Origin of the sequence: Sedimentibacter sp., from assembly GCF_032080165.1 — a bacterium.
Taxonomy (GTDB): domain Bacteria; phylum Bacillota; class Clostridia; order Tissierellales; family Sedimentibacteraceae; genus Sedimentibacter.
Map to the genome: position 1 here is coordinate 1 of NZ_DAMASY010000008.1, position 57,671 is coordinate 57,671.

General features: G+C 34.5%; 56 protein-coding genes (1 of these 56 running past the window's edge). 7 read left to right on the top strand and 49 right to left on the bottom strand.

All coding sequences use genetic code 11. From position 1 onward, the window contains the following. Positions 1-423 precede the first annotated feature (423 nt). The 15 genes from RT412_RS11500 to RT412_RS11570 all read right to left on the bottom strand — a co-directional run bounded on the left by RT412_RS11500 (position 424) and on the right by RT412_RS11570 (position 17,076). Entirely contained in the window at positions 424-921 is a 498-nt protein-coding gene (locus RT412_RS11500) for a hypothetical protein (RefSeq protein ID WP_313413277.1), read from the bottom strand. Positions 922-1,060: 139 nt separating this feature from the next. Next, a complete protein-coding gene (locus tag RT412_RS11505; RefSeq protein ID WP_313346933.1) occupies positions 1,061-1,558 on the bottom strand; it encodes a hypothetical protein in 498 nt (165 codons plus the stop codon). Further along, complete coding sequence (locus RT412_RS11510) at positions 1,512-1,757, bottom strand: hypothetical protein (protein WP_313346936.1); 246 nt, start codon at positions 1,755-1,757, stop codon at positions 1,512-1,514. Before RT412_RS11510 ends, RT412_RS11505 begins: the two co-directional genes overlap by 47 nt. 761 nt (positions 1,758-2,518) lie before the next feature. Then, on the bottom strand, positions 2,519-3,424 hold the full coding sequence (locus RT412_RS11515; protein WP_313413279.1) for a HEPN domain-containing protein: 906 nt from the start codon (positions 3,422-3,424) through the stop codon (positions 2,519-2,521). Positions 3,425-3,540: 116 nt separating this feature from the next. Then, positions 3,541-3,798 (bottom strand): hypothetical protein, encoded by a 258-nt coding sequence (locus RT412_RS11520; protein WP_313346941.1) that lies wholly within the window; start codon positions 3,796-3,798, stop codon positions 3,541-3,543. A gap of 308 nt (positions 3,799-4,106) precedes the next feature. Continuing rightward, positions 4,107-5,417, bottom strand: coding sequence for an RNA-binding domain-containing protein (locus RT412_RS11525; RefSeq protein ID WP_313346943.1), 1,311 nt, complete (start codon positions 5,415-5,417; stop codon positions 4,107-4,109). 227 nt (positions 5,418-5,644) lie between these two features. After that, positions 5,645-6,892, bottom strand: coding sequence for a recombinase family protein (locus tag RT412_RS11530; RefSeq protein ID WP_313346945.1), 1,248 nt, complete (start codon positions 6,890-6,892; stop codon positions 5,645-5,647). A 136-nt stretch (positions 6,893-7,028) separates the two neighbouring features. Continuing rightward, on the bottom strand, positions 7,029-8,390 hold the full coding sequence (gene rlmD / locus RT412_RS11535) for a 23S rRNA (uracil(1939)-C(5))-methyltransferase RlmD (protein WP_313346947.1): 1,362 nt from the start codon (positions 8,388-8,390) through the stop codon (positions 7,029-7,031). A gap of 230 nt (positions 8,391-8,620) precedes the next feature. Then, positions 8,621-9,631, bottom strand: coding sequence for a DUF4489 domain-containing protein (locus tag RT412_RS11540; RefSeq protein ID WP_313346949.1), 1,011 nt, complete (start codon positions 9,629-9,631; stop codon positions 8,621-8,623). A gap of 445 nt (positions 9,632-10,076) precedes the next feature. Continuing rightward, positions 10,077-10,886, bottom strand: a complete 810-nt coding sequence (locus tag RT412_RS11545) for an ABC transporter permease subunit (RefSeq protein WP_313346952.1) — start codon at positions 10,884-10,886, stop codon at positions 10,077-10,079. Continuing rightward, positions 10,883-11,755: an ABC transporter ATP-binding protein gene (locus RT412_RS11550; protein ID WP_313346955.1), complete on the bottom strand. Its 873-nt coding sequence runs from the start codon at positions 11,753-11,755 to the stop codon at positions 10,883-10,885. Before RT412_RS11550 ends, RT412_RS11545 begins: the two co-directional genes overlap by 4 nt. Before the next feature lie 283 nt (positions 11,756-12,038). Continuing rightward, entirely contained in the window at positions 12,039-13,892 is a 1,854-nt protein-coding gene (locus RT412_RS11555; RefSeq protein ID WP_398439361.1) for an ABC transporter ATP-binding protein, read from the bottom strand. After that, positions 13,889-15,649: an ABC transporter ATP-binding protein gene (locus tag RT412_RS11560; RefSeq protein WP_313346958.1), complete on the bottom strand. Its 1,761-nt coding sequence runs from the start codon at positions 15,647-15,649 to the stop codon at positions 13,889-13,891. Before RT412_RS11560 ends, RT412_RS11555 begins: the two co-directional genes overlap by 4 nt. A 90-nt stretch (positions 15,650-15,739) precedes the next feature. Beyond that, positions 15,740-16,177 carry a MarR family winged helix-turn-helix transcriptional regulator gene (locus RT412_RS11565; RefSeq protein ID WP_313413281.1) on the bottom strand — a complete coding sequence of 146 codons (438 nt, stop codon included), beginning with the start codon at positions 16,175-16,177 and terminating at the stop codon, positions 15,740-15,742. A gap of 251 nt (positions 16,178-16,428) precedes the next feature. Further along, positions 16,429-17,076: a hemolysin III family protein gene (locus RT412_RS11570; RefSeq protein WP_313346964.1), complete on the bottom strand. Its 648-nt coding sequence runs from the start codon at positions 17,074-17,076 to the stop codon at positions 16,429-16,431. Positions 17,077-17,214: 138 nt separating this feature from the next. Between RT412_RS11570 and RT412_RS11575 the strand changes: the two genes are divergently transcribed. After that, on the top strand, positions 17,215-17,784 hold the full coding sequence (locus RT412_RS11575) for a DUF1836 domain-containing protein (RefSeq protein ID WP_313346967.1): 570 nt from the start codon (positions 17,215-17,217) through the stop codon (positions 17,782-17,784). A gap of 729 nt (positions 17,785-18,513) precedes the next feature. On the opposite strand, the gene RT412_RS11580 is transcribed toward RT412_RS11575, so the two are convergent. From RT412_RS11580 to RT412_RS11645, 14 genes are all read right to left on the bottom strand, one after another. Continuing rightward, positions 18,514-19,722, bottom strand: a complete 1,209-nt coding sequence (locus RT412_RS11580) for an ABC transporter permease subunit (protein WP_313346970.1) — start codon at positions 19,720-19,722, stop codon at positions 18,514-18,516. Next, positions 19,715-20,587, bottom strand: a complete 873-nt coding sequence (locus tag RT412_RS11585) for an ABC transporter ATP-binding protein (RefSeq protein WP_313346972.1) — start codon at positions 20,585-20,587, stop codon at positions 19,715-19,717. Before RT412_RS11585 ends, RT412_RS11580 begins: the two co-directional genes overlap by 8 nt. Further along, a complete protein-coding gene (locus RT412_RS11590; protein ID WP_313346974.1) occupies positions 20,563-21,294 on the bottom strand; it encodes a hypothetical protein in 732 nt (243 codons plus the stop codon). The genes RT412_RS11585 and RT412_RS11590 overlap by 25 nt, the downstream gene beginning before the upstream one ends. Next, a complete protein-coding gene (locus tag RT412_RS11595) occupies positions 21,291-21,752 on the bottom strand; it encodes an RNA polymerase sigma factor (protein WP_313370876.1) in 462 nt (153 codons plus the stop codon). Before RT412_RS11595 ends, RT412_RS11590 begins: the two co-directional genes overlap by 4 nt. Before the next feature lie 436 nt (positions 21,753-22,188). After that, positions 22,189-24,132 (bottom strand): ATP-dependent helicase, encoded by a 1,944-nt coding sequence (locus tag RT412_RS11600; RefSeq protein ID WP_313344539.1) that lies wholly within the window; start codon positions 24,130-24,132, stop codon positions 22,189-22,191. A 154-nt stretch (positions 24,133-24,286) separates the two neighbouring features. Next, on the bottom strand, positions 24,287-25,099 hold the full coding sequence (locus tag RT412_RS11605; RefSeq protein WP_313344536.1) for a hypothetical protein: 813 nt from the start codon (positions 25,097-25,099) through the stop codon (positions 24,287-24,289). 235 nt (positions 25,100-25,334) lie between these two features. After that, positions 25,335-26,114: a hypothetical protein gene (locus tag RT412_RS11610; RefSeq protein WP_313344530.1), complete on the bottom strand. Its 780-nt coding sequence runs from the start codon at positions 26,112-26,114 to the stop codon at positions 25,335-25,337. Positions 26,115-26,278: 164 nt separating this feature from the next. Then, a complete protein-coding gene (locus RT412_RS11615) occupies positions 26,279-26,410 on the bottom strand; it encodes a hypothetical protein (RefSeq protein WP_313413283.1) in 132 nt (43 codons plus the stop codon). A 248-nt stretch (positions 26,411-26,658) separates the two neighbouring features. After that, positions 26,659-28,458, bottom strand: coding sequence for a hypothetical protein (locus RT412_RS11620; protein ID WP_313344524.1), 1,800 nt, complete (start codon positions 28,456-28,458; stop codon positions 26,659-26,661). Continuing rightward, entirely contained in the window at positions 28,451-28,888 is a 438-nt protein-coding gene (locus tag RT412_RS11625; protein WP_313344521.1) for a hypothetical protein, read from the bottom strand. Before RT412_RS11625 ends, RT412_RS11620 begins: the two co-directional genes overlap by 8 nt. 1 nt (position 28,889) lies before the next feature. Beyond that, positions 28,890-30,029 carry a hypothetical protein gene (locus RT412_RS11630; RefSeq protein ID WP_313344519.1) on the bottom strand — a complete coding sequence of 380 codons (1,140 nt, stop codon included), beginning with the start codon at positions 30,027-30,029 and terminating at the stop codon, positions 28,890-28,892. 55 nt (positions 30,030-30,084) lie between these two features. Next, positions 30,085-30,216, bottom strand: a complete 132-nt coding sequence (locus RT412_RS11635) for a DUF1413 domain-containing protein (RefSeq protein ID WP_313344517.1) — start codon at positions 30,214-30,216, stop codon at positions 30,085-30,087. A 314-nt stretch (positions 30,217-30,530) separates the two neighbouring features. Beyond that, positions 30,531-31,787 carry a recombinase family protein gene (locus RT412_RS11640; protein ID WP_313344514.1) on the bottom strand — a complete coding sequence of 419 codons (1,257 nt, stop codon included), beginning with the start codon at positions 31,785-31,787 and terminating at the stop codon, positions 30,531-30,533. 211 nt (positions 31,788-31,998) lie between these two features. Then, positions 31,999-33,165 (bottom strand): GNAT family N-acetyltransferase, encoded by a 1,167-nt coding sequence (locus tag RT412_RS11645; RefSeq protein WP_313344511.1) that lies wholly within the window; start codon positions 33,163-33,165, stop codon positions 31,999-32,001. Positions 33,166-33,371: 206 nt separating this feature from the next. Here RT412_RS11645 and RT412_RS11650 point away from each other — a divergent pair, with 206 nt between their 5' ends. The 5 genes from RT412_RS11650 to RT412_RS11670 all read left to right on the top strand — a co-directional run bounded on the left by RT412_RS11650 (position 33,372) and on the right by RT412_RS11670 (position 36,343). Further along, positions 33,372-33,749, top strand: a complete 378-nt coding sequence (locus RT412_RS11650) for a GntR family transcriptional regulator (protein WP_313344509.1) — start codon at positions 33,372-33,374, stop codon at positions 33,747-33,749. Next, on the top strand, positions 33,746-34,633 hold the full coding sequence (locus tag RT412_RS11655) for an ABC transporter ATP-binding protein (RefSeq protein ID WP_313344506.1): 888 nt from the start codon (positions 33,746-33,748) through the stop codon (positions 34,631-34,633). Before RT412_RS11650 ends, RT412_RS11655 begins: the two co-directional genes overlap by 4 nt. Continuing rightward, complete coding sequence (locus RT412_RS11660; protein WP_313344504.1) at positions 34,620-35,321, top strand: hypothetical protein; 702 nt, start codon at positions 34,620-34,622, stop codon at positions 35,319-35,321. Before RT412_RS11655 ends, RT412_RS11660 begins: the two co-directional genes overlap by 14 nt. 174 nt (positions 35,322-35,495) lie before the next feature. Next, on the top strand, positions 35,496-35,879 hold the full coding sequence (locus RT412_RS11665) for a DUF2089 domain-containing protein (protein ID WP_313344501.1): 384 nt from the start codon (positions 35,496-35,498) through the stop codon (positions 35,877-35,879). 17 nt (positions 35,880-35,896) lie between these two features. Continuing rightward, complete coding sequence (locus RT412_RS11670) at positions 35,897-36,343, top strand: SHOCT-like domain-containing protein (RefSeq protein WP_313344499.1); 447 nt, start codon at positions 35,897-35,899, stop codon at positions 36,341-36,343. Between the two features lie 148 nt (positions 36,344-36,491). Here the strand turns inward: RT412_RS11670 and RT412_RS11675 are convergent, their stop codons facing one another. The 6 genes from RT412_RS11675 to RT412_RS11700 all read right to left on the bottom strand — a co-directional run bounded on the left by RT412_RS11675 (position 36,492) and on the right by RT412_RS11700 (position 42,820). Then, on the bottom strand, positions 36,492-37,286 hold the full coding sequence (locus tag RT412_RS11675; RefSeq protein ID WP_313344497.1) for a M55 family metallopeptidase: 795 nt from the start codon (positions 37,284-37,286) through the stop codon (positions 36,492-36,494). Between the two features lie 46 nt (positions 37,287-37,332). Further along, a complete protein-coding gene (locus RT412_RS11680) occupies positions 37,333-38,514 on the bottom strand; it encodes a M20 family metallopeptidase (RefSeq protein WP_313344494.1) in 1,182 nt (393 codons plus the stop codon). Beyond that, the gene (gene alr, locus RT412_RS11685) at positions 38,505-39,665 is read right to left on the bottom strand and encodes an alanine racemase (protein ID WP_313344491.1); all 1,161 of its coding nucleotides are present in this window, start codon (positions 39,663-39,665) and stop codon (positions 38,505-38,507) included. The genes RT412_RS11680 and alr overlap by 10 nt, the downstream gene beginning before the upstream one ends. 53 nt (positions 39,666-39,718) lie before the next feature. Continuing rightward, positions 39,719-40,678 (bottom strand): LD-carboxypeptidase, encoded by a 960-nt coding sequence (locus RT412_RS11690; RefSeq protein ID WP_313344488.1) that lies wholly within the window; start codon positions 40,676-40,678, stop codon positions 39,719-39,721. 146 nt (positions 40,679-40,824) lie between these two features. After that, positions 40,825-41,832 (bottom strand): LCP family protein, encoded by a 1,008-nt coding sequence (locus RT412_RS11695; RefSeq protein ID WP_313344485.1) that lies wholly within the window; start codon positions 41,830-41,832, stop codon positions 40,825-40,827. A 19-nt stretch (positions 41,833-41,851) separates the two neighbouring features. Then, entirely contained in the window at positions 41,852-42,820 is a 969-nt protein-coding gene (locus RT412_RS11700) for an LCP family protein (protein WP_313344482.1), read from the bottom strand. 315 nt (positions 42,821-43,135) lie between these two features. Here RT412_RS11700 and RT412_RS11705 point away from each other — a divergent pair, with 315 nt between their 5' ends. Beyond that, positions 43,136-43,336 carry a cold-shock protein gene (locus RT412_RS11705; protein ID WP_313344479.1) on the top strand — a complete coding sequence of 67 codons (201 nt, stop codon included), beginning with the start codon at positions 43,136-43,138 and terminating at the stop codon, positions 43,334-43,336. A 100-nt stretch (positions 43,337-43,436) separates the two neighbouring features. Here RT412_RS11705 and rbsK read toward each other — a convergent pair whose 3' ends face one another. The 14 genes from rbsK to RT412_RS11775 all read right to left on the bottom strand — a co-directional run. After that, positions 43,437-44,312, bottom strand: coding sequence for a ribokinase (gene rbsK, locus RT412_RS11710; RefSeq protein WP_313344476.1), 876 nt, complete (start codon positions 44,310-44,312; stop codon positions 43,437-43,439). Between the two features lie 14 nt (positions 44,313-44,326). Further along, positions 44,327-45,259, bottom strand: coding sequence for a nucleoside hydrolase (locus RT412_RS11715; RefSeq protein ID WP_313344473.1), 933 nt, complete (start codon positions 45,257-45,259; stop codon positions 44,327-44,329). Positions 45,260-45,363: 104 nt separating this feature from the next. Then, positions 45,364-46,287, bottom strand: a complete 924-nt coding sequence (locus RT412_RS11720; protein WP_313344470.1) for an ABC transporter permease — start codon at positions 46,285-46,287, stop codon at positions 45,364-45,366. Continuing rightward, on the bottom strand, positions 46,287-47,357 hold the full coding sequence (locus RT412_RS11725; RefSeq protein ID WP_313344467.1) for an ABC transporter permease: 1,071 nt from the start codon (positions 47,355-47,357) through the stop codon (positions 46,287-46,289). Before RT412_RS11725 ends, RT412_RS11720 begins: the two co-directional genes overlap by 1 nt. Further along, the gene (locus tag RT412_RS11730; protein ID WP_313370624.1) at positions 47,347-48,897 is read right to left on the bottom strand and encodes an ABC transporter ATP-binding protein; all 1,551 of its coding nucleotides are present in this window, start codon (positions 48,895-48,897) and stop codon (positions 47,347-47,349) included. Before RT412_RS11730 ends, RT412_RS11725 begins: the two co-directional genes overlap by 11 nt. 159 nt (positions 48,898-49,056) lie before the next feature. Further along, positions 49,057-50,178 carry a BMP family ABC transporter substrate-binding protein gene (locus tag RT412_RS11735; protein WP_313344462.1) on the bottom strand — a complete coding sequence of 374 codons (1,122 nt, stop codon included), beginning with the start codon at positions 50,176-50,178 and terminating at the stop codon, positions 49,057-49,059. 14 nt (positions 50,179-50,192) lie between these two features. Beyond that, complete coding sequence (locus tag RT412_RS11740) at positions 50,193-51,581, bottom strand: ADP-ribosylglycohydrolase family protein (RefSeq protein ID WP_313344459.1); 1,389 nt, start codon at positions 51,579-51,581, stop codon at positions 50,193-50,195. A gap of 35 nt (positions 51,582-51,616) precedes the next feature. After that, positions 51,617-52,318: a purine-nucleoside phosphorylase gene (deoD, locus tag RT412_RS11745; RefSeq protein ID WP_313344457.1), complete on the bottom strand. Its 702-nt coding sequence runs from the start codon at positions 52,316-52,318 to the stop codon at positions 51,617-51,619. 93 nt (positions 52,319-52,411) lie between these two features. Further along, entirely contained in the window at positions 52,412-53,293 is an 882-nt protein-coding gene (locus tag RT412_RS11750) for a S1-like domain-containing RNA-binding protein (protein WP_313344454.1), read from the bottom strand. A 64-nt stretch (positions 53,294-53,357) separates the two neighbouring features. Then, complete coding sequence (locus tag RT412_RS11755; RefSeq protein WP_313344452.1) at positions 53,358-54,638, bottom strand: glucose-6-phosphate isomerase; 1,281 nt, start codon at positions 54,636-54,638, stop codon at positions 53,358-53,360. A 76-nt stretch (positions 54,639-54,714) separates the two neighbouring features. Further along, a complete protein-coding gene (locus RT412_RS11760; RefSeq protein ID WP_313344449.1) occupies positions 54,715-55,797 on the bottom strand; it encodes a SpoIIE family protein phosphatase in 1,083 nt (360 codons plus the stop codon). A gap of 4 nt (positions 55,798-55,801) precedes the next feature. Next, positions 55,802-56,782: a uridine diphosphate-N-acetylglucosamine-binding protein YvcK gene (gene yvcK / locus RT412_RS11765; protein ID WP_313344446.1), complete on the bottom strand. Its 981-nt coding sequence runs from the start codon at positions 56,780-56,782 to the stop codon at positions 55,802-55,804. A gap of 3 nt (positions 56,783-56,785) precedes the next feature. After that, positions 56,786-57,649 carry an RNase adapter RapZ gene (gene rapZ / locus RT412_RS11770; RefSeq protein WP_313344443.1) on the bottom strand — a complete coding sequence of 288 codons (864 nt, stop codon included), beginning with the start codon at positions 57,647-57,649 and terminating at the stop codon, positions 56,786-56,788. Positions 57,650-57,663: 14 nt separating this feature from the next. Then, a protein-coding gene (locus RT412_RS11775) for a PHP domain-containing protein (protein WP_313344440.1) crosses the window boundary here: on the bottom strand, positions 57,664-57,671 show its 3' end. 709 nt of this gene lie beyond the right edge of the window; the window shows 8 of its 717 coding nt (coding positions 710-717); its start codon lies off the right edge, out of view — the gene reads right to left on this strand; it ends in the stop codon at positions 57,664-57,666.

A 57,671-nucleotide genomic window follows, 5' to 3' on the forward strand; every position in this document is an offset into this window, starting at 1 on the left:
ATTTGATTATATATCCGGTGAAGTGTTATTTGGGTTGGGTGTATTTGACGCTTACATAAAATCTAGTAGATATGTTCACATATACACAAAAACCATTAAATGTCAGCTACACACTCAATGGCTTAAACTATTGGTATTACTCAGTTTCATTTTCTTTCGAGCTTAGCCACTACCTCACAATGCGTTGTTGCTGTGATTCTGATGACCACATAATCTGGTATACCCTTGGCATCAGTGTGTTTACCTGCCTTTTCATATCATTCAACATTTATAAAATTCCTATAATTGTTTTGCGTTTAATCTAGTAGTATTCAAAAGTATTGAATATGCGCCAACAGAGTAGACGCAATACACTCTTTAATAAAATGTCTTTATTTAAAGTTTCACAGCCTTAATACAATTACATAATCTAATGTTAATTTTCTACTCAAAAATATAATATAAATAACTACGTAATGTATGAGATAATTTAACACATTCCTCCAGTATACCGTTCTTACCATTTTCTGCAAGATGAAAAGTTCCTATTAAATAATCATATCGTTCAAATTCCAACATATGTGCAGGCATACCACACGGAAGATATGTATTTATTTGTATTGCATTGCCTGCTCTTAAAAAGCCATGTCTTTCAATCAATTTACCTTTATTAAATTTATTCTTCTTATAATCATATTCGCACTCATATATCTTAATCCAGTTAAGTGGTACTTCGGATGATACAATTATCTTTTCGGAATTACCTGACCCTATATAATACTCATCAACAATTTTAAAATTATTTTCACAAGTATTATAATAAACCGCAATGCTTTCATATCTTAATTTTTTGCTCATTTTAATCCTAATAAATTTTCCTATAAAATAAATTATAAATGATATCAAAGTGACAAATGATGAAATATTTCCTATTGTTTGCACTATTACCCCCAAATTTTTTCAAAATACTTATTCTAAAACACAACAAAGATATTATCAATATTCAAGTTTCTTAAATGATGATATATTGTTTCTTCAAGATTTTAAAAAAATCCTTCATTGAACATTTTAAACATCTCTATTAATTATACCTATTAATGATTCTAATTATGTTAACTGTGGTTGCAACAGCACTATAACACAATTCAGAATCAATGGCTGTAGCGGTCCGATTATGTGTTAGTTCATTCGAAAAATCAATTGCTGATTTAGCAAATTTCAGTTCACGAGGATTCTTTCGGTGCTTTAAACAGGCATTAATGTATGCTTCGAGCATTCTTTTCGAATCCGCCTTACCAATATCTATTCCATCCACAGATGGATGTTTATCTTTGTTAAATACTAGTTGAGCTAATGTTATCAAAACCTCACGGCCATACATTCCGACAGATTGATAATCTTCAGTTAATGAAGCACTAACTAAAATTTCTTTCATTTTTATTATAGCATCATCAACCTTTTCCCATCCTATCGGCACATAAGAAACAATAGAATTATCTTGTACTTTAGATTTTACTAAAATATTAATTATTTCAGAATATAAATTGTTCCATAATTTCTTGATATGTTTCTTTTTCATCGTAGATTACACAATACTCATCAAAATCCAAGTAAAAAACCAAGTCATAATAATCAATTCCACCATTCCAATTATCATGGTCACGCCATTCCATTGCATATTCTGACTTCTTTATAATCTCTATTAATTTCGTATGCTTACTCAGTCTCAAGTTTTGAATAATCATTGAAACTATTTTATCCAATAATTCAATAGCCATTTTCACACCTCTATTACTAATTATATATCTTTTTTTATAAAATTTTAAATAGTTTTCTATCTGTATAAAGGATCTTAATTTATAAAAAGCTATATAAACAGCCATTGCTTGATAAACCAGGTATCATTGAATTTATCAACAACGTGACATGAATATAATCTCTCAAATGTTATTAAAATCAGTGCCAGTTGCATGGATTATATGGCATTGAGATTCTGACATACATTTAAATTCACCAGACATATAATATAAATACTTTTACTAATTCCAACTATCAATTATCATGTTTGATATACTTTTGAGAATAATAAATTATCCGGATCTTAGCAGGTTAACTTCAATTCCATAATCTATATCTTCGCCATAAAAACTTACATTTCAGCTAATAGGTAAGCCAATACCCATTCCATATTTAAAGCTACCTTTTACTACATAAATTAACATAATAGTATGTTCTCTGCACTCTATAAATAAATTAATGAGTACAATCATGCAAAATATCTTTATTCCTCCAATCTATTTACCTCTTAAATCAGGAATTCTCTCAAGCTCAACATTTAAGATAATATATGCTCTTGACCTTTAACCTTAATATTATTGATTTTAAATATATAAATCTTTTAATTCAGGAGAAAAAGTTTCAAGACTCAAAACATATATTTTATATTGTTCTTTCTCTATAATGATTTTTGATAAGATCAAAAATGAGCAAGATACTCTATAGAGTCACAAAGTAACGTGTTTTGTAATATTAATACGGATTATTTAATTTGCTCACCATACACTGTGCAATCAATAAATTCATCAAACTTTTTTGCATCAAGATATTCTGTATTATGTAAAACAAATAATATTGTATATCGTAAAAAATCGACTGCAATTTTTTCTATTTCGACTTCAGAATCATTTATTTTATGATACTTATCTTTTTCCTTTATTGTATCCCCATGAACAACCTTAGATCTATAATTATAAATTTTTTTCATAATTTCTCTGCAATTTTTTTGTGTGTAATGTTCGTTACGCTCATGCGCAAAAACAACAGAAATTCTATTTGAAATTGTATACGTAATTTCTGATTTGTTACCACCAGATAATAACGTTTCTAAACCAATTGTTGCATCTATTGCCATATCATCATCTTCATCCCTAAGCATACATCTGTTAAGCCGTCTTAACGCAAATGTTAACCCACCTTTTGCTTTGTCAGCTTTGCTCGAAAGAACAGTAGCATATAGTTTCTGAATTTCAAATACTTGCTCTGAACTAATCTTACTTACTGATAAATGCATCCACATTTTATCTATTTCTTTTGCATTAACAAAATGTGACTTAGCACCATATAACGATGTAAGATCTGCACAAAAATCATCAATCCAATTAAGTGGACGAGTTAAGATTTGTTCATATCCAATAGTGTATCCTGTCACGACTCGTATAATAGCCATAATCTCATCAATATTAACAAGAGGATATGCATGATAATTCCGAGTAGCCTTATTTATTGAAATAAATTCATCGTTATTAAAGTGATAATTATGTAAAACTATCATATGAGTAGCACATGAAGCCAACCAATCTTCATTATTTGTTTCATACAAACAAGCTTGTTGCCTTGACTTTTGTATATCATCAGGTATACGAGTGATTTTTACTTGTTCTGACAAATTAATATTATCATCTTCAAATGTTGCTAAACAAATTGGAATATAAATATCAATACTCAACCGAGGATTAATGTATCGTAATATCTTTTCTTTAACAAATGGTTTAAGCTTGTCACCTAAATCATCTGGAATATTTTGTGAGCATTAATGCTATATAAATATCTTTCTACTATCCCTGAAATTATATACTTTACTCTATATTCCAAGCTGTCTAATTTATCTTCTTCGATCATTAATTTTTTCAAATCAGAGCTTTTGTTAATATAATCCAGCAACTCTGAGTATCCCTCAATCAATGTAATATTAATACGGTCATTACTGTAACCATTAAATATTGCTCCGTACTGAATTCTATCTATATAGAAATCTTTCAATTCGTATCTTGGTATATCATAAATAAGATATGGTATTTTTTGATGAACCCATAAATACTCAGCATTATCCTTTGGGAATATTATATCCCTAGTTGGGTATTTAAGATATCCTGTTATCCTACTGTGAGACTCAAGATATTTATGTGCTTGAATTGCAGTTTCTCTATCAAGATTTAATGATAAGTTAAAAAGCGTTTTAGCTGTTTCTTCATTAATAGCTATAGCAATCCCTCCTTAATTTCGGATCATATAAAATAATAAATGTGAATTCTAATAGTTACACAAACTGCTTAATTGTTTTTTTGATCTTATTCTTGGCACCTTAAACGTATTTGTAATTCTTGTTGTATTTCATAAGGATTTAGTTTTCGCTTTCCGCCATCTGTCTTAATAAATATTTCGTTTTTTGAAGTTGAAAAAAGTATATCCGAATCAGAAGACTCAACTGATACTTCCACTACATATAAATCATTAACAATTTTATCGCAACAAGCAATTTTTTCAAAGGAAATGTGAATACCGTCAGTGCTAACATACGGCTTCATTTGGCATATTCTTTCGGATATCTTTCTATCAATTATGTCCTTATCTTTTTTGGAAAGTTTTACGCCTTTTACAATCCCATCATCCGCTATTCCCCATTTTATTACTCCTATACCTGATACCCTACTATTAAGAAATGCATTGATATATATTTCCGCATTATCAATAATTGAATTGCACGGATTATTTCCTTTTATTTCTTTAAATTCTACATTCATATTCTCTTCTTCACCTATTTCTTCATCCAATTTATATTTAATTATAGGTTTTTCATTTAACAACTGTCTTTTATTTTCTGCGTCAATATAAAGACGCTTTATATCGTCACTAAATATTCTTCTATAGTCAAAATTAGGTCTTTCATACTTGCTGTAATATTCATATTTCATATCTAAATAGATTTTAGTATAATCACTTTTTATGTCTACACTCGAATTTGTGGTTAATATAAACTGTATACTTTCCATTTTCCTAATTATACTCAAGAGTTGTTCCCTAATGTGCAAGTCTAACATAGCAAAAGGTTCATCCATCATAAAAACACTTTCTTGTGGAATATGGTACAACAAATTAAGGATCCAATAATACGCTTGCATGCCTCCTGACATAAAATTATAGGAGCTATTATATTTTATAGAAGTAGACATCGTAAATTCATCTTCTATACCTAATTCAGTTAGTAGCTTTAGAGCATTGCTAATCATATTGCTATCTAATTTATACTTATGACCTATAAATTCACCACTAAACAAATATACTTTATTGCGTTTAATAGACATTAAATTTTTCATTTCTTCAAAAGATTCAACAATTATTTCCGAACGATTATTTCTATAACACTTATTCAGTAAGATAGTCTTATTATCATCTACTATTTTCAGATTTATTTGTGCTTTATTATTTTCACTTTTATATTGCATTATCTCTTTATCTTGCAACATGGAATACAAAGCAGCTAGAATAGTGGTCTTCCCACAACCATTTTTACCTTGTATAATATTAACATTATTACAAAATAAAAGCTCTAAATTTCTAATATACCCTAATTCAGAAATTGTTGCACTTTTAATAAACATTATTCCTCCACATAACTCTAATTCAAATACCAACTACCATTTAAAATCCTTAACACAATTATACCCTAAAATTGTATACCCTTCCACCATAATTATTTAAATTAAGATAATTTTCGATGATTTTCTTAAAAAACTATCGCACAATGGAAGCAATCAAGTCCAGAACCCATAAATTCTACCGTATACCATAAGAGTCCATTTTGTAGAGGATTTTATATTTCAACACTCTATAATAACCCTTTCTTCTGAGAACCATCATCTAAAAACATCAAAATAAAAGTATCAAAAACTTGAATTTTTTCAACTCCATTTCTCACTACGCCTTCATCATAAATTCCATTCTTACAAACAGCTTCACCTAATATATCCTTAATACAACTTTCATCTAATGTGGGCGAATTAAGGCAAGCCTCTCTTCCTTTTTCAATCCTTGTTGCACATCTCCACACTACTTTACCTCTTTCTGTCCTTCTTCGATAAGGCATACCACAATCTCCACACACAAGTAAATTTCCAAGAATATATTTGCTATTATATTTACTACCACTTGTTTCTAATGTACCCTCCTCATTACTCACAAACCTCGCACGTTTTGCCATTTCCTCCTGAACTTTATCAAATACTTCAGCAGAAACAATGGCTGGATGACTATCTTTTATATAATATCTGTTTCGCTGCCCTGTATTTTTAATTTTCTTTCCTGTCATAAGATCCTCTGTAATAGTCTTTTGCAGCATTGTATCGCCTTTGTATTTTTCGTTTTTCAGCATTTTATAGATTGTTTTTGTATCCCAAGTTTCTTTTCCCATTGCAGTTTTAACACCTTGAGATTCCAAGTATGACTTTATTTGCCCTAATGAAAGACCTTGCAAATATAAATCAAATATTTTTCTGACAACCTCTGCCTGATCCGGAACAATGGTAAGATTATCACCCACACTCGTATATCCCATGAAACTTTTATACTTTGTAAAGATATTTCCTTTTTCAAATTTGCGTTGTAATCCCCACCGAATATCCTCACTTTTATTTCTGCTTTCATCCTGTGCCAACATACCTCTTAATGTAATTTCATATTCATTGTTTATATTGATTGAATCTAAGTTTTCATTTTCAAAATGCATATTAATCCCTCTCTCCCTTAAGTTTCTTATTATCTTTAAAACTTCTAAAGTGTCTCTTGATATTCTGCTGATTGACTTTGTAATAATATAATCGATTTTACCTTTTTCAGCTTTCTTAAGCATTTTATCCAAGTCAGTTCTTCCTTTTCGACGCAGTCCGCTTTCGACATCATAAAATACACCGGCAAATCTCCAATCTTTATTATTTTTTATCATTCTCGTGTAAGCTTCTATCTGGGTATCCAGACTATGTAACTGAACTGGTCCAAATGTGCTGACACGACAATAAGCAGCAACTCTCATCTTTTTATTCTTTTTAGGCGCAGGGGGTATAATCCATATTTTTTTCATTTATATTCCTTCTTTTATCTATATGAAATATTATGGTACATTAATATTTTATCAAAAAAAGAAAGAACGCGAAAGCCATATCATTCTTTCGCGTTAAAATATATTTTTATTTAAGGTGCTTCAATCCCACTATTCATCAGGCATCCAGCCGTCGCAGCAGGATTACGGTCTCCACATGCACCGTCCATGGGAATTGGTCTACGGGTTGAGTTTTTTTCAACTTATATCCGCTGTTTTCTAAAAGTTTTATATCTCTTGCTAAGGTTGAAGGGTTGCAGGATACATATACTACTTTTTTTGGTGACATGTTAATGATGGTGTCTATTACTTCTTTTTCGCAGCCCTTCCTTGGAGGATCGACTATAACAATGTCTGCCTTTATATTTTGTTTGTATAGCTTCGGAACAATTATTTCTGCTTTGCCGGCGAAAAATTCAATATTATTGATATTATTTTTTTTAGCATTTTCTCTTGCATTTATAATTGATTGCTCTACTATTTCCACTCCATATACTTTTTTTGCCTTTTTTGCAGCCATTAAGGAAATTGTGCCTATGCCGCAATATATATCAAAGCAAATATCATCTTTGCCTATGTCTGCATATTGAATAGCTTTTTGATACAGCTTTTCTGTCTGGACAGGGTTTATTTGAAAAAACGTTTCAGGTGATATGGTAAAAATCAAATCATCAATCGTATCTGTGATTGTACCTTCACCATATATAGTAATATTTTTTCTTCCAAGAATTAAATTTGTATACTTATCATTAATATTTTGAACAACAGTTTTAATACTTGGTACGAGGGATGTTATTTCTGCAACTAAATCATCCTTATTTTGAAATTTTTCGGCAGTTGTAACTATTATAAGCATTAATTCATTTCTTCTGTTGTTCCTTATTACAATATTTCTTACAACTCCCTGTCTTGTATTCTTGTCATAAGCTTTGATATCGTATTTTATCATCAGATTTTTAAAAGCTTTTACAACATCATCCGCTTCCTTGCTTTGAAGCATACAGCTGCTAATATCAACAGTATTGTATGTACCTTGTTCGTATGGTCCGATTAGTATTTCGTTATTTTTTTCCGTAACGGAAAATGCTGTTTTGTTTCTGTATCTATACGGGTCTTTCATACCAATAGTATCTTCTACAACTGATTCTTCAAATTTTACATCGGCTCTATTTAACTCATTTATTACCCTGTTCTTTTTATACTTTAATTGTTTGTTATAATCCATATGCATTAGCTGACAGCCGCCGCATTGCTCATAATGTTCGCATGGTGACTTTATTCTGAATTCAGAAGGTTTAACAATATTTATTATCTGCCCGACCGCATAATTTTTCTTTGTCTCTGTTATTTCTATCTCAACTACATCTCCTGTAATTGCTACGCTGACAAATACAACAAAATTATCTATTTTAGCGACTCCCTGCCCTGTGTGATTTAAATCTATAATTTCAACTTCAGTTATCGATCCTCTTATAAGCATAATTACTCCCATTCATTTGTTATTTTAATTATACCCTTAATTTTATCCTTGTCAAATTAAACCGAATTATCATTTTTATCATTTAAGATTGACCGGTTTTACCCATTTTACTCGGCACGAATGATCATATTGCCCGCAAGCGCATAAATCCAGAAGCTGTCGTCCATACAAATAAAAGGCTCAGATAATTATTAGAGCCTTTTATAGCAGCAAAGTTTTTAAATTTTGTATTAACAGCATCTGCAGTTATTATCTGCAACTATTGCGGAAAGTCTTGCGTTGGTAATAGTAACTGAAGCATCAGCTGTAGCGGTAGTTGCTACTACTGAATATGTGCAGCATTCATCGGGGCAAATGTCACAATCACAAACAAAGAAAGAGAATGTTGAAGTGCCAGAAAATCCAGGTGCTATAGGTGGATCTATTATAGTTGTATATGGAACTGAAAAAACCAACTGTGGTCCTACTGGTATTGAGTTACGCTGATTGTCGCAAAGTCTAAATACCTGGAAGTTTACAACTGTGCTGTCAATAGTGGTAGGGCTTGAATAAGATATAGTGTTTGTGAATTCAAGCCTTACACAGGGATTGCACAGGCAGGAAGTGTTTAAAGCAAGAGTACCAAGCGTAAAAGCAGTACCTTCTAAAGTTCCTGGAACTATTGGTATTGAACCACCCGGCGTTCCGCACTTTAAAATAGTCTTGTCTTCTTTATGACTAAGTTTATTACAGCAACAATCATCATCTTGTTCCGGATTGTCTGTAATAATTGCAGATAACCTTGCTGCAAAAACGCCAACATTACCAATAACGGGAGCCGCTCCGCCAACTGAAACAACAACACTATAGGTACAACGTTCATTTAAACATGAGTCACAATCACATACAAAAAATGTAAACATATTAGCAAAGATAATAGGTATGGATTGTGCAAAAGAAAATTGCGAACCAATAGGAATTGGTTGTTGATCATTACAGGACTTATATATTTGAAAGTTTAAAGTTCCTTGAAAAAGTGTTCCAATTATATTAGATGTAAATTCGAGTATTATACATGGGTTGCAAAATTCAGAAGTATCTATGGTGATAGTAGCTGCAGGTACAGAAGTTCCTATACTCGCATCATTAAATAATAATGCTTGACCAACCTCTCCGCATTTTAGTATTTGTCCGCATGTGTCACAGCTCTTATTACTATTTTCATGATCATCCTTAAAATTAACTCTTGATGATAAATTCATATTATCTACTCCTTACATTGAGAGTTTTAAAAATTCAACTTAACATTACTATATACTTATAAAGAATATGTTAATGTAGTAAGTTATTTATTCATTTGTCTAATATAGAATATGAGACAAATGAATAAATGTGATTATTTCTTATACTCATTTACTTGGCAAATACCGATTCTTTCTTTTTATTTTAGAGTGCCGGTGTCGAACTCACCGGTAATGACCTCACCATCGGATGTCATCACCCGTGGCGGCATCAATTTCTCATAGACCTCGTAGTCCGCCTTTCGCTTCATGATGATGCTGTGATCCAGCCTGTCAATATGTATTTTACTTTATTGTCAACAAAATTTTTGTCCGTAAATAATACATATTCAGAGATTTTATTTCCGGATGATTCAAGCAATGTTCAATTAAATAAAACTTCCTGAGCTGCCTCAGTACATAACACTTATGAACGTAAGTCCTTTTTCTTATATATTTCATGTGCAGCTATATAGCAAATAAGAATGGTCAATATCCCAACTATCCATTCTTCCATTCTTATCCCTTCCGTCATTAATTTTTGTGTTTTAATCCAATCCATAGGCGATAAATAGAATAGAAAACTTAAATCGTCTACTATTACACCCATAATTCCTAAAATAAATGTACCAAATACAATTGCTATTACAATTCCGGAAGAGCCTTTACTGCTTTTTATTAAAGTGGATAGAAAAACTCCCAATGCCATAAAAACGAATCCGACATACAGGATGGCAGAATAAAAGACAGCAGCTTCCTTCATGCTTTCGGCAAAATTATAATCGCTGTAGGATAGATAACCAATAACAGCTACAATATAAAGAAATATAAGTATACAAATAAAAGAAAAGATATTTGCAAGTGTTTTCTGCAACAATATTGAACTGCGTGAAACCGGCTTGCTATATAAGAATTCAATGGTTCCGTCTGTTTCTTCTTTAACAAGAGAATTTACTGCCAATTGTGTAACGAGCACCATTATAGCCAAAGTCATATATTGAAGCACATAACCAAAGAAATTTGTTATAACGGTGAAATCTGTGAGTTCTGCTAACCCCAGTGCTTCCAATAATGCAGGATCTATTCCCTCCATTTTTGCTCCTGCAAGCTCCTTCATAGACTCGGATTGCATAGAAGGAAAAAATGCAAGAAGCATATATGTAATACCTCCTAAAGCAATCGCCCACCTCAGGGTACTTTTCCATGTGTTTTTTAACTCTAATCGGAAAACGTTCATTGCTCTTCCTCCTTTCCGTAAAGATTCATAAACTGATCTTCCAGACTTTCATTTTCAATGGTAAAATCGTCAAACTCGGCATCTTGTAATAATTTAAGCAGCATAGAACTATTTCCCTTATAGCGAAAAACACGTTTAGCTTCATTTCGTTCCAACAGCTGTATGTCATAGTGAGCGATGTCCTTGCCGCCCCAAGTGGTTAGTATTTTCTGAGGCTTGCGTATTTCTTTTAAGTCTGTTAATGCCAGGATTTTTCCTTGTTTGATAAAAGCAACTCTATGGCAATATTCCTGTACTTCTCCAAGATTGTGGCTCGATAATAGGATGGAAACTCCATTTGCAGACTGATTTTTCAGTTCTGTGAATAATTGCTTCTGCATAATGGGATCAAGTCCGTTAGTTGGCTCATCTAATATCAGTACTTTCGGTCTTACTGTTAGTGCACAAACAACTGCTACTTTTTTCTTATTTCCCATAGATAATTCGTAGAATTTCTTTGTCCTGTCCAATTCAAAAACTTCGCACAGCCGCTCTGTTTCCTCCTCACGGGAACTGCTGTAAAATCCATTGCTCACTCGAATTAAATCCCTTACTGACATATCCCCGTAAAATCTGACATCACTGGGAATATATCCCGTGAATTTCTTAATCGCTTCACTTTCCTTTACTACATCCTTACCGCATATTGTTGCGGAGCCGCCGCTGGGAAATATAAAATTCAGCAGCATTCTTATGGTTGTTGATTTACCGGCTCCATTTGGTCCGACGAATCCGAATATTTCACCTTCCTTCACAGAAAATGATACATTTTCAACACCGAGATGTTTCCCATAGTATTTTCTCAATTTGTTTATTTGAATAGCATCCATTAACAAGCCGCCTTCCGTTATGGTTTTATTTCTTTTCCAAGAATTCAATTTAAACATCATTTAGTTATTTTATCTGTGTTAAAATCATAATATCCACTATTATCATAGCTTACCTTTTCATTCTAAAAATATTCGCTTTTCTTTGTGGTAGCTCATCTGTAAAAGAGTCACCTAATTCTTTTATACTCATTTTCTCATGCGCTTACTCACCTCAGAATAAAAAAATATGGGGCAGTTCATAGATTAAATTATGAACTGCCCCATATATATTAACACCAGTCTGCTAAGCGGCTTGTTCAAATTGGCTGTTATATAGTTCGGCATAAAATCCATTATTTCGGAGCAACTCGTCATGAGTGCCGCTTTCAATTATATCTCCGTCTTTCATAACCAGAATCAGATCGGAATTTTTGATTGTAGAAAGTCGATGGGCAATAACAAAAGAAGTTCGTCCGTCCGTCAGTTTATCCATTGCACGTTGAACAATTCGTTCGGTACGGGTATCCACAGAACTGGTTGCCTCATCAAGTATCAAAAGCGGTGCATTCTGTATCATTGCACGGGCAATGGTAATTAACTGCTTTTGTCCTTCGGAGAGACTTGCTTTGGAACTCAGAACGGTATTGTATCCCTCCGGCATGGTTTTTATGAAATGATGTAGTCCCACCGTCTTACAAGCAGCAACAACCTGCTCTTGTGAAACCCCCTGCTTACCATATACGATGTTATCACGGATGGTTCCTTCAAAGAGCCAGGTATCCTGTAAAACCATGCCAAACTGTTCATGCACATTTTCTCTCGGAACTTGACTGATAGGAATATTATCCAGACGAATTTCACCGCCATCCAACTCATAAAAGCGCATCAGCAGATTCACCATGGTCGTCTTTCCTGCACCGGTAGGGCCGACAATAGCAACCTTCTGTCCTGCCCTTACATTAGCTGAGAAGTCATGAATGATCGTCTTATCCGGAGTGTAACCGAATTTCACATGCTTAAATTCAACATCGCCTTTTACATTATAAAGCTGCTTTTGTTTCTGATCTTCATTGATCAGTTCCTTTTCCTCAAGAAACTCAAACACACGCTCTCCCGCTGCGGCTGTTCTCTGCAGATTATTAAATGCCTGAGCTATCTGGGAAAGTGGTTGTGTAAAGAAACGGACATACATCATAAATGCAACAATAACTCCGAAGGAAATAGTTCCATTCATTGCGAGAGCTGCTCCTGCCACACAGACTGCCACATAACCGAGATTTCCGACCATGCCCATAAGAGGCATCATAAGTCCTGATAAAAACTGAGATTTCCAAGCGCTGCCATAGAGCTTGCTGTTAATCTCTTCAAAGGTTTTCTTTGCATCCTTACTGCCGTTATAAACCTTTACCACATTATGTCCGGTATAGATTTCCTCTATATGCCCGTTGATCCTGCCGAGTTCTCTCTGCTGCACTACAAAATGCTTCTGTGATTTACCCATAATAAGCATCATCAGAGCGAATCCGATTACACTGGAACCAACCGCGGTCAGCGCCAAAATCCAGTTGTTGTAAAACATCATGATCAACGAGCCGAGCAACATGGTTATGGAGGTTACCAGGGTTCCAATGCTTTGATTCAGGGTCTGTCCGATTGTATCCACGTCATTGGTCACACGGCTTAAGACATCCCCGTGGGTGGTGCGGTCAAAATATTTAAGCGGCAGGCGGTTGATCTTCCGGGAAATATCCGAACGCATCCTCTTCGAGATTCTCTGTGTTACCGTCGCCATCATAAGACTCTGTGACAGATTCAGCAGCATGGAGCCGGCATAAAAGAACACCAGCAACCATGCGATATCTGCCACGGTCTCCATATCAATGCTGTTCATTACCGGTACACCGCCTAACAGCGCCGGAAGACCCTTGCTGATTTCATTGGTCATGTCCTTGAGTTTATCCGGTCCGACAATCTGCAGAACCGTCCCTGCCGCAGCTGCAACCAGTGCAATGATAATAACAGGCAAATAGCTTTTGCAGTACCGGATCAGCTTGCCCATGGTTTCTTTAAGGTTTTTGGGTTTTTCTACCGGTCCGGACATCCCGTGGCCGCCTCTCATAGGTCCTTGATTATTTCTTCTTACACTATTTTCACTCATATTGCAAGTTCCTCCTCACTCAATTGTGACATTGCAATTTCCAGATATACATCGCAGTTATTCAGCAGATATTCATGGGTTCCTTTGCCGACAATCCTTCCTTCATCCAACACAATAATCTGATCCGCATCCATAATTGTTCCGATACGCTGGGCCACGATTAGGCTGGTCACACCGGAAGTTTCCTTCTTTAACACGGATCGCAGCACCCGGTCGGTCTTATAGTCCAGCGCCGAAAAGCTGTCATCGAAGATGTATATCTCCGGTTTACGGCAGACTGCACGGGCAATCGCCAGACGTTGCTTTTGTCCGCCGGATACATTGGTACCGCCCTGAGCGATCTCTGCCTCATACTTCCCGTCCATTTTCTCAATGAATTCTGTTCCCTGCGCAATACGGACTGCCTTCTGAATATCTGATGCAGAAGCTGCTTCACGGCCATTATCACCATAGCCAACATTTGAGCTGACCGACCCTCTGAACATCACTGCCTTTTGCGGAACATAACCGATTTTATTATAAAGAGCTTCCTGGGTGTAGTTCTTCACATTGACACCATCAATCAGAACCTCACCTTCGGTAGCATCAAAGAATCTGGGTACCAGATTTATCAATGTACTCTTCCCGCTTCCGGTGGAACCGATAAATGCCACTGTTTCTCCCTTCTTTGCAGAAAAGCTTACATCCTGAAGCACATAATCGGAAGCACCCGGATACCGAAAGCTGACATGGTTAAATACTACTTCTCCTTCTATTCCGTCCTTACCGCTTGTTATGTTACCATCGCTAATGACCGGCTCGGTTTCCAGAACTTCATTGATACGCTTTGCGGATACCATTGCCCTTGGCATCATAATGAATATCATCACCACCATCATGAACGCCATAATAACCTGCATTGTATATGATGAAAAGACCACCATGTTTGAGAATATGTCCAGCTTATCCATATCATTGGCGCTGTCGATCAGATATGCTCCAATCCAATAAATTGCCAGACCCAGCCCACTCATCATCATACTCATCATCGGATGAAATACTGCCATCCCCCGGCTTGTATACAGCTGGGTGGCTGTCAAATCCTCATTGGCTGCTTCGAACTTATCATTTTGATAGTTCTCTGCATTATATGCACGAACCACACGCAGACCTGTCAGATTTTCCATTGTTATGCGGTTCATATTATCTGTCAGCACCTGCATTTTTTTGAATTTAGGCATAATAAAAGCAAAAATTACCGAGATTACGGCAATAAGTATGAATAAAGCAACTCCGGTTGCTACTGTCCATTCAAAGCCCTTTCCGGCAATCTTTGTGACTGCCCACACCGCCAGGATCGGAGCTTTGATAAACATCTGCAACCCCATAGTTATCAAGAGCTGAACCTGTGTAATATCATTGGTGGAACGGGTGATCAGGCTGGCAGTGGAAAAACGGCTGATCTCTTCCATCGAAAAAGAATCGACCTTATTAAACAATTGGCTGCGAAGCCTTTGCGAGAATGATGCACCGATCCGTGCCGCGAAAAAACCTACAGTCATAGCCGCTGCAAAACTTCCTAACGCACAGAGAAGCATATATCCGCCGGCCTTCCATATCTCCGACATCTCGCTTCCGGGTGTCTGGGTCAGCTGTGTAATCTTTGACATATAGTCCGGAAGCTTCAGATCAAGCCAAACCTGCGCGATGATGAACAAAAGGCTGATTCCTGCTTGTAACCATTCCATCAAATTCAAACGTTTTAATATTTTTAACATTGAACATTCTCCATTCTAATAATAGCATTAATATCTAATAGTGTTAGCTTTATGGAAATAAATGGCGGTCACTTAAACCGCGACCGCTGATTAATCGGTTTTTCTATATTGTGCTGTTACTTTTTCAGCAAGCTTTTTACTGAGCCTGACATATTCCCTGGCATCTTCTTCTCCCAGCATTGATAGCAGTTTTATCGTATTTTCCATCATATTGCGATGATGCTGCTCTGCATGCGCTTTTCCCTCCGAAGTCAAATCCACTAAGATTCTGCGTCGATCGTCTGTGTCAATTCGCCGTGTTATCCATCCTTTTCTCTCCAGACTGTTTAAAGCGGCCGCAATCCGGGCTGTACTGATTCCCATGATATTGCTGATTTCACTTGGTAATACGGAATCTCCATGATGTGACAGGAATTGTATAACAAACGCTTCTCCCCGCATGGATTCCTCGATAGGCTTTTGCGGTCCTGCTCTTCTTATCGTATGCATGCATTCCATAAACTGCCTGGCTAATGCCTCATAATCCATTTCAACACCTCCTTAACACATATTAACTAACCATATTAGTAATATAATACTGTTAGCTATATATGTCAATAGGAATTTTTGAGAATATAGGGAGGATTTTTCAGAACCATTCCGTTGCGCTAAGTAGCACCGCTCCTCTTTCGAAAAAGTTTTGTCCGGCAGGGTAAGATGCAATATATCTTCAATAACCAATATTTTAGGTCAAATGGCATATCCATGGAATTATCGAGCTGCTTCATGCACTATTAAACCTACCCAACATAAAAATACATCATAACATAATGGCATAAAGAGCCTGCCAGCACAAATATGTGAAACAGCTCATGGAATCCAAAATATGACTTATTTATATTCGGTCTTCTCAGTCCGTAAATCACTCCGCCTATTGTATAAAATATTCCGCCTGAAATCAGCCAGTACATTCCCCCGGCCGGCATTTTACTTGTTAGAGGGGATAAAACCAATATGGCTATCCAGCCCATTGATATGTACAGCAAGGAGCTGACCCAGTTCGGAGCTGTAATCCAACAGAGCTTAATTACAACACCGACCAATGTTATTGACCAAACCAGTGCCAGCAGCCTGTAACCAATGCTGTTGTTCAGAACAAGCAGACAAATAGGCGTATAGCTTCCGGCCACAAAGACGAATATCATGATGTGGTCAAGCTTTCTCATTACCAGCTTGGCTTTTTGCTTCGACTTGTCTATGAAATGATAAATTGTACTTGTGGAGTACAATAAAACCATGCTGATGCCAAATATCAGAAAAGCTGCCAGGGTTACGACATTATTGGAATTTTTTGAATTATTTAAAAGCAAAGCCGTTCCAACAACTCCAAATACGGCACCTCCTAAGTGCGTAAACGCGCTTGTTAATTCTTTTTTATCAGTATTCATATCAATACCTCCTATGTAGTTTTTAAAACTATATTATGTAGTTATGATATTCTCTTCTTGAAAAAAAGTCAATGCTTACTTGAAAAAAATTTTTTAATACCATATAATATTAATAAATACGAATATGAGGAGTGCAATATGCAAGTCGAGGAATTATTAGATTTCTTAAATACTAACGAATTCATAAATCAAATTGAAAGTACAAAAATTCCTAATATTAATTTATATATGGATCAGGCTCTTTCATTCATGAATGAAAATCTGGAGCATTATAAACGCAACTCAAAAGATAAAATACTGACTAAATCAATGATAAATAATTATGTTAAAAACGAGCTTATTCCGAAGCCGGAAAACAAAAAATATTATCCTCAGCATATTATTTCTTTGATTTACATATTTTATTTAAAACAAATATTATCACTCGAAGATGTCAAGATTATAATGAACCAATATGAGAAAAATCATTTTAATTGCGAAAGTATCAATGATTTATATAAAATTTTCTTATCGTCTGAGCAAAAGGAAGTATTAAAGCTGGAAAAGGATCTTGAAGAACTGGCAAAAAATATATATGAAGACTGCCGGAATTTTGATGATGATGAAATTATTTTTCTTTTTATTATGCTGCTCTCATCACGTGCCAACACTTATAAAGTAATTATTGAAAATCTTACAGACTATTTATCAGGCAGCAAAAAATCATAATACAAACTATAGCCTAAAGACGGCAGGTTTCCACTCTATTAAAGATGATGTATAGCAAGATGCTACACACCATTATTTATAACCATTAAAATCGTATCCGCTGCCTTTTTGCACCTCCGGCAATTTTAAAACTTGTAGATATTTTATTCGCATTTTCTTTATAAGTATCATCATTTAATACTGCTTGATCGTACTTTTTATATGACTATGTTTATTTCCTTTAAGCATAAGTCCGCTTTATTTGTTACCCCAAGTTTCTCAGCAAACTGAACTTGCGTCATTTCATTTTTTTCCTACAGGAAGCTATAAACTTTCCTATTTTTTCTTGGTTCATATTATTTTCCTCCTTATCTTGATAAAATTATATTCTTTTCACATGCAGAAGTACACCCACCAGAGGTAGAATTGAAGTAGAACTCAAGATTATAAGGTCTTTTTGTTGGAGATTACTTTACTTATATTTCTACTTTCTCTGTTTGCATATCATAAGTTGGTTGAATACTTCGCCTCTTTTTCAATATTTTATTTTCATTTATATAAAACAAAATCACCAAGATTTTTTATCTCAGTGCATTTATATTCTATGTTGGTGATAAGAGAGGTTTTCACATTTTTATTAAGGTAAATTGAAATTTGTGAGCTTCTTGGTATGCTTATAATATTACAGAGGAAATCTCAAATTTGTATATTTTGCTCCAAATCCACTTTTCTTGAAAAAATATAGTATTTTTATATGCAATTATGATTTTTAAAGTTTTGATATGTAAATGGCAATAATATTACGCTTATTACAATAGCAAAAACAAGGATAAGTTCATAAGGTTGTAGGATTAATCCAAATAAATCTACAGAAAATATACCCGTAATATTATCAAGGTAAAACATATTTACAGGAATAAGATTGGATAAATGATATATCCACAGTACGTCTTCAGATATGTTCACAAACATAGGGAAAATCGTAATTACTGTCATTATTACAATAACTATAAATGGAGATTTTAATTTTGCTGATAACATCATTGTTAATGAAGTTGATAATATATTTCCAAATAAAATTATAACAAAGTACATCATTGCAACCTGTCTCATTGTAAATGGTCGTATTGATAGTGGTAAAAGAAATTGAATTGGTGAATTGCCACTTTCACATCCGTAAAATGTCATCACCATTATATAAGATACTACTGCAAGCACTATGCTTAATAGAATAGAAAAAGATATGCCTGTAAATAATTTTGTATATATAATTTTATTTTTACCGTATTTAGATGACAAAATAAGGCTATCCATTCTATCAGTATATTCGCCTGCAAATAATGGAGCGATGCAAACAGAACAGATAAAACATATTAAAATAGCTGTTATATACATTTGTGAAAAAAATCTTGTATATCCGCCTGAATATGAATAGATAAATGGTGTTTTAACTTCTCTACTCATATTTACAGAATTTGCTTTTTCTGTGGAACTCATTGTTGTGTCTTCTATGTTTTTTTCAACCATACTTTGACGTGTTGTGTAGAAATCATTAAGATTTTCTTTGGTAAGTGATGACATTTCCTCCAAATCATTTATATTATATGCTTTTCTAATCATATAGTAAATTTCGCTATATGGTCGGGCATACTGCTGATATTCATCAGTATCTGTATATTTCCCATCAGTAGGTATAATGTGAGAATATGCTTCTATTGTTTCTGAAAGTATATCACTGTTTATTTCTCTACCCGACAACCCTCTTATATATTCCCTATCTTTCTTCATAGCATCATAATTGCTTTCTAATACCTCCCCCTTTATGTAGTAATTTCCCATTAATGGTCCAACACAGCTAAATGCAGTAAGAAAAACAGTTAGCAGCAATGTAATGATAGTACTACGTTTTCGTAAAATTTTTCTGTATTCAAACTTAACTAATTCATAATAACTATTCATTCTTGTATACCCCCTCATTAAAATAATACAAGTATAAATCTTCCAATACGGCTGATACAGCAATCGCAGTTTCACATGGGGACTTTTCTGCTACTAGACGTAAAAAGGTTTTGTCTGATTCTTCTCGTATGTTTATAATTTGATAATTAGCAATTAGGTTATCTGCAGTTTTACTGTCTACTGAACATTCGAAAACTTTTCCTTCTATTGCACTAATGATTTCATCAAGGCCACCCTCATGTATAATTTCTCCATCTTTCATCATCAAAATTGTAGAAGCGATATATTCAACATCTGAAACAATATGAGTAGATAGTAACACAATTTTGTCTTTACCCAATCTGGAAATTAAATTTCGAAAACGTACACGCTCTTTAGGGTCAAGACCTGCTGTTGGCTCATCTAAAATCAAGATTTTGGGGTTATTTAGCATTGCTTGAGCAATACCTAAACGTTGCTTCATTCCTCCTGAAAATGTTTTAATTTTCTTTTTTGCCACATCAGAAAGTGCCACCAACTCTAATAGGTCATTTGCTTTTTCCTTTGCTCGTTGCTTTGTAAGACCCTTTAAGCTTGCCATGTAGAGTAAAAAATCATAGGCAGAAAATTGAGGATAATACCCAAAATCCTGTGGTAAATAACCTAACGAATCTCTGTATTCTTCTTCACTTGAATCGATACCATTGAATTTAACTTCTCCACTTGTGGGTTTTAAAACTCCACATATCATTCGCATAAAAGTTGTCTTTCCTGAACCATTTGCTCCTAATAGTCCATAAATGCCTTCTTTTAGTGTCAATGAAATACGATCGACGGCAATCTTATTTTTATATTGCTTTGTTAAACGGTCAATGATGAGCTCCATTGCAATTCCTCCATTTTCTTAATTAGTTTCGCAACCTCTCTAACACTCAATACAACTAAAACAATAAATGACATAACCCAGAATAACCAATATCTTTCTGTATAAATTTCATTTATTTGTATTGAAAGTAGAGTATTTAATATGCTGACAAAAGCTGTAACACAACCACAAATATACGTTGTTTCCTTGTTTTTAAAACGATTTATAGCAAATAGTGAGCCATAGCAATTGAGTAAAAATGGTGTTATTAAATATAGTCCTAATCTAAAAAATCCGAAGTCGGTTTTGCTCATGAATAAAAGCAAAATACTAATTAGAACGATAAAATTTGCTACTCCCAATATTCCTAATCGAACAAAACTAACCTCTAAGAAGTTGTGTTTACAGCTCATTTCAAGTTCCTCCATATTATATGTGGTGCCTCTAACAATTTCACTTATGCTTGCAAGAGAAACAAAAGGCAAAACAGAGGATACAACCCAGACAAAAGAGGTAGAAACTTTGTAAAAATATAGCCCCAGAAGTGTACCTGTGAATAATAATACAGACAAAAACCAAATACGTTTCCTTATATATCCTAATTGCGATTTGATAAAATCAATTCGACTTGCTGTAGGATAATCTAATTGGTTCAAAAATAGATTTTTTCTTGTAGGTGTTGGAGCATCAAAAGCTGCTTTCAATTCTTTTTTTAAATTATTTCTCACGAAAAATCCTCCTCTCTCAAAATGGTTTTTAGTATACCAAATGTCTTATTCAACTTACGGTAAACTGAAAACCGTGAAATCCCCATAATATTTGCTATTTCACTAATGCCAAGCTCGTTTGCAAATCGAAGCAAAAGTAATTCTTGTAAATCATTTGGTAACGAGGATACTGCCTGTTTTATAGCAAAATTTGTTTCAAATACAGAAACGTTATCATTACCTAATACTTCTTCGTAAAGATTTTCTTCTTTATCACTTTTTCTATAAAAATCAATATATAGATTTTTAGCTATGGTATATAGATAAGCAAGAGGTTTGCCCCTATTTATATATGAAGTTTGACTAAAATATTTCAGGAAAGTTTCTTGCGTCAAATCTTCTGCTATCTCTTTATTGTTTACTTTGAAATAACAATATCGGTATACTTTATCATATTGATCTTGTAAGCTTACGGACATAAGAAACCTCCTTTCACTATGTATAACGTATCACGATGGATAAATGTGCGGTTCATCTTAAAAAACCTAAGCACAAGAAAATTCTTATGATTAGGTTTTTCATAACTTTTTTGGACTCGTTCTCACTGAACAAAAAATCCCGGTTCGCAAACTCCTGCTTCCAAATTTAAAACCCCGTGAAAAGCTTATTTACAGATTTTTTCCACACTCACTTTTCAACCCTTGATATCAATACTACGCACTCCACATGCCTTGAGTGTGTGATTCTGATGACGTTCGAGCCTGGCACTCCCCTGGCGTCAGAGTTTATTTTCAATAATTTTTACTCCTAACTCTTACTTTTTATAAAATAACACCTTTAAGAATATCATCCAATTCCTGACGAGTGTCCAACGTTCTCAAGCAGCTTACAGAAGTTGTGGAGATATAATAAATGCTATTTTCGCGGTGCAATAGTTTCTGGAGCTGTTTCTCCAAAATCTCTGATGAAACGCGAAGCGGATGTAGACCGCCAGCTATAAGGGTTTGCAAGTATATTTATACCCAAGGCTTCACTCCCTGGAAGCCCTACAAATGAACTAATTATCAGCGTGCCGGGATAACCATCAACACTACTCTTGCATCGAGTAATTGCAACATAGAATAATCGCCGCTGTTCTTCCAATTGCTTTTCAAGGCTTACCTCACTTTCCTTATTTAAGCGAGGAATTAATTCATCTATTGCGCTCATTATAACAACATATTTTGCGCTTAATCCTTTTGAAGCATGCAGGCTCATTATGCGAACATGGTCGCGTTCTGATGTGTCTTCTGGAAAAGAAACTCGTTCAACGATATATGAATGGATTTTCTGAAGCCAAAGTTCTAAGCCAGATTCCTGTTCTTCTTCAGATTCTGCAACAGCTTCCGTGAGTATACTTCTAAAATCGCTGTTTTCCGGAATGTCCTCTGCGAAAATGTCAATCAGGACCTCACCATCATCTTTAACAACAACCATTATATTTTTAATTTGATCCATAATTTCTGAATATTTCTTCAATAAAAAAGAAATATTGGCAACCTTTATACTACCTTCAGCGCATTTGTCCAAAACTTCAAAGACAGATAAGTCATTCTTATTAGCATAGTCAAGTAATTTCATATAACTTTTTGTACGGTAATTTTGACTGCCATGCCCTAATAAAAAACGAAGAGAAACCATGTCATTTGGTTTAGCCATTAAAGTCAATAAAGCAAAATTGTACTTTAAATCGTCAGTGCTTATAGCCGACTCCCTAAAATATGATTTAGCATTAATACCTCTTTGTACGAGTGAGTCACGGATTCTATAACCAATTTTTCTTACTGGCGCAAGAATTAATATATCTTCCGGACTAATCTTACCTTTTTCAATATCTGAACACACTTTATTGCTTATTCCTTGAATCTCGTCATCAAGGGATTTCCACTGGGCAATTTTTACTTCGCCGTTTTGATTTTTCTCAAAAGCCTGCAAATCGCTTAATGTGCGATTGGCGTTCTGGGTTATAAGGCGTGAAGCCATAGTCACTACTTGTTTTGGACAACGCCGGCACTGGTCAAAGTCGATAGCGTCACATCCTGGATGTGTTTGAGGGAATTCGCGTATTCCCTCTGGATGAGCATGCTTGAAAGAATATATTGATTGATCATCGTCTCCGATGATAGCTAAATTACAATTTGTTGATAATAGATCAATCACAGCTTGTTCAGCTTTATTAAGGTCTTGATATTCATCAACAAGAATATGTTCAAACTCTCGCCTTTCAGAACATTTTGGATTATTTCTAAGGTAATGAAATGTTTCGATTATCATTTCTCCAAAAAGCATTGCTTCATGGTTTTTAAGCCATGAGAGTACTTCTCGTTCAAATTGTTTGTCAATCTCGTCTAATGGAAATCCAGGCTCTTCCGATTGAAGCCTTGCCCAAGCTGCTTCAAACGCCTTAAGCCTTTTCTGCTTATCGCTTAATTTACCAAAGACATTCCTTATGTCATATAACATGGGTTTCTGTTCAAACTCTAACATGGGTCTTGGAAAGCGCCCGGTATTTTTAATAATATCTTTCTTATTTAGTAGGCCAAAACAAAAACTATGTAAAGTCTTAGCAATTACCTTTTCAGAGCCTTCCACTCCAATAGATTGTATTTCATTTTTTAAATCTTGCGCTGCTGTTCTTGTGAATGTGACCGCAAGGATTTTTTTAGGGTTTTGTCCCTGTTCTAATAAGCGGGCAACTCGACGTTGTAATCCAAAAGATTTTCCTGTTCCTGGCCCGGCAACAACACGAATTACCCTTGAGTTATCTGCAGCAAATTTATACGCTGCCGAATTTTTGTCTAATCCCGTATTCCATGACATAATGATTCCCCCATATTTGATATTATTTAAGATATAAAAATTCCATTTTCTCTTTATTCACCTAAATTTTTATTTTATACTACATAACGAAAGTATGTCCTGCATATACGTGTGGGGTAAATATTTTACCCTATATACAAACTCATTCTCCCTATCATTGGGAATACTGTTGGTATAACAAATTATCCACATTTTTTTTGATTCTATCCATTATATCATAACAACTTGATATCATTTCAAAAAAACATCTCCAATAATTATCATATCCACCCCAGTTATCAGTTTGATATGAAAAATTTAAACAACTACAATAATTATCAATCTCTTGGCAAATCTCAAATCCTAAATCTAAGGAATATTCCATCAACGTATTTTGCAAGGCTACTCTTTTTTCCAAATAGATGTAAATTTCCTCTAAGTTTTCTTTATATAACCCCCAATGTTGAATTAGCTCATTCTCCAAAAAAATATCATAAAATCGGTTTTCAAAATTATGCTTCCAATACTCATATGCGTATCGCAATATATTATGTAAATTATCAAATGCTTCTTTTATTTTTCTACATGCAATATTTTTCCTATTTTCAAATACCACTTCTGCTTTCAACGAGTTATCTACCTGGTTAATAATGCAGAACTGTTCATACTCTGCCATACTTTTCCACATATTCAGCAATTCCACCGGATATTGTTTTTCGTCATTATCTATCATTGTTGCACATGAATTACATAGCCAAATCCCATTATCTATACTCTTTCTTTGTTCAGACGTTAAGTTTGGATTGTATCTTGGACCACCCTCAGCAGCTGCAGTTATATGTGCAGCCTCTCCTATTGATACTCTTTTTTGTGAATCGCTGTGAGGACCTTTTGTTTCTCTTCTGCAGCTTGGATTAGAACACTTTCCTCCCACCCTTTCACACAATCTATCTATAGTTTTTTGCGAAAATTCATCTCTTTTACTCATCCAAAACACTCCTCATTTTCCCCGAACATAAACTCCATGGCACTCAAAGCATTCAAAATCTGTATGCATTCATATCTTTCGATCTCTCTTGCCATCCTACCATGCATCAGCCAATTTCTGTTTAAATAGAGGGGTTCAACATTCTTTTTAAACGGGTATGGTTCATCATAAAATATCCGATTCAAATATTCAATTAATGATGGATACATTTCTAAAAAATATATTTTCTTAGATATTAAACTTCGTCTTTCAGTGAGTTCTTTAAAATCTTCCGCCTTTTGATTACAAATCCCTCATTCGAATATTTTTCTCTATTAGGCATATATTTATCAGGAAAATCTACCAATTGATTTACTCTAAAATCAAGCAACGCAAACAAATATATAGCAGTAGTCATATAATCTTCCTTTACAAATGCTTTTATCCCTTTATTAAAATATCGTTGAGACACACCTGTAACATACTTCTCTTTCAACTCTTCTGTGACTACATCAAGAATTGCTATACCATTTCCGTCAAAAAATCCAGCTATTCTTGCTTCTCCTTCACATAGCGATTGCTCCCATTTCTTAATATCTGCGAGATTTGAGTGTTGGGTAATGACCCAACCATTTCTTCCAAACTTTTCACTCCATTCAATCTCGTCTCTATATTTTTCTTCATATTCAGACTCAGTTAACCCTTCATTTTCTCTGACCTCTTGCTCATAATTTTTGAGTATTTCTGCCATCTTAAGAAGACCAGGCATATTATTGATTGAGTTTTTCCACTTACTTATTTTATCATTGAGTTCTTGAAGTTTTGCTAATGCTTCCGGAGATATTGCAGTATATGTTTTTATAATACTTTTATATAGTTCTTCCTGCTTCTTCACTATTTCAAGTGCTTTCTTAAATTCTTTTGAATTTTCAAAATCATTGTTCATCCTCTCAGATCCTCTTACATTGCTCTTTATGATGTAAAATAATTTTTGCCAAAAGTGTCCTTGCGCCAAAATGTATGCCACTACTTCCAAAACACATATCCTCTGGGGTAAATAGGTTCTCAAACTCGCTCTGTAACGACAGAAACGCACATCCATTTTTCTTCTAAAATGCCGAAATCCTTTAATTTATTGGGCTTTTCGCGCCAGAAGGCAGATCATCTCCACATACCTTGAATGTGCAATAATGAAGACCATCACATCTGATATCCCCTTGGTGTCAGGATATATCTCAATATGATTAGTAAATGGAAATTAGTATCTATAAATCTTTCAATGCCTTCTTCTTTCAGCAATACTGCATAATCTTTCTTCGTTTCATATAACATATTTTCCTTCATAGAAATTGTAACTTCTAACTTCAATTTGATAAGCAAAAAATCAATAATACCTTGCCATTATATTATTTTCATTACTTTTATCACTACTTGATAAACCGCCAAAGTATACATTCTGCTCATAACGAAATTACTCCACTCTTACAATAAGATATCATAAATTTATTCACTTCTCTAACAACTCTTTTTCACAATATTAAGAGCATATATTATTTCCCTTACTATTTATGTAATAACGCTTATAAATCTCCAGTATTATTTTCATCATCATCACTATCACTTTCAGATGAAAATGATACAAAGAATGGATTAAACCCTGATTTATTTTCATTAACTAAATCTTCAGAGTGACTTGGCTCTACCGATAGACTTTCGAATTGTTCATCGTCAAACATAAAAATCTGAAGATTCTCTCTCCCTATGCTTTCATAAGCTTTTGAAATTACTTTCCCTATAGCTTTACAATTCTTTTCATCAAATGGTTTCGATATATGATCAATTACAAGAATAGGTATTAATGGATATCTGTTGTCCTCAATCAAAAGTTTTAAAAAAGCTAAATATCCACAAAGTTGAATAAGCGTATGTCTCGCCATACTACCAATATAATAATTAACTTCTTTTTTATTGTTTATTTGGCCATCAATCTCTTCAGCCCCTGTTATCATCGGTTGTAAAATATTGCCCCGTTTAATATATTGAATTTTAAATCCTTCCTGATTCATATCATCTTCAACAACGGATGATATATCTTTAGCAGAATAATATAAATCTGTTATAAATTCAGAAATCGTCCTTATTTTTTTAATATCATCCATAGCTTGAAGCACTTTTAATTCTTCTCGTATTTCCTTAATTCGTCTTCTCTTTTCTTTTAGTTCCTCATCCGAAAAAAGCACTTCTGTCATTAAGCAATCTTCAATCATTGCTATTGATTTGGATTTATCCTCTAATGTATACATTTGAAACCGAGAGTTATTTCTTCTTATTGCAGTTCTAAGTTCTTCTCTCTGCTTTCTTAATTCCTTAATAGTATTATCACTTATTACGTATTTACTGAATGCTATTGTATTATCAATTTCAGATAATAGCTTTTTGAGAGGATTTATCAAATAGTCAAACTCTTCCTTTTCAATTATTAGAGCATCAAGTTTACTTAATAACAATTTTCTATTTTCATTATCTTTTTCAAATTGCTTCGCATCAGACAACCTATTTTCATATATCTTTACTTGTTCTGAAATGTTATTATACATGACCTCCAAATCTGCTATATTTCTTTCGTTCTTTTTTTTGCTTATGTTCTGCATACTTTTAATGGAACTTATATATTTTTGTATGTCATCTGCATTCTTACCTGTGTACCAAATATTTCCATCCAGCTTTTGAAGATTTTTGTTAACTTGATTTATAACAAAATCATATCTAGTGGAGTTCGTTTCCAGCTCTTTCATTTCAGACAACAAGGTTTCAAGCTCATTTTGCAATTCATATATTCGTTCTAAATTATTGTTGAAGATGAAATTCAAAACCGGTGCTAATTTGACCGAATACCTTACATCACTACATTTATCTAAAAAGTCATGTATTGCTCCCTGCCTCTTTTCACCAAGAAAATTAAACATTGTAAATGTTCTATAAGTTAATTCTTCATCAGTAAAATTCCGAATATCTTTTAATAAGTTTATATCTCGGGCAAAAATGGAGTTCAATTTATCCTTATATTCCCTTAAATCTATGGAATCTGATTCTTCTTCGTCAAGGTAATATAAATAGTTCTGATTAGGCTCTCTGGTTCTTGTAATACAATACTTAATATTGTCTATTTCAAACACCATAGTAGCTTTCTTAAGAGAATCCACATACCAAGGCTTTTTCCTTATATCTTCAGACGAACCAAACATAAAATCTATAAAACTATAAAACTCAGTCTTTCCTGAACTATTTTTCCCTCGAAAATAATTTACTCCTGTGCTGAATTTATAGGTATATATATCATCGTCCATACTAAACATCATTAATTTATTTATTTCAAACATTGTATATTACCTCTTTCATAAATTGTTTGTCAGTCATTCTCTTGCTAGCCTCAATAGTTTTTTCTAAAAAGGCACTTTCAAGGTAAACTAATTTAGCACTATCCATAGTTGAAATAGCTTTAATGATGCTGTTTTCTACAAGAATCACATCTTTTACTTTTAAAAGATGAATAGCCTTAACAATATATTCGATACTCTCACAAAAACCTATATAATTTCCTGAAAGTAAAGAGAGGCCTTTATAAATTAAATCCTGAGAAGAATTGGCATTATATACATTGTTCAATAAGTAATTATCATTTTTTATTAGATATGAAAAAACCAACATTTTACTTAAACTTAATTCATTGTGTTTTTTTAAAATTTGTTTAATTATGTTGCAATATATGCTAATCTGGATAGATTCTGACTCATACTTTAGATTTCGCATTCTACTCATCCTCCCATGAAATTTGTCTATCAACTATATCTTCTCTTGTAAGATAAATACCACAACCATACCTTATTTGCTCATTTTCAGCATGAGAATTAGGCATTTTTTTCGTTTCTTCTAACCTGTTATATGGTAAATCACAACCATCTTTTTTTAGTCGAAATACTACATTTTCAAAATTCTCAAATGTAGTTTCTTCAATTTCCTCAATCTTGCTAATCTTAGTCGTCTCCATATATTTCAAAAGTATATTCTCATAGTAATTCTTATATGTTAGATGCTGTTTTACTAAATTGTCCGACAATTGACATGCAAGAAGTTGTTTATACTCTCTTAACTTTGATATTTTACTATCCGAAAGGTCAATCTGATTGAGTTTTTTAAAATCCGAGTAAATTGGAGCAGTAACTTTTTCAGTTAAACGCGATGAAATATCCTCAGTCAGTTTAATAAATCCGGAATAGTCAATAGTATAAGAAGTTTTCTTGTTCACTGCTTCCATTATTTCGACTGTAATGTGTTGCAACAATTCTTTAAGTCTTTGGTTATAGACTATAGAGTTAGCAGCTTTTTTAAAGTGAATAGCACATTTATCATCAATTTGTTTATCGATGTCATCCAATGATAAAAACTTATATTTTTCGTTTATAGCATTATATATCTTTTTAAAATCTTCATAGTTATTTTTATATAACTCTTTAACTTTGGATATAGTGGCATTCTTTTTCTTATTTGATTTTTTAATAGTTTGGTATACTTCTTCTACTGTATTATCAAAAATATTGTCTTTATTGTTATAAACGCTTTCAGTCAATAAAATATATTTCTCCACATTATTATTTGAAGACTCAAGCAATATCCAATTTAATAGGATTTTCATAGCAACATCATTTGTAATCGTTGTTCTTTTAACCTGAATAGCTTGATTTGTGTTTTTACTCAAAAGAGTACTTCGAAAATTCTCACTATTTTCATCAATATTATCAGCTTTAATTTTTTTAACGTTTACATCTTCAATTGTTTCAAATTCTATTTGCATGCCTTCCTTAAGTTCAAGCATATAGTATACAAACACTTTAATTTGAAACGAAAAACCGCTTAAACTATTTATTCCGCTAAAATCTTGTTCATATTTCATCACTTCACACCCCACTTTCTTCCCTTTGATATTATCGCTGCCCCTCTGATGTCTTTTAAATTTGTATAACCCCAACATCACCCATTTTAATATAATTAAGAAATAAAGTCCCTAAAAATCGATCACTACGAGAAATTCTGTTCCACTTATATCCTTTAAATATATCTTGAGTCAAAAACTTCTTCATGTAATAAATTCATTCAGTTTTTGCTGTCTCTAATAACTCATTCACAGTTGACATTTCCTTAACTCCTATAATAATATTAATAACATGGTTAAATTAATTATAACCTTATAAAAAGTTTTTCACAAGAAAAATCGACTAAATACTTGTAATTTTTCCTATTTACAACATACAAAATTATGCTTGTGTCACCGCTCTTTCCTCTACACTCCAAAGGATATATTTCTTCCATAATTGCTTCTAAAAAATCTTTTGGATTAAGTTAGACAAAGTAATTACATTATTTTCTGCTTATCATTACCTATAACGCTCAACTTCTATTTATTATTCAACTTGACATAAAACATTATTTTATTTTTACAGAAAATTTCTACACGACTACAATAAACCAAAATCTTTTCAATTATATTTCGTACTATATCTTCGTTATAGAGATTATTTTCACAAACCATTTCACCTAAAACTTTCTGGATCCATTCTTCATTCAACGTGGGAGAATTGACGCATACCTCTTTCCCTTTCTCAATCCTAGTAGCACATCTCCAGACCACTTTGCCCCTTTCTGTCCTTCTCCGATAAGGCAAACCACAATCTCCACATACAAGTAAATTTCCAAGAATATATTTGCTATTATATTTGTTTCCACTGATTTCTAATGTACCATCCTCATTACTCACAAATCTCGTTCGTTTTACCATTTCTTCTTGAACCTTATCAAACACTTCAGCAGAAACAATGGCTGGATGACTGTCTTTTATATAATATCTGTTTCGCTGCCCTGTATTTTTAATTTTCTTTCCAGTCATAAAATCTTCTGTAATAGTCTTTTGCAGCACCGTATCACCTTTGTATTTTTCATTCTTCAGCATTTTATGGATTGTTTTTGTATCCCAAGTATCTTTTCCCATTGCTGTTTTAATGCCTTGAGATTCCAAGTATGACTTTATTTGCCCCAAAGAAAGACCTTGCAAATATAATTCAAATATCTTTCTGACAACCTCTGCCTGCTCCGGAACAATGACAAGTGTATCATCTGTGCAAGTATATCCCATGAAACTCTTATATTTGGTAAAGATATCTCCTTTTTCAAATTTGCGTTGTAATCCCCACTGAATATCCTCACTTTTATTTCTGCTTTCATCCTGTGCCAACATACCTCTTAATGTAATTTCATATTCATTGTTTATATTGATTGAATCTAAGTTTTCATTTTCAAAATGCATATTAATCCCTCTCTCCCTTAAGTTTCTTATTATCTTTAAAACTTCTAAAGTGTCTCTTGATATTCTGCTGATTGACTTTGTAATAATATAATCGATTTTACCTTTTTCAGCTTTCTTAAGCATTTTATCCAAGTCAGTTCTTCCTTTTCGACGCAGTCCGCTTTCGACATCATAAAATACACCGGCAAATCTCCAATTTTTATTATTTTTTATCATTCTTGTGTAAGCTTCTATCTGGGTATCCAGACTATGTAGCTGGGCCGGTCCAAATGTGCTGACACGACAATAAGCAGCAACTCTTATCTTTTTATTCTTTTTAGGTGCAGGGGGTATAATCCATATTTTTTTCATTTGTATTCCTTCTTTTATCTATATAAAATATTATGGTACATTAATATTTTATCAAAAAAAGAAAAAACGCGAAAGCCATATCATTATTTCGCGTTAAAATATATTTTTATTTAAGGTGCTGCAACCTCGCTATTTATAAGGCCTCCAAGCGTTGCAACAGGATTACGGTCTCCACATGCACCGTCCATGGGAATTGGTCGACAGGCTGTTATTAATCCCATTGTCCAGGGAATCTTAATTTTTGCAGTTTGGGGAATCTTTTATTGAATTCTTCTACTTCTTCATTCGGAAGATTATCAAAAACCTCTGAATAGTGAAATTTTCCCTTTATACCTTTTAAGCTGTCTTCCGCTAATTCAATCGCCATAAATGCATCGAAGTTTTTACCGTCAGAGGTTGTAATATTAAAGTTATCACATGTTTTAAATCCTATTCGGGGATAGTAATCCGGTTCCCCGAATATTACTATTCCTTTATATCCTTTGTTTGCAGCTAAGCTCATTGTTTCTCTCAATAACAACTCTCCAACTCCGCATCCCTGCCATTTCGGCTCTACGCAAAGAGGTCCGAAGGTTATAATTTCATATGTGTCTTCTCCGTCAACAATTCTTGACTTCGTATACATTATGCATCCTATTACCTGTCCGTCCTTTACTGCTATTCTGCTTAATTCGGAAAGGTAATCTTCGTGGCGGTGCAGTTTGTGTACAAGATAATGCTCATCACAGCCAAGATGATGTTTATTCCAAAATGCATGCTGTGTCATTAATTCTACATCATACCAATCATCTTTGTCTTCCATTCGGATTTCTATATCTTTACTGTTTAATTTTTTCTTTTCTTCTTGAAGCCATCCGAATTCTAACCTTACTTCTTTTCTTTGGAGGTCATTGTTCTTATAGCTGCAAGTGTCCATACCGATTAAGGTAAAGCCCTCATGCAGATAAAAATCTATCGCATTTACATTGCAGGATTGTGTTTCCAATATAACAGCCCGCCGTCTTTCTCTCCTTGCCTGCTCTTTGGCAATTTCTATTAAAGCATGACCGATTCCTTGCTTCTGATATTTTTCCGATACCCAAAGCTCTGTAATTCTCAGTCTATTAGACCATAATTCTTGATCGGTTTCCATTGCAGCGATTAATTCGTCATTAACTACCATTCCCCATGCATATGCGTTTTCCCAGTGGTCTTCATACAATTTATCTGAAGAATAGTGTGTTATAGCTTCTTCAAGCTCTTTCTTTTCTATCTCTATAGTAAATCCACTGCCTGTTTTGTTTACATGAACATCATAGTATTTGTCTGTTGTATATTTTATGGGTATTACAGTTCCCTTCCACTTGTCTTTTGGCAGATGTATAATTTCAAATTCCATAGCTTTTTCCTGTCCTGATTTATTTATTATTCTAAATACATATCCGTGTTTTGCCCTTATTTTACCACAGGGCTTTCATTATTACTATTAAAAAAATAAACAACTTGCCTGCAAACTTTTTTATTGACACAGAAATATTTTTGTGATATGGTTATATACACAAGTGTATAACTATATAACTAAACTCTTAAAAAGGAGTGAGTGCTATGAACAATAGCTTTAATAATGACAAACCGATTTTTATCCAGATACGTGAAATAATCGAGGACCAAATAGTTAACGGTCTTCTTTCAGAGGAAGAACAGGCGCCATCGACTAATCAATTAGTAAATTTCTATAAAATAAACCACGCAACTGTTGCAAAGGGTATAAACCAGCTTGTTGATGAAGGAATCTTGTATAAAAAACGTGGAATAGGAATGTTTGTATCAGAAGGAGCTAAAAATAAGCTTATGGATAAACGAAAAAAAGCTTTTTCGGATGAATACGTCGTACCCTTGGTTCAGGAGGCATCTAAGCTTGGTATATCAATAAATGAAATTATTAACTTAATCAATCAAGTAAAAAGGAGTGATAATCAATGACCTACAATATTGAGGTAAATAACTTGTCTTTAAAATATAGGAATTTCGAAGCATTGAAGGATGTATCCTTTAATCTTGAAGATGGAAAAATATATGGTTTACTGGGGAGAAACGGCGCAGGCAAGACGTCTCTTTTGTCAATTCTTGCTTCATACAGACAACAGACTGCCGGAAGTATAAAAATTGCTGGAGTAATTCCTTATGAAAACGCAGAAATAAATCAGAATATATCCTTTCACTTTCAGACAAATTATGAAGAAGAAACAGAAAAAGTAAAAAAAATGCTGTCAATAGTTGAAAAGTACAGACCTAATTATGATGCAGAATATGCAAAGTATTTGGTAGAGCTTTTCAAATTACCAATGAATAAATATGTCAATAAACTTTCAAAGGGAATGCAATCCGCCTTAGAAGTAATTATGGGATTAGCAAGCCGTTCACCAATTACAATCTTTGACGAATCATATCTGAGTATGGACGCGCCCACAAGAGTGAAATTTTATAATGAGTTGTTAAAGGATCAAGAAAAACATCCGCGTATTTTTATATTGTCAACTCACTTAGTTTCCGAAATGGATTATTTGTTTGATGAGGTTTTAATACTTGACAACGGAAAATTACTGCTGCACGAAGATTATGAAACCTTAACGTCAAAAGGCATGTCTATAACCGGTAATGCAGTGGAAGTTGATAAATTTGTTGCAGGGAAAAGAATACTCAGCTCACAACAGCTTGGAAAAACAAAATCTGTTATGATTTACGGAGAAAGAACAGAAGAAATTGAAAATATGGCTGACCGCTTGGGATTAGAAATAGGCCCAATTTCACTTCAAGATTTATTTATTCATTTAACAGAAATGGAGGATTCATATGAAAACAAATAATGTTATGAAGCTTGCAAAAGATATTTACATCGAACAAATGAAGTGGTCTGCTTGGTTTATAGGAATAATAATAGCTGTGTATACCGGTTTAGGCATAGCAGGTTCTTATTATAATTTCAGTTTTATAAATAATCTGTTTATGTTTTCAGCCGGATCATCCATGATATACATGTTTGTTATCGGTATTATTGCAGGTGCCTCGTTTCTGCCACAATTTGTTAAGCTTGGGGTAACCAGAAAAACATGTGTTTACGGTATGGCGGTTGCCGCATTATATTTATCGGTCACATTGCCGTTAATATTCAGTTTGCTTGCTTTGATTGAATCCTTAGTCACAGGAATGTTTGAATTTAATTTCGCTTCTTTTGTATTATACGTTTTTGATATATTCATTGTATATCTTCTTGGATGGATGATAAATATAGGATTTTATAAATTCAATTGGATAATAGGTTTGTTTTTTATAGTTCTTGCTATTTTCATAGACTTTATTTATGCATTAATCTGGAGTGGCAATATTACTCCCTTGTATGAGCTTAGTGATCTATTCACTAAAGTATTTGAACCCAATATACTGTATTCCGATTTGTCATTTTTAATCTCATCCATACAAGCATTATTATTAATAGTAATTACACTGATAATAATCAGATTATTAACCAGAAATATGCCTATTAAAATAAAATAGAAATTACAAAAAAACTCTGAGGTGAACCTCAGAGTTTTTTTGTAAAATTAGTATCATTTATTAATATTATTAATTCGTAAATTAAAATTATTAATATTTTTATTAATTTTTTTAATTTTTTATTGACATTTTATAAAAATAAGTATATATTGTTTATAAAAGGATGGTGAGGAAATGAAATATAAAGCACCAAGCAGATGCCCCGTATGCGGTAATAAACTTTCAGTTACAAAATTATGCTGTCACAAATGCTCCACTTCGATTGAAGGAGATTTCCAGCCATGCGAGTTTTGCAGCTTACCGGAAGAAGATCTTGATTTTGTCAAGATATTTATCAAATGCCGCGGAAATATTAAGGATGTGGAAAGAGAGTTAGGCATTTCATATCCGACGGTTCGAAGCAAATTGGATGCTGTAATAAAGAGCCTGGGACTCGAAGTCAAAGAACCAATTAAAGAAATTGAAAATAAAAAAACGGAAAAAGCTGCTATACTTGACCAGTTATCAAAAGGAGAATTGTCTCCTAAAGAAGCAACGGAAAGAATAAAAAATCTGTAATTAATTGGAGGTTCAAAATGGATGAACAAAAAAGAATATTGGAAATGATTGAAAAAGGCCAAATTACTGCCGCAGAAGGAATGGAGCTGTTAAGTGCACTAAATTCATCAAGCGAATACGAACAGCAAGGAAATGATTTAATACCATATGATTCTGTAAAACGTAATTATAAATTTCTCAAAATAAGGATTACGTCAGATAATAATTCGGTAAATGTCAAGGTTAATATTCCTATACGTTTATTGACCGTTCTTGGTGGAATAGCCGGTAAAATGACTAACATGGTACCTAAGGATGCCCGTGAAGAATTGGAAAGCCAAGGTATAGACATAACAAGTATTGATTTTGCCAAAATTATTGAAGAATTAATGAGCGGAACGATAGATGACCCAAGTATAGTAGATATTGAGGCATGGGATGAAGAGCACAATACAACGGTAAAAGTAAAAATATATGCTGAATAACAGTCAGAGGGGACAGTCAAAGGGGACGGTTCTCATTGACTGTTTCTCTCATCTTCTTATATATTTTAAGTATTGCGTCTTTGTTAATATTTGTAATTAACTCCATTTGTCTTACTGATAAATCAAATGCTGATTTCAAATTAACTACCTATAGTATAAACATTCTTGTTGTTGCAAAGTCTCTTGCATTGCTTGCAGTATATTTTACTGTGTGCGCATCAATTTGTGTTACTCCCGGATAATAGGATGCATGTCTTGCATTTTTATGTTCTTTGTAGTTTATTTCTACTTCAAATTTTTCAGGAATTTGAAGCTTACAAGCGGATATATGTTTTAATCCGTTTTTAACTCCCTCTTTTATCAATTCACATGCCAATTCAGGATTAATACTTATTGTAGCTCCTCCGACACCTTCTTTAACTGCAACTGTTTCAATTCCTTTATTGAATTCTTTAGCTTTTTCACAGAGCATTTTGTCACCGCTTAAAAACACCACCGGAACTCCGTAATCTGCTGCTATGTAAGAATTTAAAACAAACTCTGAAGCATAATCTCCGTTAACTCTAATATAGTTGATATTTGTATTCATAGTGTGGGCCAATGGGTTTCCGTCAGTTCCGGAGGCAGTGTGATATCCTATAAATATTGCCGCATCAAAGTCTTCATCTATGCCTGCTACCATCGAATCCGGACAGTCAGTCCAGCCGCGGCTTAACTTAGCACATTTCGGAAGCTTGGTTATGTCAATGTTTCTTGCTGAGTCATGAGCATCCTTAATAAATATTTCCTTTGCTCCCATAGCAATTACGCCCTCACATGCTGCAACTGTTTCATTTGTCATTTGCTCTGCAAATTGTTTATAATCATGGTTACCCAATGTTGTTTCGCTCCATGATGTCACTCCTGTAATACCTTCAATATCTACACTTATAAATATTTTCATTTTTCCTCCTATGAGATCCTTCGCATTCGTTCAGGATGACAAATTATTATTTTTTTAATAACGATAATATATTTTCTACTTGTAATAGTACTCCTGTTTTTAAGCATTCTTCGTCTATGTCAAATGTATCTGTATGGATTAACGAGGTAATACCCTTTTCTTTGTTGCCGCATCCCAAGTGAAAGAATGCACCCTTCGCTTCATCTGAAAAATACGAGAAATCCTCTGCTCCTAAGCTTGGAAATTCCTTGAATACTATATTATCCTTACCTAAAAGTTTTTCCGCATTTTCTTTTACTACATCAACAACCTCATCATTGTTTATTAATGCCTGATAACCGTCATGGAAATCCACCGAGCCGTAACCACCGTATGCATTTGCTGTATTTTCAACTATTTCTTTGATTCTCTGTTTAACGTAGTTTCTTGTATCATCATCTAAAGCTCTTAAGGTACCTGTAATTTTAACTTCATCAGCTATTACATTGTCTTTTACTCCGCCTGATATTCTTCCGAATGATATTACCACGGAGTTAAGCGGTGAAATATTTCTGCTTACAATTGTCTGCAATGAGGTTATAACACTTCCTGCCATTGCAATTGCATCTATGCCCTTGTCAGGATAAGCTCCGTGAGCTGATGTTCCCTTTAACGTTATTTTAATTGAATCCGTAGATGCATTAAGCTTGCCGTATTTCAGCTCTACCATGCCTGCCTCAATATATGGCATTACATGTAATCCTAACACATAGTCAACGGTGGGATTTAACATGCAGACTTCCTTAACCATTCTTTCAGCTCCGCCGATCGTTTCCTCCGCAGGTTGAAACAGCAGCTTTACATTACCATTTATCGAAATTTCTGAATCAGCCATTTCCTTCATAATTTGGGCTATTCCGAGGAGTATGGTAGTATGTGCATCATGACCACAGGCGTGCATAACCCCTTCGTTCAATGAATTATAGGAATGATTGCTTTTTTCATGTATGGGTAAAGCATCTATATCAGCTCTGATGCCGATTGTTTTTCCCGGATTCTTTCCTTTTATTAAGCCAACCACACCTGTTTCAGCACACACATGATTTTCAATTCCCCATTCATTTAAATAGTTCTGTATTTTTTTCTGTGTTCTGAATTCCTGCTGGCTAAGCTCAGGATTCATATGAAAATCTCTTCTGATATGTATCAGCTCATTAAATATTTCCGTAACTCTTTTATTTATATCCATAGCTGCTCCTGTAATAAATAATTTAATACTTTTACAACCTTACCGCCCTTAGTGTAAACTCTTGGCGTCCTTCGTGAAAATCTGCAAAGTATATCATTTTTATTTGTATTTAACAAATCAGCCATGCCCTGAATATCTATTGTATTGTCAGTTCCGTCCCCGTAAATTATTACTTCATCTCCAACTGCTGCTTCAGGTATGTCAGTTAAATCCACCATACATTGATCCATATTTATTATGCCTATTATTTGAGCTTTTTTACCATGAATTGTAACGAAGCTGTCTCTTATGCGGGGATAACCGTCGGCATAACCCATAGGCAGCGTTCCTACCAATGTTTTTTTCGTTGCTTTCCACCTGTAGCCATAACTGACACCTTCTCCTGCCTGAAGCTCCTTAATCTGATATATCTTTGTTTTAAATGTTAAGCAAGCTTTCATAACTACCGAATCATCCTCATAGGATTTCATACCGTAAATAATTGCACCCGGTCTTATCATGGTCAGTCTGTATTCAGGATAATCTATTGCTGAAATACTGTCGCAAATATGTTTATATTTGAAGGTCTTCCCTTTTTCCTCTATTTTGTTTACAGCATTTATGAATCTTTTATACTGTTTATCGTCTTCTTCTCTGTTTGTTAATGCAAAGTGTGAGAAAATTCCTTCCACATCTATATTTTTCAAATTGAAAATTTCAACTATTTCATCTATGCTTTCCTGACGGTCTTCATATCCTATACGATTCATGCCTGTATCGTATTTAATTTGAACTTTAGTAATTGTATTGTATTTAATGCTTAAATCATTGATTAAAACAGCTTGTCTTAAAGAAAATATTGTTTGTGTTATATTGTTTTTTACTATATATTCCAAATATTCATCAGGAGTGTAGCCCATGATAAATATACTATAGTCCTTGTAACGATTTCTTAGCTCTAATGCTTCGGTTAATGTGGCAACTGCCAGCATATCCGCCCCATTTTCCATAATAGTGGGCGCTATGTCCACAGCTCCGTGTCCATAAGCGTTTGCCTTTACCACTGCCGCTATTGCTACATCCTTTCCTACTATTTCTTTTAATTTTCTGACATTGTAGCCAATGTTGTCCAAGTTTATTTCTATGTACGTATCACGCAGTAACGGTTCCATTTATTTTCCTCCATTATATGAAATTCAATGCAAAATCCGGAATAAAAAGGGAACTAACATGTTCCGCTTTCCATAAATATTATTTTATTGTTATAAGCATCCACCTTAACGTGGGTACCAAGAGGAATTGTTGGCTGAGGAAAATTGTGTCCTGCCCTGAAATTACCTATAATCGGCTTATTGAAAGGTACTACCGTGTTATTGATTACCTCGTCTAAATTTAAATCAAAACCGCCCTCATATGCTTTTTCTTCCCTGTTGCAGTTAGTGAAGGTGCCGAATATAACGGCTTCACAATCTTCAAACTTTCCTGCCAAGCTTAAAGAAGTAAGCATTCTGTCTATTTTATATATTGGCTCTCCGACTTCTTCTATAAAAATAATTCTACCCTTTGTGTCAAGCTCGTATTTTGAGCCCAAAGTTGATACTAAAAGTGTCAGGTTTCCGCCTGTGATTATTCCTTCTGCCGTACCCCCATTATAGCTAAAGAGCTCTTCCTTGGGTGGATTTATATAATGACCTATGGGTTTATCGGTAAAAATATTTTTTGATAAGCTGTTATAAGTATACGATTCAAAGCTGACATTGTCGTTTTTAATCTTAGCAAAATTGGATGTAGCCATAGGTCCGTGAAATGTGACCATATCACATATTTGATTAAAGGCAACATGCAATGATGTTATATCACTGAATCCCATAAACACTTTAGGGTTCTTCTTGATCATTTCATAATCAAGCAAGTTTAGTATACGTGGTGTTCCATATCCTCCCCTAAGGCATATGATACCTTTTATACTCTCATCTCTGAAGCTGTCATTTATATCCTTTGCCCTCTCTTCATCCTTTGCGGACAAATGACCGTAATTAGTATAGCATGTCGGAAACATAACGGGATTTAACCCTAAGCTTCTTAATTTCAGTTCACCGTTTTCTACTGATTTTAAATCCGTCGCAGAAGCGGGTGCCACTACAGCAACCTTATCTCCGAAATTTAATTTTTTTGGTTTATTCATAATTCCCCCCTGTCAAATGTAGTGGTTGTTGAAAAAGTTCGTCCTGCAAGGCGCCGGAAGTTGGGCAACCGCAGCGTATTCAGACATACGCGAGGATTGACCGACTGAACGGCAACGAAGCAGGCGGGCGTTTTCAGCAGCCTATTTTATTCGTTGGCTTGTGCTATACTATCATCCTCTTCCGCATTTGCCGATAAATTCACATTGTATATATCATAAACTAATTCTGTTATTTTCTCTCCGTCAGCTAAATAAAAGGAATATTTGCCAAGCATCCTGTCAGTTCCCGGAAGGGTGATGGTTTCCAGATTTTCTGTTGTAAAGCCTATTACATCCTTGACCAAAGTCAGCATATCCGTTAACGTCAAATCTGTTTTAACATGAGGATACACTGAACTTATTACACTTGGAAGCCTTAAGCTCAATGATTTTTTTACGGCAGCCTTTATGAACTGCTGCTGAGTCTGGACTCTTCCCAGATCACCGTTGGGATAGCTTCTATATCCATCTACATTTGATTTTCTGAATCTCAACAACTCCAGTGCCTTGTCTCCCATAATAAGCTGTTTTCCGCCCGGAACGTTAATATTCAACGGAGGATCATCATAAGGGTCGATATATCTCATATGAAACGGAACTTCAAACTCCACTCCTCCTACCGCATTTACGGCAGCCCTGAGTCCCTCATATTCAATTATGGCATAGTTGTTGATAGGAATTCCTGTTAAATCCTCAACAGCTTTCATTAAGGCATAAATTCCTTCTTCCTCCATACCGTATACAGCGTTGATTTTTTGTACGTCCGAATACTTCTCATATCCTTCCCTGTAGTAATATGTATCTCTCGGAATTGATATGATATTCCCTTCCTTTGTTTTTCTGTCATAGCTTGCCAACATTATTGTATCTGATCTCGGCCCTTCTAATCCGACCAATAAAACATTTATTCTTTTGCTGTCCTTCATTGCTTTTTCTAAAGGAGTTTGAGCAGAATCATCATCGTCGTCATCATCTCCCGAATTAATTCCTTCACCGATTCTGTTTTCATCTGAATCTTCGGGTGATAAAAATTTAGTGTAAGTATATATTCCGGTTGTTACTACTAATGAAAATATTATAATTGAAAATACAAATATCTTTAAAAACTGTTTCATACTATGTTTCCGCCTTTAATCAATTGTTTTGTGGTTTATTTTCTGCTGTCTCATACATGTCTGATACCATTTCGGCTATACCTTCATCATCAGGTAAATAAAATGATAAACCTTCTAATGGTGCTTCTTTTCCCGGTAAAGTGTTCATGCTTATATTATCTGTTGAAAACCCTATTACACTGCCGGTCAAGCTGATTAAATCAGTTACTTTTAAATTAGTATCTATATAAGAATATGCTTCCTTTATCAGTGATGGAAGCTCAAATCCCAAAGCTTTTTTAGCTGCCGATTTTATAAATTGCTGCTGCGCTTCAATTCTGCCTAAGTCCTGATTACTGTATCCTTTTCTGTATCTTAAGAACTTTAAAGCCTGCTCGCCGTTTAGCAGCTGCTTGCCTTCAGGTATATCTATATATAACGGCGGTTTGTCATATGGGTCGGAATATACCATGTGAAACGGAACATCCACCTCAACGCCGCCTAATTTATCTACACAGGCAATTACTGCTTCATAATTTATAATCACATACTTGTCTACGGGTATTCCAAGCAATTTTTGAACAGAAGCCGTCAAGCTTTCTATTCCTTCCTGAGAATAAACAGCATTGATTTTTTTAAATTCTGCTTCATCATCAATGTTTCTCGGATAATATGTATCTCTTGGTACGGATATTAAATCTGCATCTTTGCTTTCCGTATCATAACTTGCCACAATTATAGTATCGGTTCTCATATTCTCAAGTCCTACAATGAGAACATTAAATCGTTTACTGTCTTTAGCAAGCTTTCCAACATCTGTGCTGTAATCAAATGTGCTTGACTCATATATATTGGATGCGTCTGTTGTTTTATTTGTTTCCTTGATCTGAATTTTCCCAATAACCATATCCTTATCAACAAAAACAATATATCCCAAAGCAGTCACACTTAATACAACCGTGACAAAAATAAAAGACGCAAAAAATACCTTAAAAAAATGCTTTATCATATGTTCCCCTAAATATTAATCTTGCCATATTAGTGATTATATTATACTTAGTTCATTATATCAAAGCATTAAATTAATTTCAAATGTTTATTGAAAAATAAATTGCGCATATCATGTCAAAACACTAATATTTATGCATGTAAATTTCCGCAGAAAAACATTTTCTTTTTTTCTCATTGTCTATATAATGCCCTAAATTCTAAGCATATTTCAATTATGAAAATTATTTATTAATTTTTTAATAAATATGTATTGCATTTTTAATGGAAAACTGTTACAATACAAATATCTTTTTTAATATCGGAGGATTTTTTAATGAAAACAGGCACAGTTAAATGGTTTGATTCAAAAAAAGGTTTTGGTTTTATATCTTGCGATGATGGCAAAGATGTATTCGTTCATTTCTCTGCAATAGCTGCTGACGGATTCAAAACTCTTGAAGAGGGCCAAAAAGTAAACTTTGATATAGTTGATGGTCAAAAAGGACCTCAAGCTAGCAATGTTACTATAGCGTAATATTTGTTTACGAAATAATATTTAATATAGATTTTGCAATAATTATATTAAGATATTTCAAAAGACATGAAAAAGAACTATGTACATAGTTCTTTTTTGCTTATCTATCATCCAATTGTTTTAGAGTAGGCATTCCGCTTTGCGCCCCCAATTTAGTTATTGAAAAGCCGGCTGCCCTGTTTGCAAACCTGATTGCTTCTTCTAAGCTTTCACCTCTTACAAGGGCTGAACCGAGGCTTCCGCAAAATGTGTCTCCTGCTCCTGTCGTATCAACAACTTCAACCTCATAAGAAGGTATCCGCTTAATTTCTTGTCCGTCAAAATATTTTACTCCCTTTGAACCCATTGTAACTATTAGTTTATTTGGATGCTGTTTCAATATATCATCTATATTCTTTTCACCAAACAGTAGCTTAAGCTCATGTTCATTAGGAGTGATATATGTTGCTTTATTTATAATATTACTGTTTAATTTTGCTGCAGGTGCCGGGTTTAAAAGAACCTTAACATTATTTTGACTGCACAGGTTCAATGTATATTCAACGGTGCTAATTGGTATTTCAAGCTGCATTAAAACCATGTCAGCCGATAATATTACATCCTTGTATTTATCTATAATATCCTCTGTTAAATGAATATTAGCTCCTGCTATTACTATAATGCTGTTGTCATTTTCTGCAACCACTATATTGGCTACACCGGTACTAATATCATTTAATATTTCAACACAATCAGTTTTTACTCCCATAGATTTAAGGTTGTTTATTGAAAATTCACCGTTAGAGTCGTTACCCACACAACCCACCATAAAGCTTTCTGCTCCTAATTTTGCTGCTGCTACCGCTTGATTTGCACCTTTCCCACCGGGTATCAGCGAAAAAGTGTTACCAAGCACAGTTTCTCCTGCCTTCGGTCTTATGTTTGAGGTAAAAACCATATCTGCATTGATAGAGCCGACAACAACAATTTTTCCCATAATAATCTCCTTGCTTAATCCAATTTTCTCAAATCATCTAACAGTATTTCTCTGAATTTATTAAGGTCTACGCCTGTTAAAACCTTTGGATATGACTCATCGTAATTAATCCACTCTCTTACATCACAAACTGTATTTCCTCTGCATAATACCTCTGAGCAGTCAACCTTTACATCCATGTGTCTGTACGAATATAATTCAGGATGAATCAAATACATAAAAGCACTTGCATCGTGTATTGGAGTGAATGTTCCGTTATTAACATGATCCCCTCGGAAATAAAAATTCAATATTTCTCCGCACATTTTAGTAACTCTGCCGTTGCTTTTTAACAACTCGTTTACATCCTCTCTAAAAAGCCCCGTTGAATGAGTCACATTTAATCCGCTCATGACGATAGGAAGCTTAGAATCAAATACAATTCTCGCCGCTTCAGGGTCAGCCCATACGTTGAATTCTGCAACAGGTGTAGTGTTGCCTACGGTTGTTGAACCTCCCATGATTGATAGAAGCTCTATATTTTCTAAGGTCTCAGGGAATGTTTTAATCAATAGTGCAATATTAGTCAATGGCCCTATCGGAACCAATGTCACTTTTTCCTCAGAAGACAGTATTGTATCTCTTAAAAACAATACCGCATTGTTTGAATATAGTTCTTTAAAGTGAGGAAATTCATAATCACCCACTCCATTTTCTCCGTGAACATTAATTGCAGGGCGCTTTTCCCTTATTAAAGGGCATTTTGCTCCTTGCGCTATTTTTATATCCTTATCAAGAAATGACATTAACCCGATTGTATTATTTGTTACTTTTTCTATTGATTGATTGCCTGCAACTGTAGTAATTCCCAATATGTTAAATTTATCTTCATTTGCAATAGCAAAACAAAGAGCAACCACATCATCTATACCCGGATCACAGTCAATAATAATATTGCGTTTGTTCATTTGTACCTCCATTATAGCAGTAGATTAACAGTAGAAAATCTATCTTTAAATCCATTGATTATCAATTGCCTATCCATCGCTAATCCATCGCCTATCAATTGTTATTACCCTCTGTCGCTTAATTTTTGTCTTTTTTTCATTCTTACGTAGCTGTAAATTGCTAAACCGATAATTGTTGTAATATACGGAAGCATCTGTATAATTTCATATGGCCAGTTTCCAAGCTGAAGTATATTGGCCAATGCTGAAGCTGCACCAAAAAGAAGTGATACAGATAAACCACCCACAGGGGTGTTGCCTCCCATAGAGCTTGCTGCTAAGGCAATGAAACCTCTTCCTGCACTCATGCCGGTTGTAAAGTATGTCATGTAGCCTCCTGAAAGGAAAAAGCCTCCCATTGAAGCCAACACACCGCTTATTATCAATGCAATATATTGAATTTTCTTAGAGCTGATACCTACTGATTCCGCTGCATTTTTATTTTCTCCCACAGCTCTTATTCTAAGCCCCAAAGGCATTTTATATAAAAATATATGAACTACTGCCACCATTAGCAGTGATACATAAGTCAATACATTTTGATTGGAAATAACTGCGCCCAAGTATGGTATATTTTCTATAACAGGTATATTTATTCTTGGCAAGGCAACTGAGTTTACGGATGATGAAACTCCTCTGTCTCCGGATACCATAAGCAGTATCAGGATTGTTGCTCCGTTTGCTATTAAATTTATGGCTATTGCTGCTAAAATTGCATCTGTCTTTAATCTAAGTACGAAGAATGCCAATAATAAACCAATCAAACCGCCTATAACCATTGTTGCAACAAGTCCTAAGAAACCGCTTTGGAACATTGCAGAAAATAAAACACCAAACAATGCTGAAAACAACATAATACCTTCAAGAGCCATATTAATAATACCGCATTTTGATGCTACTGCGGAAGCTAATGTAGCAAACAGTATGGGAGTTGTAGCTCTTAGGGTGGCATTTAGAAATTCCGGTGATAAAATTGCATCTAATATCATTATTCTGCCTCCTTTATGTTGCTTAATGAAAGCTTTGCTTCTTTTGCAATCATTTTATGCTTATATTTACTTAAGAATTGTTCCGCAACTACCAATAATATTATTATACCCTGTGTTACTGTTATAATTTCTGTAGGTACATTTGTGGCAATTGACATTTTGGAAGCACCTGTTCTTAAATATGCAAGGAAAAAGGCAGCAAAGGGAACGTATAAGGGGTTCTTCTTAGCTAATGTTGTAATAATTATGGCATCCCAGCCGTATCCAAGAGAAGAAGTCCATGAAAAACGGTTATACATACCAAGAATTTCAACACCGCCTCCCATACCGAATATAAATCCGCCTAACAGCTGTGATATTAAAGTAACCTTTAAAACGTTGATTCCCGAATATTTTGCAAAATCAATATTTTCTCCGGTTACACGAATTTCATAGCCGATTTTTGTTTTATATAAAAATACATAGCCGAAAAATGCTACCGCCAATGCAATCAATAATCCCAAGTGAATCCTTGTTCCCGGAATAATTGCATTAAACTGAATATGAGCAGGTATCGCATAGGATACTACGGCTCCTGCCTTCGGATCTCTCAAAATATAGTTCAGCACATAGTTTGCAAAGAAAATTATTATATAATTCATCATAAGTGATGAAACTAATACATCTGAATCTGTCTTTATTTTCATAACTGCAGGAACTGCAGTAACCATAGCACCAAAGAATCCTGCAGCCAAAACACATGCCAAGGGACTCAATCCCATAGGAAGAGTGGCATTTAATGCAACAAAGGTAGCCACAAGACCTCCTAAATGGAAAGAACCTTCTCCTGCCAAATTTATTTGGTTTGCAGCAAACATTATACTTACTCCAACTCCCGTAAATGTTAATGGTATCATTGTTTCAATAACATTACCGAAACGTCTTGCGCTTTTTAAAGGTCCGGTCAATAATTCCAATATGGCTTTTACCGGTTCATCGCTGGCAATTAAAATTATTAAGAATGAAATTAACAATGCAATACCGATAGACAGTACTGTACGTAATATATCAAATTTCTTGTTACTGTTCATATATTATGCCCTCCAAAATTTCATCTTTTTTAATTCCCAACATGTATTTACCTAATTCTTCTTCAGTTAGTTTTTTAACGTCTTTAAAGACACCGGAAAACTTGCCTTTATACATTACCGCAAGACGGTCACTAAGCTCAAACACTTCATTCAGGTCTGCCGAAATGAGTACAACCGCACACCCTGCATCTCTGAATTCGATAATTCTTTGTCTTATAAAGGATGCCGCTCCGACATCTATACCTCTTGTAGGCTGGTTTGCAATTATTATTTTGGGATTAGTGGAAAATTCCCTTGCTACAACTACCTTTTGTATATTTCCTCCGGACAGCATTCCGACATTTTGCTTATATGATTTACATTTAATTAAATATTCCTTTATTAACTCATTTACTCTCTTTTCAATTTTCTTTAATTTAAGCATAAAACGACCGGAATATTCGGAACTGTGATACTGGTTTGACAGCAAGTTATCCATAATATTCATATTAGCCGCGCAGCCCAATGTCATCCTGTCCTCAGGTATATGTGATACTCTTAGCTGTCTGATGTCATTTATGTTTTTATTGTTGATATTTTGATCAAATATTAATATATCGCCGCTATACTTTTTTGTGAGCCCTGTTAATGCCTCTACAAGATGCCCCTGACCGTTTCCTTCAACGCCGGCAATACCAAATATCTCCCCTTGCTTTACATCAAAGGATAAGTCATCAACCCTTACAATTCCTGTGGTTCCTTCAACTCTTAGATTTCGTACCTTCAATACAGTTTCCTTTAAGTTCAACGGCTTTTTATCAAATGACAACACAACATCTCTCCCAACCATCAGCTTAGACATTTCACTTGTGGAAATTTCGTTGACATTGTGTGTTCCTTTGCTTTTTCCGTTGCGCATGATTGTAGCTCTGTCGCATATGGATTTTATTTCATCAAGCTTATGAGATATAAATATTAAAGTGTGTCCTAATTCTTTTAACTTTTTCAGCTGTACAAACAATTCTTCAGTTTCCTGAGGAGTAAGCACTGCTGTGGGTTCATCTAATATTAAAATGTCAGCACCTCTGTAAAGTGCTTTCAATATTTCAACCTTTTGTTTTATTCCAACGGGAAGCTCTTCAACTCTTTGTGTAACGTCTATATCAAAATTATATTTCTTGGCTAATTCTTTAGAAATATCAATCGCTTTATTCATATCAACAAAAATGCTTGTTTTTGGTTCAATGCCAAGAACTATATTTTCTGCAACCGTCAATGAGGGAACAAGCATAAAATGCTGGTGAACCATACCGATTCCTTTTTTGATTGCTTCTAAAGGAGATTTTAATTGTATTTCTTCACCGTTTAAAATAATTTGTCCTTGTTCAGGTGATTCAAGTCCGAACAAAACCTTCATCAAGGTGCTTTTCCCTGCTCCGTTCTCCCCTAACAAAGCATGTATTTCTCCCTTCTGAAGCTCTAAAGAAACATCTTCAACGGCAACTACCCCATTGGGATAAATTTTCATTATATTCTTCATCTCAAGCACGTTATGGCTCATGGTCTTCGTTTCCTCCGTTAGTTCGTTATTAATAATTAAAAATTGACAAATAATGAAATCCTTCGCTTACGGCGGATGACTTACACGACAATTTTTAATCATTAATTATACACAACAGCCAAGAGTTTCTTGGCTGTTGTATGATTGGTCATCTGTGTATTATTGTACAGAATCTTTTATTGCCTGGATTTCTTCAGTTGATTTTCCTAAAGCAGTATCAACCTTGATTTCTCCATTAACTATTTTTTGTTCTAATTCATTTAATTGTGTTCTGATGTTTTCAGGTACCATTTTTTCATAGTGAGCGTCTTTCACTATTTCAACTCCGCCTTCAGCGAATCCTAAAGATTCGGCTGTACCATATTCAAGCTTACCTTCCAAGTCAAGCTTGATAGCTCTTATTAAGGAGTTACCGACATTTTTAAGTGCTGATGTCGGGATGAAATCTGCTTTTTCAGGCAATAATGCAGCTTGGTCGGAGTCAACTCCGAATGCGTATCTTTTTGCATCTGCTGCTGCTTCTATTTGACCCAAGCCGGCAGCACCTGCTACGTTATATCCTATATCAACTCCACCGCTTTGATATTGAGTTAATGCTAAATCTTTTCCTTTAGCTGAGTCCCAGAAGTCTCCTACATAAGCTATTTTAACTTTTACGTCAGGATTAACTTCTTTTGCTCCTTGAATATATCCAACCAAGAAGTCGTTTATTATAGGATTTTCCATACCGCCTAAGAAGCCAATGTTACTGTTTGAAGGATCGATCATTGGAAGTGATCCGTCAGTTGTCATTAATGCTGCAGCTGCTCCTATTAAGTATGATACCTCATTTTGTTTGTAAAGTACGTTGTAAATATTATTGTTGTTTGCTCTCTCTTCAAAGTTATATGTTTCATCGAAGAACATAAATTTTTGATCAGGGAATTGTTCTGATGCTTTTTCTAATGCATCAATCATTTGCCATGTTCCTATGATGATTACGTCATATTCGCCACCATCACAGTATTCTAACAATGTTGGTTCCCATTTCGGTTCATCCGCAGGAGTAGCTCCCATTTGTTCAACCTTAAAATCAAATTTATCAGCTCCTAATTCAGCTTTTAATTTTTCTAAACCTTGGTTAGCTGAATCAAAGAATGATTTATCACCTAATGTACCATTTAATAAAAGTGCTGCTTTGTAAGGTTTCCCACCGTTGCCATCACCGGCAGGGTTTTGTCCGCATGCAGTCATTGAAAAAATCATAACAACTACAAGCAATAACGAAAGTATCTTTTTCATTTCTTAAATTCCTCCTATAGTGCTTTTTTTATGTATTCTAAAGTATCATCAACCAAGGTCTCCAGCTCAATTTCCTCATAATATCTCATATAAGTGGTAAGCTTGTTAAATGCCGGAGAAATCAGTCGTTTTGGAATGATACGCATTCCCTTTTGAATTCCCAATACGGGCATAATCATGCCCGCATTGCAGTCTGCATCTATTCCGCACATTGTTATGATGTTTAAGGTTTTATCATAATCTCCATCACCATACATAAGTGCGATTATTTCACAGCATACGTTTGGATAAGCATGTATCCAGTTATATTTTATGTATTTTTCTTCACATTTTTTAAGTGCATCCTTCCAATTGTCATATTTCATACAGCAGTCATAAGCAAAGCTTACAACAGAATAATATTCGCTGTCGGAAGGTATTAAGGAAACAGCCCTTTTAACTATATCCTCAACATCATCATTTATAAATGCCATTGATATCATCACAGCATTAAATACTTCGCCCAATATTCCGTTGTTAATATGAGATACTTCACCGTCAATCCATGCAAGCTTTGCAGCAAGCTCAGGATTGCCCGGGGCAACCATACCGCATATTGCACCTCTCATTTGCGCACCAATCCATTCATTGAAGGGATTGTTCCACTTTGCACTTTCAGGAGGCATCATTCCTGCCCGAATATTTCTTAAAGCCAATTCCTCTGCAGACCATCCAACAGGAATAAGTCCTATCCAGGAAAGAGCTATATCCTTGCTTGTAACACCGTATCCTTTATCCTTGAATGCATCAAGAAATGCAATTTCAAATGTTATATCGTCGTTATAAGTATTTGGCTCTCTTATATATTCTGTTACATTTCCAAATGCTTCAAACAGATTTTTAGAAGTATATCCTTCAACCATGGTACCCATGGCCGCACCGATCAACTGTGACATCCAGGCAGCTTTTATCTGATCTTTAAATTTTTCGGAATTAACATCAACCTTTACGGCTTCCGGAAAAGCTACTTTTTTTTCATATTCTTCAAAGTTATTGTAATATGTATATTTCCAATAATCTGATTCTTCGTTTTTCTTGGCATTTAAAAATTCATTTCTAAGCTCTGCAGATATTTTTTGAAGCATCACCTTATCATTGTCTGCATGTGCTTTTATACCCTTTTCCAACAGATCATATGCATTGTCAACGGTATATCCTCTGTTTTCAAGAGCTTGCACTGCAGCAATCATCACCACTTCAGGAGCACCGGAACCGGGTACGTTGCTCTTCCAGTCTAAGCTTAATATACTGTCATAAAAATCAGCAACACTTTTTAAAGCACTCCACCCCTGTTCGTCTTCTCCCAAAACTGCAGGTTTTGCATTAGAGTATAAATCGTATGCCATTTCCCATGCTTTTTTCATATGTACACATCCTTATATCTTAATAAATATCCTCTTTACGCCAATTCAAGGGCAATTTTCATCATGTCTTTGAATCCCTTTTCCCTTTGCTCAGGAGTTGTTTCTGTTTGATTTACAATAGAATCTGATACTGTAAGTATCGTCAGCGCATTTACTCCCGCCCTGTTGGCATTGCAATATAATGCGTAGCTTTCCATCTCAGCGGCTAATAAACCCATTTTCGCCCAGCTTTTCCAGCTGTCTATATCATCCCCGTAGAAAACATCCGAAGTCAATACATTTCCTACCGTAGCTGTTATATTGTTTTCGTCGGCAGCCTTTTTTGCCTTAGATAAAAGTTCCCAGGAAGCAGTTGCGGAATAAATACCCGGCAGCTTATACTGTGCTCCATAATTTGAATCAGTGCTTGCACCGATTGCCAATACAATATCATATAAATTCAGTTTTGGATCAAACGCTCCGCAGGAGCCGACTCTGATTAAATTTTTCACTCCATACATATGTATTAATTCATAAGAATAAATGCCTATTGAAGGACATCCCATTCCTGTTCCCATTACAGATACTTTTTTGCCGTTATATGTACCTGTATAGCCAAACATATTTCTAACTGTATTGAATTGTTCTACATCAGTCAGAAAATTATCTGCAATAAACTTTGCTCTTAAAGGATCTCCCGGTAATAAAACCGTTTCCGCTATTTGACCTTTAGCGGCACTATTGTGTGGTGTAGACATAATTTCCTCCTCTATGTATATTTATGATTTTTATTCATAAAGCACTTATTATAGTACTTCCTTGTGTTGATTTTGTCAAGCTTAGCTTACTTTTTACCCTTTGTATATTTTTCCTTTTGCGGGTGAATTATTTGATTTTAATAACTTTATACCATCTCGGTTCATTTCAATAACCTTTCGTTTCATTAGACGGCCTGCCGCTTTTTTAAAGGAGCTTTTGCTGAGTCCCAGGACCTTATTAATAGTTTGCGGGTCGGAATCGTCATTAATTGATAAAAATCCCTTGTTCTTTGCTAAGATGCTTAATATTTTTTCTCCGTCCTTGTCTATTTGCAGCTTCGGAGCATCCTTCAAGCTTAAATCAAGCTTTCCGTCCTCTTTTATGTGACTTACTCTTACCTCGACTACTTCTCCCGGCCTTAACGGCTTTAAAATTTCACCTTCATGTATTAAGCCCAAATATTTGCCGTCTACGGCAACAGTTGCTCCTAAGCCCCTTTTTAAGCTGAAAACAGTACCCTTTACATTATCATTCACCTTATAGGGTGAGTCAGTTCTTAAAACCTTGAATAAATTCATTGTGGCGCACAATCTGTCTGACTTGTCGATGTAAAGTCCTACTAAATATTCACCGTTTAATTTAATTTCACCGATTTGCTCCTTAAACGGCAAAAATAAATCCTTTTCCAATCCCCAATTCATAAAAGCGCCTATTCTTGTTATTTGCACCACCTTCAAATAAGCTATTTCACCTATTATTAACTTCGGTTTCTTTACTGTTGCAATTATTTTGTCGTCTGAATCCCTATAAACAAACACATTTATTTTATCCCCTATTTCAATGTTGGCCGGCACTTGCTTTATGGGAAGCAGTACTTTGTCCTCCGATTTTTCATTTTCGGAACTTTTTAAATAAACTCCAAAATCTTTTTTTTGAGCTACTGTCAGTTCCTGCATTTCTCCTAATTTTATCATACGTTTTCGTTCTCCTCTATGGACCTTAGACCCTGTCTTGAGTCACGCCCTGCTATTATTATACTTACCTTTTTCTTAATAAGCTAAACATATTTTTTTTATAATGTTCAACTCCCGGTTGTGTAAATGGATCGATGTTGTTAGTATATCCACTGATGGCACAAGACATCATAAAGAAGTAAAAAAGCTTGCCAAGGTAATATTCGTTCATTTCCGGAACATTTACTATTATTCCGGGAACTTCTCCTTCATTATGCGCCATAAATGTACCTTCAAACGCCTTTTGATTTACGTAGCTGAATGACTTGCCTGAAATATAATTTAATCCGTCAAAATCTCTATTGTCATAAGGAACAATCATATCGTCCTCTCTGTTTTCTATGTTGAGAGTTGTTTCAAATATAATTTTTCGTCCTTCCTGCACAAACTGACCCATTGAATGCAAATCCGTCGTAAAATTTAATGCAGCCGGGAAAAGTCCTTTACCTTCCTTGCCTTCGCTTTCACCAAACAGCTGTTTCCACCATTCCGCAATAGAAATACAGGAAGGCTCGTAATTTACCAAAATTTCTACTTCCTTGCCCCTTCTGTTTAATATATTTCTCGCTGCAGCATACTGACAGCATATATTTTCATCAAAACACCTGTTTTTATACTCGACTGCACCTGATTTCAATCCATTAAGAAATTCTTCTACGTCAAGATTTGCAAAGGCCATCGGCAATAATCCCACAGGAGTTATAACCGAATACCTTCCCCCTATGTCATCAGGTATAACAAATGTTTTATATCCCTTTAAATCGGATGTTTTTTTAAGGGCGCCTTTGCTTTTATCGGTTACGACAAATATACGTTTTTTTGATTCATCCATATATTTTTCTTCCATCAATTCCTTTAAAACTCTGAATGATAAAGCAGTTTCAAGGGTTGTACCTGATTTCGAAATTACAATTAAGCATATTTCCTTATTGTTTACCACTTCTGTTAATTTTTTTAAATAAGAGCCGCTTAAGCTTTGCCCCGCAAAATACACCGCAGGTTTTTCGATTTCGTTGTGAAAATCTCCTCTTATTGCTTCTATAGCTGCTTTTGCACCTAAGTACGAACCACCGATACCAAGAATTATAAAGGCTTCGCATTTATCCTTGATATATTCTTTAGAACTCCTGATATCTTCATACTCACCGCTTATTCTATCTGCATAATCAATCCAGCCTGTCATATCGCTGCTCTTACCCTCTCTGTTTAATAACAGCTCCTGAGCGGAAATAATTTCAGGTTTAATATTTTCTATTTCTTTCTTACTTATAAAGCTTCCATCTAAATTTAGTGTAATATTTCCCATTTTCTATCCCCTTTCCAGTAAAATATACACAATAACATGGACACTAAGAACCATCCCCACTGTCCATTACTGTCAATTATATTATCTCTGCCATTAATATGGCATAATCATCCTTGTGAGCCTTACAATAATCGTCCAATGAAATTTTTAGATTATCAAGAATATTTCCCTTTTCCCCAATTATATCCATTAATCTGTTAATACCGTACTGTATCCCCTCGTCGTTGGTAGCTTCTGTTATACCGTCAGTATAAAGAAACAATTTGTCACCTATATCTAAATCTATTGATTTAACCTCATATTTTACATTATCAAATATATTTGCTATCGGATAACCCTTCGCATTTAGCAAGCTAATTTCACCTTTACTTTTTAACAGTATCGGCTCTGAATTATGACCTGCATTTATATACTTAAACTCATGTGTTGCTTTATCATAGATTCCTAAAAAAACAGAAAAATATCTGTCATAATCTAAGTTTAATGAAAGAAATGTTTTGTGCAGCTCCTTCATTATTTTATTGAGCTCCATGTTACCCTTTGCTATAGTTCTTAAGGATTGTCTGACAAAGACCGTTAAAAGAGAGGCAGTAACACCATGTCCCACCACATCGCAAATATAAATGCCTGTATTCTCCTCATCAATTTTAAATACGTCAAAAAAATCACCGCTTAATTGTTCAGAGGATTCATATAGATAATTAAGCTTCAAGCCGTTGTACATACCCTTTGGAGGAAGCATTCTTATTTGCATGTTTCTTGCAAAATTTATGTCCTCACTCATTTTTTTATTTTTTTCGCTGATTTTCCTTGTTAATTCCTTTTCTTTTGTAATATCTCTAAAAACTTCAACGGAGCATACCGTCTCATTAAATTTATCCTTTATGGGTGATGAAATAACCATGTATGTCCTGTTGTTGATATTTGCTTCCTTATACAATATTGAACCGTCATGAATTGTATGCTTGGATATGCAGTAATCACATCTGCCGCCTGAACAGAAAACCTCATAACATAATTTGCCTGTTATATCTCCTAAATCCTCTTTCATCTTTTTGTTTGCATAAAGAACCACGTTGTTTTTATCTACAACTCTAACCCAATCAATCATACCGTCAACTATTTTCAACTGTGATTCATCTATTTTTGATTTATGCATCAGATCACTTCCTTAGTTGATTATTTTTTTCATTAATGTAATTTAACAACAATTGTCCGATTTTTCCCGAATTATGTCTAATGTAGTTTTTTCTGATTTCAATAAAATTGCTGCTTATAACTCTGATATTCATTTCTTCAAGGGTCTTTATTTGTTCCTTATCAATCGTAACCTGAGCGGAACCCTTATATTTGTAATTTTCTATTTGCTCTTCAGGTATGAGCTCATCATTGGCAATAACATAATCAATTATATGTCTGTTGCTGTGCTTAATTATTGCATTTACATGGTCAAGCACATTGTAGTTATCTGTTTCTCCCGGCTGTGTCATAAGATTACATACGTAAAAAACCGTCGCTTTCGAGTCTGTTATCAAATCAGGTATGCTTTTAACTAACAGATTAGGCATTACGCTGGTATACAAGCTTCCGGGCCCTATAATAATAATATCCGCTTCCTGTATATCTCTTGCCGTTTCCTCTAAGGGTATGCAAATATTCGGCACCAAAGAAACCCTGTCTATTTTACTTCCTGATTTAGCAGCAAATTCGGGTATATCCTTTTCTCCTACTATGCACTCCCCGTTGCTTAAATATGCCTTAAGTTGTGTATCCTGTAATGTCATCGGCAGCACCTTGCCGGATAATCTGAAAATACTGCCTATTTCCTTTAATGCATGCTCATAGTCTCCAAAAATTTCATACATTGCCGCAATAAATAAATTACCGAAGCTTTGTCCGTTTAAATAACCATCTTTAAATCGATGCTGCATTAATTTAAGCATTATCGGCTCTATATCTGCCAAAGCGATTATGCAGTTTCTCATATCACCGGGAGGCAGCATTCCGAGGTCTTCCCTTAATACCCCCGAGCCACCGCCGTTGTCTGCCACGGTAACTATAGCAGATATATCCTTTGTATATTGCTTAAGTCCTCTGAGCAGTACGGATAAGCCCGTACCTCCTCCAAAAACAACTATTTTCATATTCTACCTCTTCTGCTTGTTTACATCCCTGTGATTTACTATAACTCTGTAATTTTGTCTGCTAAGGATTGAAGCAATCCGATTGGTGATAGTTACCGACCGGTGTTTTCCTCCCGTGCATCCGATGGATATAACAAGATTAGTTTTTCCCTCAATTACATAATGGGGCAGCAAAAACAAAAGCATGTCAACAAGCTTATCAATGAATACTTCCGATGAATCAAAGCTCATGACATAATCCTGAACATTCTTATCATTACCGGTAAAATCCTTTAATTCTTCAATATAAAAGGGATTCGGTAAAAATCTTACGTCAAAAACCAAATCTGAATCCTGAGGAATCCCATATTTATAACCAAAAGACATTAAGGTTATATTTAAATTGTACAAAATATTCCCCTGAACGAAAATATTGTGAAGCTCTTCTTTTAATTGTCCAAGCTTCATATTAGTAGTATCTATAATGTAATCTGAACGCTTTTTGACTTCCTCTAATTTATATCTTTCTTCTTGAATTCCGTCGACGATTGTTCCTGTCGCGCTTAACGGATGAGGTCTTCTTTGTTCCTTATACCGTTTAACAAGCTCATCATCAGATGCATCAAGATAAAGAATCCTGTATTTAATACCCTTGCTTCTTAATATTTCCAAGCTGTTAAACAAATCCTTGAAAAAAACACCGCTTCTGATATCCGCAACTACCGCAACCTTGTTTACATCCTTGGAAGAACTGACACAAAGCTCTGCAAAATTGGTTAAAAGAGCAGGAGGCATGTTATCCATGCAATAATAATTGATGTCTTCTAATATTTTAATTGCCTGACTTTTTCCGGCACCGGACATTCCTGTTATAATTACAAACTCCATATTCTCCTCCCTTTCTATTTTA

Bases quoted from the DNA above. Each gene is read 5' to 3' on its own strand.
- RT412_RS11505 (WP_313346933.1), bottom strand. From the start codon at position 1,558: ATGAAAAAGAAACATATCAAGAAATTATGGAACAATTTATATTCTGAA.
- RT412_RS11510 (WP_313346936.1), bottom strand. From the start codon at position 1,757: ATGGCTATTGAATTATTGGATAAAATAGTTTCAATGATTATTCAAAAC.
- RT412_RS11525 (WP_313346943.1), bottom strand. From the start codon at position 5,417: ATGTTTATTAAAAGTGCAACAATTTCTGAATTAGGGTATATTAGAAAT.
- RT412_RS11530 (WP_313346945.1), bottom strand. From the start codon at position 6,892: ATGAAAAAAATATGGATTATACCCCCTGCGCCTAAAAAGAATAAAAAG.
- rlmD (WP_313346947.1), bottom strand. From the start codon at position 8,390: ATGCTTATAAGAGGATCGATAACTGAAGTTGAAATTATAGATTTAAAT.
- RT412_RS11540 (WP_313346949.1), bottom strand. From the start codon at position 9,631: ATGAATTTATCATCAAGAGTTAATTTTAAGGATGATCATGAAAATAGT.
- RT412_RS11545 (WP_313346952.1), bottom strand. From the start codon at position 10,886: ATGAACGTTTTCCGATTAGAGTTAAAAAACACATGGAAAAGTACCCTG.
- RT412_RS11550 (WP_313346955.1), bottom strand. From the start codon at position 11,755: ATGGATGCTATTCAAATAAACAAATTGAGAAAATACTATGGGAAACAT.
- RT412_RS11555 (WP_398439361.1), bottom strand. From the start codon at position 13,892: ATGAGTGAAAATAGTGTAAGAAGAAATAATCAAGGACCTATGAGAGGC.
- RT412_RS11560 (WP_313346958.1), bottom strand. From the start codon at position 15,649: ATGTTAAAAATATTAAAACGTTTGAATTTGATGGAATGGTTACAAGCA.
- RT412_RS11565 (WP_313413281.1), bottom strand. From the start codon at position 16,177: ATGGATTATGAGGCATTAGCCAGGCAGTTTATGGAATGCATGCATACG.
- RT412_RS11570 (WP_313346964.1), bottom strand. From the start codon at position 17,076: ATGAATACTGATAAAAAAGAATTAACAAGCGCGTTTACGCACTTAGGA.
- RT412_RS11575 (WP_313346967.1), top strand. From the start codon at position 17,215: ATGCAAGTCGAGGAATTATTAGATTTCTTAAATACTAACGAATTCATA.
- RT412_RS11580 (WP_313346970.1), bottom strand. From the start codon at position 19,722: ATGAATAGTTATTATGAATTAGTTAAGTTTGAATACAGAAAAATTTTA.
- RT412_RS11585 (WP_313346972.1), bottom strand. From the start codon at position 20,587: ATGGAGCTCATCATTGACCGTTTAACAAAGCAATATAAAAATAAGATT.
- RT412_RS11595 (WP_313370876.1), bottom strand. From the start codon at position 21,752: ATGTCCGTAAGCTTACAAGATCAATATGATAAAGTATACCGATATTGT.
- RT412_RS11600 (WP_313344539.1), bottom strand. From the start codon at position 24,132: ATGTCATGGAATACGGGATTAGACAAAAATTCGGCAGCGTATAAATTT.
- RT412_RS11605 (WP_313344536.1), bottom strand. From the start codon at position 25,099: ATGAGTAAAAGAGATGAATTTTCGCAAAAAACTATAGATAGATTGTGT.
- RT412_RS11615 (WP_313413283.1), bottom strand. From the start codon at position 26,410: ATGTTATATGAAACGAAGAAAGATTATGCAGTATTGCTGAAAGAAGAA.
- RT412_RS11620 (WP_313344524.1), bottom strand. From the start codon at position 28,458: ATGTTTGAAATAAATAAATTAATGATGTTTAGTATGGACGATGATATA.
- RT412_RS11625 (WP_313344521.1), bottom strand. From the start codon at position 28,888: ATGCGAAATCTAAAGTATGAGTCAGAATCTATCCAGATTAGCATATAT.
- RT412_RS11630 (WP_313344519.1), bottom strand. From the start codon at position 30,029: ATGAAATATGAACAAGATTTTAGCGGAATAAATAGTTTAAGCGGTTTT.
- RT412_RS11635 (WP_313344517.1), bottom strand. From the start codon at position 30,216: ATGAAGAAGTTTTTGACTCAAGATATATTTAAAGGATATAAGTGGAAC.
- RT412_RS11640 (WP_313344514.1), bottom strand. From the start codon at position 31,787: ATGAAAAAAATATGGATTATACCCCCTGCACCTAAAAAGAATAAAAAG.
- RT412_RS11645 (WP_313344511.1), bottom strand. From the start codon at position 33,165: ATGGAATTTGAAATTATACATCTGCCAAAAGACAAGTGGAAGGGAACT.
- RT412_RS11650 (WP_313344509.1), top strand. From the start codon at position 33,372: ATGAACAATAGCTTTAATAATGACAAACCGATTTTTATCCAGATACGT.
- RT412_RS11655 (WP_313344506.1), top strand. From the start codon at position 33,746: ATGACCTACAATATTGAGGTAAATAACTTGTCTTTAAAATATAGGAAT.
- RT412_RS11660 (WP_313344504.1), top strand. From the start codon at position 34,620: ATGAAAACAAATAATGTTATGAAGCTTGCAAAAGATATTTACATCGAA.
- RT412_RS11665 (WP_313344501.1), top strand. From the start codon at position 35,496: ATGAAATATAAAGCACCAAGCAGATGCCCCGTATGCGGTAATAAACTT.
- RT412_RS11670 (WP_313344499.1), top strand. From the start codon at position 35,897: ATGGATGAACAAAAAAGAATATTGGAAATGATTGAAAAAGGCCAAATT.
- RT412_RS11675 (WP_313344497.1), bottom strand. From the start codon at position 37,286: ATGAAAATATTTATAAGTGTAGATATTGAAGGTATTACAGGAGTGACA.
- RT412_RS11680 (WP_313344494.1), bottom strand. From the start codon at position 38,514: ATGGATATAAATAAAAGAGTTACGGAAATATTTAATGAGCTGATACAT.
- alr (WP_313344491.1), bottom strand. From the start codon at position 39,665: ATGGAACCGTTACTGCGTGATACGTACATAGAAATAAACTTGGACAAC.
- RT412_RS11690 (WP_313344488.1), bottom strand. From the start codon at position 40,678: ATGAATAAACCAAAAAAATTAAATTTCGGAGATAAGGTTGCTGTAGTG.
- RT412_RS11695 (WP_313344485.1), bottom strand. From the start codon at position 41,832: ATGAAACAGTTTTTAAAGATATTTGTATTTTCAATTATAATATTTTCA.
- RT412_RS11700 (WP_313344482.1), bottom strand. From the start codon at position 42,820: ATGATAAAGCATTTTTTTAAGGTATTTTTTGCGTCTTTTATTTTTGTC.
- RT412_RS11705 (WP_313344479.1), top strand. From the start codon at position 43,136: ATGAAAACAGGCACAGTTAAATGGTTTGATTCAAAAAAAGGTTTTGGT.
- rbsK (WP_313344476.1), bottom strand. From the start codon at position 44,312: ATGGGAAAAATTGTTGTTGTCGGCTCTATCAATGCAGATATGGTTTTT.
- RT412_RS11715 (WP_313344473.1), bottom strand. From the start codon at position 45,259: ATGAACAAACGCAATATTATTATTGACTGTGATCCGGGTATAGATGAT.
- RT412_RS11720 (WP_313344470.1), bottom strand. From the start codon at position 46,287: ATGATATTAGATGCAATTTTATCACCGGAATTTCTAAATGCCACCCTA.
- RT412_RS11725 (WP_313344467.1), bottom strand. From the start codon at position 47,357: ATGAACAGTAACAAGAAATTTGATATATTACGTACAGTACTGTCTATC.
- RT412_RS11730 (WP_313370624.1), bottom strand. From the start codon at position 48,897: ATGAGCCATAACGTGCTTGAGATGAAGAATATAATGAAAATTTATCCC.
- RT412_RS11735 (WP_313344462.1), bottom strand. From the start codon at position 50,178: ATGAAAAAGATACTTTCGTTATTGCTTGTAGTTGTTATGATTTTTTCA.
- RT412_RS11740 (WP_313344459.1), bottom strand. From the start codon at position 51,581: ATGAAAAAAGCATGGGAAATGGCATACGATTTATACTCTAATGCAAAA.
- deoD (WP_313344457.1), bottom strand. From the start codon at position 52,318: ATGTCTACACCACACAATAGTGCCGCTAAAGGTCAAATAGCGGAAACG.
- RT412_RS11750 (WP_313344454.1), bottom strand. From the start codon at position 53,293: ATGATAAAATTAGGAGAAATGCAGGAACTGACAGTAGCTCAAAAAAAA.
- RT412_RS11755 (WP_313344452.1), bottom strand. From the start codon at position 54,638: ATGGGAAATATTACACTAAATTTAGATGGAAGCTTTATAAGTAAGAAA.
- RT412_RS11760 (WP_313344449.1), bottom strand. From the start codon at position 55,797: ATGCATAAATCAAAAATAGATGAATCACAGTTGAAAATAGTTGACGGT.
- yvcK (WP_313344446.1), bottom strand. From the start codon at position 56,782: ATGAAAATAGTTGTTTTTGGAGGAGGTACGGGCTTATCCGTACTGCTC.
- rapZ (WP_313344443.1), bottom strand. From the start codon at position 57,649: ATGGAGTTTGTAATTATAACAGGAATGTCCGGTGCCGGAAAAAGTCAG.